This window comes from Enterobacter sp. SENG-6, from assembly GCF_001605945.1.
GTDB lineage: Bacteria > Pseudomonadota > Gammaproteobacteria > Enterobacterales > Enterobacteriaceae > Enterobacter > Enterobacter cloacae.
Genome location: NZ_LOMM01000003.1, coordinates 115001 through 166294, shown reverse-complemented (window position 1 = coordinate 166294; position 51294 = coordinate 115001). Strand labels below are relative to the sequence as shown.

Sequence of the window (51294 nt, the reverse complement as noted above, 5' to 3'; positions counted from 1 at the left end):
AAAAAAAAACCCCCGCCACTGGCGGTTTTTTTTATCACTTCTTCGCGACTGCTTTTCGCCGCTTATCCAAATCCTTAATCAGCCTGTTCACCCCGTCATCGGCAAACATCGTCTCAAGCGTGGTGGATAACTTACGGCGCCAGTTCTTGTACTGATAGCTGGTGCCCGGGATGTTCACCGGCTCCGCCATATCAATCCAGTCTTCCGGCTGCAGGCCCAGCAGGGCGCTGTTGCTGTCGGCAATGTAGCGCTGCAATCCGCGGTTGAGCGTCGGCGTCATCGACATCAGCGACGCTTTATGCCCGGCGCGTTTCGGCAGACAGCCGTGCTTATGCAGTGCATCCAGCAGACCCTGCTTCGCCAGCTCGCGATCCTGATACAGGCCGCGAAGGACATCTTCATCCGGATAGAGCCCCAGGGTTTTACCGAGCGTCAGATCGCCGCTTTCCCAATAGCCACGAAGCGTAGGAAGGTCATGCGTCGTCGCGACTGCCATTGACTGTTCAGGGTACGCTTGCGGCGCGCGGAAGGTTTTCTCATGGTCGTTTTCAAAATAGAGCACTTTATAGGAGTAAACGCCGCTGTCGCGAAGCTTACTGACGATTTCTACCGGCACGGTACCGAGATCTTCGCCGATCACCATGCACTGATGGCGCTTGCTTTCCAGCGCCAGGATCGACAGCAGATCGTCAACCGGATACTGAACATACGCCCCGTGATCGGCCGTCTCACCGTAGGGGATCCACCACAGGCGCAGCACGGACATCACGTGGTCGATACGCAGCGCGCCGCAGTTCTGCATGTTGGCGCGCAGCAGGTCGATAAACGGCTCGTAGGCACGCGCCGCCATTACGTGCGGATCCATCGGCGGCAGACCCCAGTTCTGGCCGAGCGGGCCCAGAATATCCGGTGGTGCGCCTACGGAGGCCTTCAGGCAGTACAGCTCACGGTCACACCAGGTTTCCGCCCCGCCTTCTGCCACGCCAACGGCCAGGTCGCGATACAGACCGATCGGCATCTTATAGCCCTGGCTCACCTGCCAGCAGTCGGCAAACTGGCTGTACGCCAGCCACTGCAGCCACAGGTAGAAGTCCACTTCATCGGCGTATTTTTTACAGAACGCTTTGACTTCAGGCGTGTCGACGGATTGATACGCCTCCGGCCAGACCGGCCAGCCCCAGCGCATTTCGTCCTCTTTCACCTGATACGCATGCAGCGCATCGAACGCCGCCTGCCAGTAGAGGCTCTCGCCCTCCTGCGCCACAAACTGACGGAAGGCGGCCATCTCCTCGTCATCACGCTGAGAAAAGCCTTTCCACGCCAGACGCAGGGCAGCCATCTTCAGCGCCGTCACGGTGGAATAGTCCACCCAGTCTGCTTCGCGCGCCTGCTTCAGCGCCTGCTGAGTGGTGCTAAGTGCCCACCACGCCTGCGCTTCCGGGCTGTTTTTGAAATCGTCTAACGCATTCACGTCGATGTAAATCACGTTCAGCCAGCGACGGGACGACGGGCTGTACGGGCTGGCACTCTCCGGGTTAGCCGGATAGAGGGCGTGGATCGGGTTGAGGCCGATAAACGCGCCGCCGCGCTCCCCCACCGATGCCAGCATCTTTTTCAGGTCACCAAAATCGCCGATGCCCCAGTTGCTGTCAGAGCGCAGGGTGTAGAGTTGCACGCAGGCCCCCCACAGCTTTTTGCCTTCGAGCAACGCCTGCGGCTCATAACAACGTTTTGGCGCCACGATCAACCGGCAGTGAAAGCGCAGCTCGTCCTGGGTGAGCGTTAGGGTGTGGTAACCCTCCGGCAGCTTCGCCGGAAGGGTGAGTGCTTTGCCGCCGGTGGCGTGGCCCTTGTGCTGATGTCCCTCTTCGGTGGTCAGCAGCCAGGTAAACTCGCCGCGTCCTTCCACCGCCAGCGACATCTTTTTGCCCGCGGTGAAGACTTTAACGTTCGGTACCGGCGTGGCCGACGCTTTCGCGTCGGTTTTGTGCATGGCATCCAGCAAACGTCTTTTGGTGTCGGCGCCAATAGACTGTGGTTTGCCGTGAGCATTAATGTAACTGAGGCTGATCCCCGCCGCCTGCGCGGCACTGTCCAGACGTTTACTCTCCATCGCGCTTCCTTAGCGTTTTGCCTGCCAGATACGAGTCTGATAATCACGGATTGAACGGTCAGAGCTGAACATTCCGCAGCGGGCGGTGTTCAGAATGCACGCCCGGGTCCACGCTTCCTGGTCACGGTACAGCACGTCGACCTGTTTTTGCGCTTCCACGTAGGCCGTGAAGTCCGCCATCACCAGATACGGGTCGCCGCCGTGTTTGTCCATGCTGTGCAGCATCTGGTCAAACGCATGCTTATCGCCATCGCTGTATTTACCGCTTTCCAGCTCTTTCAGCACCGCCTCCAGCACTTTGTCCTTCTTACGCCATTTCACCGGATCGTAGCCTTTGGCCTTGAGGGCTTTCACTTCTTCAACCGTATGACCAAAGATAAAGATGTTCTCTTCTCCAACCTTCTCGGCAATCTCTACGTTCGCACCGTCGAGCGTACCAACAGTTAGCGCGCCGTTCAGCGCCAGCTTCATGTTGCCGGTACCGGACGCTTCTTTACCCGCGGTCGAGATCTGCTCAGAGATATCCGCCGCCGGGATCAGCATCTCTGCAGCAGAGACGCAGTAGTCCGGCAGGAACACCACTTTCAGCTTGTCGCCCACTTTCGGATCGTTGTTGATAGCCTCCGCCACTTTATTGATGGCGAGGATAATGTTTTTCGCCAGGTAGTAGCCTGGTGCCGCCTTCGCGCCGAACAGGAACACGCGCGGCACGCGGTCAGCCTGCGGATTCTCGCGGATCTCTTTGTACAGCGCGAGGATATGCAGCAGGTTCAGGTGCTGACGTTTATATTCGTGCAGACGCTTAATCTGGATGTCGAAAATGGCGTTCGGGTTAATCTCGATACCGGTACGCGCTTTCACAAACGCCGCCAGACGCACTTTGTTATCCCGCTTGATGGCGCGGTACTGTTCGCGGAATTTCGCGTCGTCCGCGTATTTTTCCAGGTTGATCAGCTGGTCCAGATCGTTGGCCCACTCTTTCTTCAGCGTTTTGTCCAGCAGACCGGCCAGCAGCGGGTTGCACTGTTTGATCCAGCGACGCGGCGTGATGCCGTTGGTCACGTTATGGAATTTGGTCGGCCACAGCTGGTGATATTCCGGGAACAGGTCTTTCACCACCAGATCCGAGTGCAGCGCCGCCACACCGTTCACCGCAAAGCCGCTCACCACGCACATATTTGCCATGCGCACCTGTTTGTCATGCACCACGGCCAGCTTCGCCCAGACCGCTTTGTTGCCCGGCCAGGTTTTATCCACCAGCGTTTTAAACTGGTCGTTAATCTTGTTGATGATCTGCATATGGCGCGGCAGCAGCGTTTTCACCAGCTTCTCGTCCCAGCACTCCAGCGCTTCTGGCATCAGGGTGTGGTTGGTGTAAGCAAAGGTGCGGCTGGTGATCGCCCAGGCATCATCCCAGCTCAGCTGGTGCTCGTCGATCAGCACACGCAGCAGTTCAGGAATAGCGATGGTCGGGTGCGTGTCGTTAAGTTGAATCACTTCAAAGTCAGGCAGCTGTGCCAGCTTGCGGCCCGCCAGGTGGTGACGACGCAGAATATCCGCCACGGAGCAGGCGCACTGGAAGTACTGCTGCATCAGACGCAGTTTCTTGCCCGCCAGATGGTTGTCGTTCGGGTAGAGCACTTTGGTCAGCTTCTCGGCGTCGATGCCCTGCTGTTCGGCACGCAGGAAATCGCCGTCGTTAAATTTGGTCAGGTTAAACGGATGCGCATGCTTCGCCTGCCACAGACGCAGCGGTTGCGCCACGCCGTTACGGTAACCGAGCACCGGCAGGTCCCAGGCTTCGCCGATAAACGTAAATGCCGGTTCCCAGAGACCCTGTTTTGATACTTTACCGCCAATGTTCACCTGCACATCCAGCTGCGCGTTGTGGCGGAACCACGGGTAGGTGTTACGGTGCCAGTCGTCCGGCGCTTCCATCTGATGCCCGTCTGCAAATGACTGACGGAACAGACCGTATTGATAGTTCAGGCCGTAACCAATGGCCGACTGCCCAACCGTTGCCATCGAATCGAGGAAACAGGCCGCCAGACGTCCCAGACCACCGTTGCCCAGCGCCGGGTCAATCTCTTCTTCCAGCAGGTCGGTCAGGTTAATGTCGTGTTCTTTCAGCACATCCCCAACCTCCTGATACCAGCCGAGGTTCAGCAGGTTGTTGCCGGTCAGACGACCGATCAGGAATTCCATCGAGATGTAGTTGACGTGGCGCTGACCTTTTACCGGTTTTGCCAGAGGTTGAGCATCCAGCTGCTCTGCGAGCGCACCGCTCACCGCCTGCCACCACTGGTGAGGCGTCATCTCGTTTGCAGCATGAAGGCCAAAACGCTGCCACTGACGCGTCAGGGCAGCCTGGAATTGAGCTTTGTTGAAGGTAGGCTGTGACATAGGGGATCGGCATCCTTTAGAAAGAAAACACAAGTTGGCGCTAGTGTGCCTGGCTCATTTCTCCTCTTCCTCCTCCCGCAGGGGATTAGGCAGGGAGGAGTAGCGGGGATGAGCATAAAAGTGTGATCGAGGCCACTCTGAGAGCATAGTCGGAGTGTGTCAGGAAGATAAAAAGATAACCGGGAAGCGTGTCAGGAAAATGAAATGCAGTTTCGGGTGAAATTAAAACGCGCTGAAATGATTACTTACGTAGAATAATATTTCTGCAACCGGGTCAGAACGAAGAAGATTATTAATTTCACTAAACTTTACCCCGCGTTTATTAAATTTGACGTCACTATACCTTTCTGAAACCAGTTTCAGTGCAGCCGCAGCACAGCCATACAAGCCAGCATTGACGCGGCATCACAGCCCTTTCCAGAAAGTTCCATCATCTCTCTGAATGTTTTGTGACAGAGTGCAAATTCAGAGCCACCAAAACCAGACATAACTTGCAATAGTTCTCTTTCTGGCCGACCTTATATCTATTAATTACGAAGCGCAAAAAAAATAAATTCTCTCGTTCCCCACAGTGAAGTGAAACCTATGTTGATTCCGTCTAAATTAAGTCGCCCGGTTCGTCTTGACCATACAGTGGTCCGCGAGCGTCTGTTGGCTAAACTTTCCGGCGCGCATAATTTCCGACTGGCGCTGGTTACGAGCCCTGCAGGTTATGGAAAAACAACGCTCATTTCGCAATGGGCCGCAGGTAAAAGCGATCTTGGCTGGTACTCCCTTGATGAGGGCGATAACCAGCAAGAACGTTTTGCCAGCTATCTGATTGCCGCCATTCAGCAGGCCACCAATGGGCACTGCGTGGCCAGCGAAGTGATGGTGCAAAAGCGCCAGTACGCCAGCCTGTCCTCCCTTTTCTCTCAGCTGTTTATTGAACTGGCTGAGTGGCACCGCCCGCTTTACGTGGTCATTGATGATTATCATCTGATCACTAACCCGGTGATCCATGAGTCCATGCGCTTCTTCCTGCGCCATCAGCCGGAAAACCTGACCCTGGTGGTGCTGTCGCGTAACCTGCCGCAGTTGGGCATTGCCAACCTGCGCGTGCGCGATCAACTGCTGGAAGTGGGTAGCCAACAGCTGGCCTTTACCCATCAGGAAGCCAAACAGTTCTTCGACTGCCGCCTGAACTCACCGATTGAGGCCGCTGAAAGCAGCCGCCTGTGCGACGATGTCGCCGGTTGGGCGACAGCGCTGCAGCTGATTGCCCTCTCCGCCCGGCAAAACAACAGTCCGACGCATCAGTCCGCACGTCGCCTGGCGGGGATCAACGCCAGCCATCTTTCTGATTACCTGGTGGATGAGGTGCTGAACAGCGTCGATCCTTCGACCCGCCATTTCCTGCTGAAGAGCTCCCTGCTGCGTTCCATGAACGACGCGCTGATTGTGCGCGTGACCGGCTGCGAAAACGGTCAGCTGCAGCTTGAAGAGATTGAACGCCAGGGGTTGTTCCTGACGCGGATGGACGATCCCGGCGAATGGTTCAGCTATCACCCGCTGTTTGGCAGTTTCCTGCGCCAGCGTTGCCAGTGGGAGCTGGCGACTGAATTGCCGGACATCCACCGGGCTGCCGCTGAGAGCTGGATGGCGCAAGGCTTCCCGAGCGAGGCTATCCATCATGCGCTCGCCGCCGGTGATGCCAGCATGCTGCGCGATATCCTCCTCAACCACGCGTGGGGCTTGTTTAACCACAGCGAACTGACGCTGCTGGAAGAGTCGCTGAAAGCGCTGCCGTGGGAGAGCCTACTGGAGAACCCGCGTCTGGTGCTGCTGCAGGCCTGGCTGATGCAGAGCCAGCACCGCTACAGCGAAGTGAATACCCTGCTGGCGCGTGCCGAGCAGGAGATGGAAAGCGATATGGATACCACCCTGCACGGCGAATTTAACGCCTTGCGGGCCCAGGTAGCAATCAACGATGGCGATCCGGAAGAAGCAGAGCGGCTGGCAATGGTCGCGCTGGATGAGCTGCCGCTGGCCAATTTCTACAGCCGCATTGTGGCGACGTCGGTACACGGCGAGGTGCTGCACTGTAAGGGTGAGCTGACGCGCTCCCTGTCGCTGATGCAACAGACCGAACAGATGGCCCGCCGTCATGATGTCTGGCATTACGCGCTATGGAGCCTGATCCAGCAAAGCGAAATTTTATTTGCTCAGGGATTCCTGCAGGCGGCCTGGGAGAATCAGGAAAAAGCGTTCCAGCTGATTCGCGAACAGCATCTTGAACAGCTGCCAATGCACGAGTTCCTGTTGCGTATTCGCGCCCAGCTTCTGTGGGCGTGGTCGCGCCTGGATGAAGCAGAGAGCTGTGCCCGCCAGGGCGTAGAGGTGCTTTCCGGCTTCCAGCCGCAGCAGCAACTGCAGTGCCTGGCCCTGCTGGTGCAATGCTCGCTGGCGCGCGGGGATCTGGATAATGCCCGCAACCACCTGAACCGTCTGGAGAACCTACTCGGCAATGGTCAGTATCACAGCGACTGGGTTTCGAACGCCGATAAGGTGCGGGTGATTTACTGGCAGATGACGGGTGATAAGAAATCCGCCGCCAACTGGCTGCGCCAGACGCCAAAACCTGAATTTGCAAATAACCACTTCCTGCAAAGTCAGTGGCGAAACATTGCCCGCGCGCAGATCCTGCTCGGTGAGTTTGAGCCGGCTGAGATTGTGCTGGAAGAGCTGAACGAGAACGCCCGCAGCCTGCGTCTGATGAGCGATCTCAACCGTAACCTGCTGCTGCTTAACCAGCTCTACTGGCAGGCCGGGCGTAAAAATGATGCCCAGCGCGTGCTGCTGGAGGCGTTGCAGCTGGCGAACCGTACCGGGTTTATCAGTCACTTTGTGATTGAGGGCGAAGTGATGGCTCAACAGCTGCGTCAACTTATTCAGCTCAACACGCTGCCGGAGCTGGATCAGCACCGTGCCCAGCGCATCCTGCGCGAGATTAACCAGCACCATCGCCACAAGTTCGCCCACTTCGACGAGAACTTCGTTGAACGCCTGCTGAACCATCCGGAAGTGCCTGAACTTATTCGCACCAGCCCGCTGACGCAGCGCGAATGGCAGGTGCTTGGGCTTATCTATTCAGGCTACAGCAATGAGCAGATTGCCGGTGAGCTGGCGGTGGCGGCAACCACCATCAAAACGCATATCCGCAATCTGTATCAGAAGCTGGGCGTGGCGCACCGTCAGGATGCGGTGCAGCATGCGCAGCAGTTGTTGAAGATGATGGGGTATGGGGTGTAGGTTTGTGCGGGCTAATGCCCTCACCCCGGCCCTCTCCCACAGGGTGAGGGAGAAAGGCGTCTCAACATAACTCTAACTGCACATTATTATCTTTAATCACCTGCATCACGCCCGCCGGTGGCATCACATCGGTATAAACCGCATTTACCATGCTGATGCTGCCCATGTTGACCATCGCGTTACGGCCAAATTTGGAGTGGTCCACCACCAGCATCACGTGACGTGAGTTTTCAATGATCGCGCGCTTGGTGCGCACCTCGTGATAATCAAACTCCAGCAGTGAGCCGTCGCTGTCGATGCCGCTGATCCCCAGAATGCCGAAGTCGAGACGGAACTGAGAGATAAAATCGAGCGTCGCTTCACCAATGATGCCGCCGTCGCGGCTGCGCAGTTCGCCCCCGGCGAGGATGATGCGGAAATCATCTTTCTGCATCAGGGTATTGGCCACGTTCAGGTTGTTGGTCACGATGCGCAGGTTTTCGTGATCCAGCAGCGCATGGGCGACCGCTTCAGGCGTGGTGCCGATATCAATAAACAGCGTCGCCCCGTTGGGGATTTGGCTCGCCACTTTACGGGCAATGCGCTCTTTCTCTGCCGTCTGCGTGGCTTTGCGGTCATGCCACGAGGTGTTAACCGAACTGGACGGCAGCGCCGCCCCGCCGTGATGGCGCAAAATACGGTTTTGATCGGCAAGATCGTTCAGGTCGCGGCGGATGGTTTGTGGGCTGACGGCAAACTGTTCCACCAGCTCTTCGGTGCTGACGTATCCCTGTTTTTTTACCAGTTCGATAATGGCGTCATGACGTTGTGTTTGTTTCATGAAATATCCCTGGGAATTATGTTCGTTTTCGCGCATGGAGCGTGTCGGCAAACGCCATTGCCAGCCCGACGGCCAGCCCGGTGACGTGTGCACCATTGGCGATAGACATACCAAACAGATCAAACCATCCGGCAATTAGCCATATTAACGCAAAGGTTATCAATCCGCGCTGCAGATAGATGCCACTTTCGGGGTCGCGCTCGCCTCTGAGCCAGACATAGCCCATCAGGGCATACACCACGCCGGATAAACCACCGAACCACGGGCCGCTGAATTTATGCTGCACATAGCCGCTCAGCAGAGCGCTGATAAGGGTGATAACAATCAGCTTTCCGCTGCCCAGACGCTTCTCCACCGCGCCACCGAGATACCACCACCACAGCAGGTTAAAGAGAATATGCATCACCGAGAAGTGCATCAGCGCGTGGGTGAAATAGCGCCAGACGTCAAAATCGAGAGACGGGTCGTACGGCCACGCAAGCGCGATCATCACGCTCTGGTCGCCCACCACGTTCATAATGATGAAGACGATAATGCAGGCCGCCATCAGTAGCAGCGTAAACGGACCTGCGCGCTCGCGAATGGTGGCAAGGAAGGGGAAGCGCCGATAGTGCAGTCCGCTCCCCGTCTGCCCCGACTGCCAGCTCGCGGCCAGATAGCGAGGGTCGCCGGGATTCTCAAGAAAGCGGGCCAGCTCCGCATTCACGCGATCGGCCTGGCTTTCATCCGCCAGCCAGACATCGGTTTTCGTGTGCTGCTGAACGGTCAGGATGATGCCCTGGGTTGCCATATAGTCGACAAACGCCTGGGCGACGCGCGGATTGGTAAAAGAGGTGATCATCAACATGGGCGGCGGTCGCTTATTTCCACACGAAAGGGGACAGTATAGCGGGATCAGCGCTCAAAAGCGTATTCCACTTCTGCCGGGAAATGACGATGCCAGGCATCGAAACCGCCGTCGACGCTGTAGACCGCATCATAGCCCTGCTGAATAAGGTACTGCGCCGCACCTTTGCTGCTGTTGCCGTGATAGCACATCACCATCACCGGCGTATCGAAGTCGTTATCGCGCATAAACGCGCCCAGCGTATCGTTGGTGAGGTGGAACGCGCCCGGGGTGTGGCCCATCGCAAAACTCTGCGGATCGCGGATATCCACCAGCACCGCCGTTCCCTGGTGCATCTTCTGGTGGGCTTCTTCTACGTTAATACATTCAAACTGATCCATGGTGTTCTCTTTCTGTTGTTCAGGTTGGGTGCGCTCTGATGCCCTCACCCCAGCCCTCTCCCACGGGGAGAGGGAGAAAAGTTAGTCGCACTATTTTACCCAGTAGTGTACGTCCTGGCGGCGGGTAAACGCCATTATGTTATCCATATCACTCTAAATTGTTTTTTTGATGTTACCAAAAGCGCGTTCCTTTGCTATTATGAGCGATATCGAACATTTCTGAGCTTTAACGAAAGTGCGTGAGGGTGTTATGGAAACCAAAGATCTGATTGTGATAGGCGGTGGCATCAACGGTGCCGGTATTGCGGCAGACGCCGCAGGACGCGGATTATCCGTACTGATGCTGGAAGCTAACGACCTCGCCTGCGCGACGTCGTCCGCCAGCTCCAAACTGATTCACGGTGGCCTGCGCTACCTGGAACACTATGAATTCCGTCTGGTCAGTGAAGCGCTGGCCGAGCGTGAAGTGCTGCTGAAGATGGCACCGCACCTGGCCATCCCGATGCGCTTCCGCCTGCCCCATCGCCCGCATCTGCGTCCGGCGTGGATGATTCGAATCGGTCTGTTTATGTACGATCATCTGGGTAAACGCACCAGCCTGCCGGGTTCAAACGGTTTGCGTTTTGGCTCAGAATCGGTCCTTAAGCCTGAAATCGTGCGCGGTTTCGAATATTCCGACTGCTGGGTGGACGATGCGCGTCTGGTGCTGGCTAACGCACAGATGGTTGAGAAGAAAGGCGGCGAAGTGAAAACCCGCACCCGCGCCACCGCTGCGCGCCGTGAAAACGGCCTGTGGATCGTCGAAGCGGAAGACGTGGATACCGGCGAGAAGTTCAGCTGGAAAGCGCGCGGTCTGGTGAACGCCACCGGCCCATGGGTGAAACAGTTCTTCGACGAGGGGATGCATCTGCCATCTCCGTACGGTATCCGCCTGATCAAAGGCAGCCACATTGTGGTACCACGCGTGCACACCCAGAAGCAGGCCTACATTCTGCAGAACGAAGACAAGCGCATTGTGTTTGTGATCCCGTGGATGGACGAATTCTCCATCATCGGCACCACCGACGTGGAGTACAAAGGCGATCCGAAAAACGTCGAGATCGACGAGAGCGAAGTGAACTACCTGCTGAAGGTGTATAACGCGCACTTCAAGAAACAGCTGTCCCGTGATGACGTGGTCTGGACTTACTCCGGCGTGCGTCCGCTGTGCGATGACGAATCTGACTCACCGCAGGCGATTACCCGTGACTATACGCTCGATATTCACGACGTGGACGGTCAGGCACCGCTGCTCTCCGTGTTTGGTGGCAAGCTCACCACCTACCGTAAGCTGGCCGAGCACGCGCTGGAAAAACTGGCGCCGTACTACAAAGGCATTGGCCCGGCATGGACCAAAGGCGCGGTACTGCCTGGCGGTGATATCGGCGACAACCGCGATGATTACGCCGCGAAGCTGCGTCGTCGCTATCCATTCATCACGGAAGGCATGGCGCGCCACTATGCCCGTACCTACGGCAGCAACACGGAATTGATCCTGAGTGACGCGAAAGAGATTGCCGACCTGGGCGAACATTTTGGTCACGAGCTGTACGAAGCCGAACTGCGCTATCTGGTGGAACATGAGTGGGTTCGCCGTCTGGATGATGCCATCTGGCGTCGTACCAAAGAGGGTATGTGGCTGAATGCCGAACAGCAGTCGCGTGTGGCGCAGTGGTTGCTGCAGCATGCGGGGAAGCGTGAGCTGTCGTTGGCGTCGTGATGTAAAAAAGCCGGGTGGCGGCTCCGCTTTACCCGGCCTACTCGATCCCGTAGGCCCGGTAAGCGCAGCGCCACCGGGCTTTGTTTTTACAACCGCACCGGATCAATATGCCAGATATTCTCGGCATACTCCTTAATGGTCCTGTCGGACGAGAAATACCCCATATTGGCGATGTTATGCATCGCGACGCAGGTCCACTTCTCCTGCTGACGATAAAGCTCGTCCACCCTGTCCTGACAATCCACGTAGCTGCGGTAATCCGCCAGCACCTGATAGTGGTCGCCAAAGTTAATCAGCGAATCCACCAGGTCCCGATAGCGCCCTGGCTCGTCTGGGCTAAACACCCCGGTGGCGATTTGCGTCAGCACCTGACGTAGCTCCTCATCCTCTTCGTAATACTCACGCGGCGAGTAGCCTTTCTTGCGCAGCGCCTCCACCTCTTCCGTGGTATTCCCGAAGATAAAGATATTCTCCGCCCCCACGTGCTCCAGCATTTCGACATTGGCCCCGTCCAGCGTGCCGATGGTCAGCGCGCCGTTAAGGGCAAACTTCATGTTACTGGTGCCGGACGCTTCCGTCCCGGCAGTGGAGATCTGCTCAGAGAGATCGGCCGCCGGAATGATCAGCTGCGCCAGGCTGACGCTGTAGTTAGGAACAAAGACCACCTTCAGCTTGTCGCCGATATCCGGATCGTTGTTGACCACCTTCGCCACATCGTTGATGAGGTGAATGATGTGCTTCGCCATGTAGTAAGCGGACGCCGCCTTACCGGCAAAGATCTTCACACGCGGCACCCACTCCGCCGTCGGATCGGCCTTGATGCGGTTATAGTGGGTGATCACATGCAGCACGTTCATCAGCTGGCGCTTGTACTCATGAATACGCTTGATCTGTACGTCGAACAGCGCTTTCGGATTCGCCACCACGTTCAGATGCAACGCCAGCCAGACTGACAGACGTTTCTTGTTCAGCAGCTTGGCTTCTCGTACGGCTTTGTTCACCGCCGGAAAATCAATGTGCTGTTCAAGCTCGCTCAGCTGGCTGAGATCGGTTCGCCAGGTGCGGCCAATGTGCTCATCCAGCACCTCAGAAAGCGGCTGGTTTGCCAGCGCCAGCCAGCGACGCGGCGTGACGCCATTGGTCACGTTGCAGAAACGCGTCGGGAAGATCTTCGCAAAGTCCGCAAACAGCGACTGCACCATCAGGTTCGAGTGCAGCTCTGAAACCCCGTTCACCTTGTGGCTGATCACCACCGCCAGCCAGGCCATGCGTACGCGACGACCGTTCGATTCATCAATGATAGAAGCGCGGCTCAGCAGGCCGGTATCGTTCGGATACTGCTCCTGCAGCGTCTTGAGGAAGTAGTCATTAATTTCAAAGATGATCTGCAGATGGCGCGGCAAAATTTTGCCGAGCATATCCACCGGCCAGGTTTCCAGCGCTTCGCTCATCAACGTGTGGTTAGTGTAAGAGAAGACCTGACAGGTCACCTCAAACGCATCGTCCCAGCTGAACTTATGCTCGTCGATAAGCAAACGCATCAGCTCCGGGATCGACAGCACCGGATGGGTATCGTTGAGGTGAATGGCGGTTTTTTCCGCCAGATTGGCGTAGGTCTTGTGCAGCTGATAGTGACGGCTGAGGATATCCTGAATCGTCGCGGAGACGAGGAAATACTCCTGACGCAGGCGCAGCTCGCGCCCGGAATAGGTCGAGTCGTCCGGGTAGAGCACGCGGGAGACGTTCTCGGAGTGGTTTTTATCTTCCACCGCCGCGAAGTAGTCGCCCTGGTTAAATTTACCCAGGTTAATCTCGCTACTGGCCTGCGCGTTCCACAGACGCAGCGTATTGGTCGCATCGGTGTCGTAGCCCGGGACAATCTGGTCATAGGCGACGGCAAGGATCTCTTCGGTTTCCACCCAGCGGGACTTTTTCCCTTCCTGCTGAATACGTCCGCCAAACCGCACCTTATAGCGCGTATTGTGTCGTTTAAACTCCCACGGGTTACCGTATTCCAGCCAGTAGTCCGGGGACTCTTTCTGACGTCCGTCCACGATGTTCTGCTTGAACATCCCGTAGTCGTAGCGAATGCCGTAGCCACGCCCCGGCAGGGCCAGCGTCGCCAGCGAGTCGAGGAAGCAGGCGGCAAGTCGCCCCAGGCCACCGTTACCGAGCCCCGGGTCGTTCTCTTCGTCAATCAGCTCTTCTAAGTCCAGCCCCATCTCTTCCAGCGCGGTTTTAACGTCATCGTAAATACCGAGCGATAACAGCGCGTTAGAGAGGGTGCGGCCAATCAAAAATTCCATCGACAGGTAGTAGACCTGACGCGTTTCCTGCGACAGCTGGGCGCGGTTGGAGCGCAGCCAGCGCTCAACCATGCGGTCACGCACCGCAAACAGGGTGGCGTTGAGCCACTCGTGCTTGTTGGCGATGACCGGATCTTTCCCGATGGTAAACATCAGCTTATAGGCGATAGAGTGCTTCAACGCCTCAACGCTGAGCGTGGGGGAAGAGTAGCTAAAAGGAGCGTTCATATCAGTAACTTCGCCTCGTTACATCAAGCGTTGATAGAGATCGCGGTATGACTGCGCCGCAACGTGCCAGCTAAAGTCCATGGACATCGCCTGACGTTGAACGTAACGCCACAGCGACGGACGGGACCACAAGACGAAAGCACGCCGAATCGCCCGAAGCAGCGACCAGGCATTACTGTCCTCAAAGACAAACCCGCTGGCGATACCGTCCGCCAGGTTTTCCAGTGAGCTGTCAGATACCGTATCCGCCAGCCCGCCCGTGCGTCGCACCAGCGGCAGGGTGCCGTACTTCAGGCCGTAGAGCTGCGTCAGGCCGCAAGGTTCGAAACGGCTCGGCACCAGAATGACGTCCGCGCCGCCCATGATCCGGTGCGAGAACGCTTCGTGATAGCCAATCTGCACGCCCACCTGCCCCGGGTGTTCCGCCGCTGCCGCCAGGAAGCCTTCCTGCAATACCGGGTCGCCCGCGCCGAGCAGCGCCAGCTGTCCGCCCTGCTCCAGCAGTCCCGGCAGGGCCTCCAGCACCAGGTCCAGCCCTTTCTGGCTGGTCAGACGGCTCACCACCGCAAACAGTGGCACTTTGTCGTTGACCTTCAGCCCCATCGCAATTTGTAACTGGCGTTTGTTTTCCGCTTTGTCTTCCACGGAATCACGGCCATAGCGGGCCGCGAGCAGCAGGTCGGTCTCCGGGTTCCAGATCTGTTCATCGACACCGTTAAGGATCCCCGACAAACGCCCTTCACGATGGCGCTGACGGAGCAACCCTTCCAGGCCGTAGCCGAACTCCGGCTGCGTAATTTCACGGGCGTAGGTCGGGCTCACGGCCGTGATGTGGTCGGCATAGTAAAGCCCGGCCTTCAGGAACGAGATCTGCCCGTTAAACTCCAGCCCGTGCATGTTATAGAACGACCATGGCAGATCGATGTCATTCATGTGATGGGCGTAGTACATGCCCTGATACGCCAGGTTATGCACCGTAAAGACCGATTTCGCCGGATGGCCGCGCGCCGCCAGATATGCCGGAGCGAGCCCCGCGTGCCAGTCGTGTGCGTGCACAATGTCCGGGCGCCAGAACGGATCCAGCCCTACCGCCATTTCAGCCCCAACCCAGCCGAGCAGCGCAAAACGCAGCACGTTGTCGGTATAGGCAAACAGGTTCGTATCGTGATACGGGCTACCTGGTCGGTCATATAAGTGCGGCGCGTCAATCAGGTAGATGCCCACGCCATTGTAATGTCCATACAGCAGGGTAATGCGTCCGGCGAAGGTGTCACGGCGCGTCACCACCTTTGCATCGGGAATGCCGCGCCGGATATCCGGGAAGGCAGGCAGCAGGACTCGGGTATCGACTCCGCCGGCGATCTGCGCCGCGGGTAATGCACCAAGAACATCCGCCAGGCCGCCCGTTTTTAACAACGGGAACATCTCAGAACATACGTGTAAAACCTGCATCATCGCTCCTGTTTGATCTGCAGCTTCCGCAACATTTCCCGTGTGACTAACACGATCCCCTCTTCAGAACGGTAGAAGCGACGTGCATCTTCTTCCGCGTTTTCACCAATCACCATTCCTTCAGGAATGACGCAGGCACGGTCGATCACGCAGCGACGCAGACGACACGAACGCCCGACCCAGACATCCGGCAGCAGCACCGCCGAATCGATATTACAGAATGAGTTTATACGCACGCGCGGGAACAGCACCGACTGCACCACCACCGAGCCGGAGATAATGCACCCGCCAGAGACCAGCGAGTTCAGCGTCATGCCGTGGCTGCCGGAGCGGTCCTGAACGAATTTCGCTGGCGGCAGGGATTCCATATGGGTACGGATCGGCCAGTTCTGGTCGTACATATCCAGCTCAGGCGTGACGGAGGCCAGATCGAGGTTGGCTTTCCAGTACGCTTCCAGGGTTCCCACATCGCGCCAGTAAGGTTCCGCATTCGGATCTGACTGCACGCAGGACAGCGGGAAAGGATGTGCATAGGCCATGCCAGCTTTGGTAATTTTCGGAATGATGTCTTTACCGAAGTCGTGGCTGGAGTGTTCGTCTTTGTCGTCTTCTTCCAGCAGCTCATAAAGGTAATCTGCATCAAAGACATAGATCCCCATGCTGGCGAGCGATTTGGTGTCATCTCCCGGCATGGTTGGTGGGTTGGCCGGTTTTTCAACGAAGTCGATAATTTTATCGTCCGCGTCCACGTGCATCACGCCAAACGCCGTCGCCTCGGCAACGGGCACCGGCAGACACGCCACGGTGCAGCGCGCCCCTTTCTCGACGTGGTCGATGAGCATGTGGGAGTAGTCTTGCTTGTAGATGTGATCCCCGGCGAGGATCACGATGTACTCCGCGTTGTAGCGGCGAATGATATCGAGGTTCTGGGTCACCGCATCAGCGGTGCCGCGGTACCAGTTTTCACCGTGAACACGCTGCTGGGCAGGCAGGAGATCGACAAACTCATTCATCTCTTCGCTGAAGAATGACCAGCCGCGCTGAATATGCTGCACCAGGGTGTGCGACTGATACTGCGTAATGACGCCAATGCGGCGAATACCTGAGTTCAGGCAGTTGGACAGTGCAAAATCGATAATTCGGAACTTACCACCAAAGTGAACAGCCGGCTTGGCGCGCTTGATGGTCAAATCTTTAAGACGGGTTCCGCGCCCGCCAGCGAGGATCAGGGCAACCGTTTTTAAGGGTAGCTGGCGTGCCAACATTAAGGGATCGTTCTTCTCTAATCTAACCATGACTAACTCCTTTTTTATCATCTTGGAATACGCACACTCCGTGCGCAGGCCCGTGCCAGACAGCCATTACTACCGGATTATCCGCTCCGGCAAAGGGGGGAACGGCGCGCCATTCCCCGTCAGGTAAAACAATCTCAGCGACGTCATCCGTCGCGTTCAGCGTAACCAGCCAGCGATCCGAAAGCAGGATCTGCAGGCGCGGTACGCCGTGTTGCCACTCTTGCGCGCTTAACGGTTGCGCGTCTTTATTTAGCCAGCGAACGTTGCCGTCGCCCTCCTCCCACCAGCGGTTGGCGGTGAGCGCGGGGATCTGCTGACGAAGGTGGATCAGCGCCGCGGTAAAGTGGATCAGGCCGCTGTTCGCTTCTCCCCAGTCGAGCCAGGTTAAGGTGTTGTCCTGGCAATAGGCGTTGTTGTTACCGTGCTGGCTGTGGCCATGTTCATCCCCTGCCAGCAGCATCGGCGTGCCCTGCGACAACAAAAGCGTCGTCAGCAGCGCATGCACGCTGGCGCGTCGCCGCTCAATAACATCCAGACTTCCGCCTAACCCTTCTATACCATGATTAAAGCTATGGTTATTGTTAGTGCCATCGCGATTCTCCTCGCCATTTGCCTCATTGTGTTTCTGATTGAAACAAACGCAGTCCCGGAGCGTAAAACCGTCATGCGCGGTCACCAGGTTGACGGTAGCAGACGGTCGTTTGCCATCACGTTTAAACAGATCGCTGGAAGCGGCAAAGCGTCCGGCGAACTCCCCCAACGACAGGCTTCTCTCCAGCCAGAAGCGGCGTACGGCATCGCGATAGTGGTCGTTCCATTCGGCAAACAGCGGCGGGAAGTTCCCCACCTGGTAGCCGCCTTCACCAATGTCCCACGGCTCGGCAATCAGCTTCACCCGCGAGAGCACCGGGCAGTTTTTGATCGCCTCAAACAGCGGCGCCTGCTGGCTGAACCCCGGCGTGCGGCCCATCACCGGCGCCAGGTCAAAACGAAAACCGTCGACGTGGAACGTTTCCACCCAATATTTCAGGCATTCATACGCAAAATGCGTCACCGCCGGATGGCTGAGGTTGAGCGTGTTACCGCAACCGGTCCAGTTGTGGTAATCACCATCCTCTCTGATCCAATAATAGCTACGGTTATCAATTCCGCGCATGGAGAGCGTCGGACCGTCGAGATCGCTTTCCGCGCTGTGGTTCAGCACCACGTCCAGAATCACTTCGATACCGGCCGCATGAAGCGCTTTCACCGCATCACGAAACTCGTCCCGCGCCTTTTCCGGGTGGACGGCGTAGCGGGGGTCGAGCGCAAACATCGCCAGCGGGTTGTAGCCCCAGTAGTTGCTCAGCCCCAGTCGCTGCAGGCGAGGCTCGCTGGCGAAATGGGCGATGGGCAACAACTCCAGCGCGGTGATCCCGAGATGTTTCAGATAGGCGATCATGGTCGGATGGCCGAGCGCCTTATAGGTGCCGCGCATCTCTTTGGGGATAGACGGATGGAGATAGGTCAGCCCTTTTACATGGGTCTCGTAAATCACGGTGTTGCCCCACGGCGTGCCCGGCGGGGCATCGTCTTCCCAGTCGTAGCGATCGCCCACCACCACGCTTTTTGGGGCGACGTGGGCGCTGTCGCGGTGGTCTGGTTCCCCGTAGCCGACGTGGAAAATCGGGTCGTCTTTAAACTCGCCTTCCACGCGGTGGGCGCAGGGGTCAATCAGCAGCTTTGCCGGGTTAAACCAGTGCCCCTGAGCAGGCGCCCAGGGACCGTGAACGCGAAAACCGTAATGCATCCCTGGCCGCCCACCGGCCAGGTAACCGTGCCAGGTATCCCCGGTGCGCGCCGGTAAATCGTAACGATGTTCGTTACCTTCCCCGTCAAACACACAGAGTTCGACCCGCTCCGCGTGAGCAGAAAAGAGGGTGAAATTCACACCCTTTCCGTCAAAGCTCGCCCCGAGCGGTTCGGGTTTACCTGCCGTAAGCTGCGTCATTCGCCCTCCCGCACCAGCCAGATGGTACCGAGCGGTGGCAGCGTCAGGCTCAGGGAGTTGGGGCGCCCGTGGCTTTCGATGGCATCGCTCTGGACCAGTCCGCCGTTACCGGCGTTACTGCCGTGGTAATGCATGGAATCGGTGTTGAGGATTTCGCGCCATTTACCGGCCTGATTAATGCCAAAGCGGTAATGATGACGTGGAACCGGCGTAAAGTTGCTGGCAACGATAATCTCGTTGCCCGCTTTATCCCGGCGCACAAAGACAAATACCGAGCGCTCATGGTCGTCCACCACCAGCCACTCAAAACCGTACGGATCGAAGTCCAGCTCGTGCAGTGCTTTATGGTGGCGGTAGGTCAGGTTCAGATCGCGGACCAGCCGCTGCACGCCGTGGTGCCAGTTGTCAGCGCCCTCCAGCAGATGCCAGTCGAGGCTGGTATCGTGGTTCCACTCGCGCCCCTGGGCGAACTCGTTGCCCATAAACAGCAGTTTTTTGCCCGGGAAGGCGAACATCCAGCCGTAGTAGGCGCGCAGGTTGGCAAACTTCTGCCACGCGTCGCCCGGCATGCGGTCGAGAATGGATTTTTTACCGTGCACCACTTCATCGTGCGACAGCGGCAGCATGAAGTTTTCGGTGTAGTTGTAGAGCAGCCCGAAGGTAAGCTTATCGTGATGATACTGACGATAAACCGGGTCGAGCTTCATGTAGTCGAGCGTGTCGTGCATCCAGCCCAGGTTCCACTTGTACCAGAAGCCCAGGCCACCCATTGACGGCGGACGGGAAACGCCCGGGAAGTCGGTGGACTCTTCCGCCATCGTCACCGCGCCCTCGACCTGCTCGCCAATAATGCGGTTGGTGTTGCGCAGAAACTCAATCGCTTCCAGGTTCTCGCGACCGCCATACTCGTTCGGGATCCACTCGCCCTCTTTGCGGCTATAGTCGCGATAGATCATCGACGCCACCGCATCCACGCGCAGGGCATCAATGCCGAAACGCTCGATCCAGTAAAGCGCGTTCCCGACCAGGTAGTTCGCGACTTCACGGCGACCGTAGTTGTAGATCAGCGTATTCCAGTCCTGGTGATAGCCTTCGCGCGGGTCGCTGTGCTCGTACAGTTTTGTGCCGTCGAACTCGGCCAGCGCAAAATCATCCGACGGGAAGTGGCCCGGCACCCAGTCAAGAATGACGTTCAGCCCGGCGGCGTGTGCGGCATCAACGAAATAGCGGAAGTCGTCGCGCGTGCCAAAGCGGCGAGTCGGTGCGTATAACCCGGTGGGCTGATAGCCCCAGCTTCCGTCGAACGGGTGCTCGTTAACCGGCAGCAGCTCCAGATGGGTAAAGCCCATCCATTTGGCGTACGGTACCAGCTGGTCAGCCAGCTCACGATAGCTCAGCCAGAAATTGTCATCGGTGTGGCGACGCCAGGAGCCGAGATGCACCTCATAAACGGAGATTGGCGCGTCGAAGCGGTTAGCCTGCTTGCGCTCTTCCGTCTGGACCACCTTCTCCGGCAGGCCGCAAATAAGCGAGGCAGTATTCGGGCGCAGCTCCGCTTCAAAGGCGTACGGGTCAGCCTTAATGCGCAGCTTGCCGTTGGCATCGATCATCTCAAATTTATAGAGCTGACCGTTATGCGCGCCGGGGATGAACAGCTCCCAGATGCCGGTTTCCCGACGCAGGCGCATGGGGTGACGACGACCGTCCCAGTAGTTGAACTGCCCGACGACGGAGACGCGCTGGGCGTTTGGCGCCCACACGGCAAACCGCGTGCCGGTAATACCATCCATGGTATCCGCATGGGCACCCAGCGTTTCATAAGGCCGCAGATGGGTACCTTCGGACAGCAGCCAGGCATCCATCTCTTTTAAGAGCGGGCCAAAGCTATAGGGATCGTCAATCAGGTTTTGCTGACCGTGCCAGATGACGGCAAGCTGATAACGAAAGGGGTTTTTACGACGGGGCATGACGCCCGAGAAGAAGCCACGTGAGTCGAGGCATTCCAGATTACCCACCTTGCGGCCGGTTTTGGGTTCGATGACCCACACTTCTGTGGCATCCGGTAACAGCGCGCGAACTTCCAGCCCGGCCTCTGTACGGTGCATCCCTAGCACAGAAAAGGGGTCGGCAAAATGACCCGCAATAAGCGCATTAATCACGTCTCTCGAAATACGATCGGACATGGTATTCATCCTGTTTTTTTATGTCGCCCTTTTTATTCGCTCCGGGACGACTTTTAATGTGACCTAAACGGTGCAGCTCATCCTCTCTGCTCCGCCCTACCCTCAGGTGAGAAATAAATCTTCCTTAAAGCATAGCCAACGACGAGGTTCCTCCTGATAAAAAATAAGACATCTGCGTTTTACTCCATGTAGTACGCAAAAAAAGGGGGTGAAAATCACCCCCGGTAGTTAACAAATTATTACGCCAGCTGGCGCAGCATGCGGCGCAGCGGCTCTGCGGCACCCCACAGGAGCTGGTCACCCACGGTGAACGCGGAGAGGTACTCTGGCCCCATGTTCAGCTTACGCAGACGGCCAACCGGCGTGGTCAGCGTGCCGGTAACGGCCGCAGGCGTCAGTTCGCGCATGGTGATATCGCGATCGTTTGGCACCACTTTCGCCCACGGGTTGTGTGCGGCGAGCAGCTCTTCCACGGTCGGAATAGACACATCTTTTTTCAGTTTAATGGTGAAGGCCTGGCTGTGGCAGCGCAGCGCGCCGATACGCACGCACAGACCGTCAACCGGAATGGTGTTCGCGGTAGCGAGGATTTTGTTGGTCTCCGCCTGACCCTTCCACTCTTCACGGGTCTGGCCGTTATCCAGCTGTTTGTCGATCCACGGGATCAGGCCACCGGCCAGCGGTACGCCAAAGTTATCGACCGGCAGTTCGCCGCTGCGGGTCAGCTCGGTGACTTTACGCTCGATATCGAGGATCGCGGACGCCGGATTTGCCAGCTCGGTCGCAACGCTCTGGTGCAGCTGGCCCATCTGGGTCAGCAGTTCACGCATGTGACGCGCACCGCCGCCGGATGCGGCCTGGTAGGTCGCCACGGAGACCCACTCCACCAGGTCCTGCGCGAACAGGCCACCGAGGGACATCAGCATCAGGCTGACGGTGCAGTTACCGCCGACAAAGGTTTTCACGCCGTTGTTCAGGCCGTCGGTGATCACGCCCTGGTTCACCGGGTCGAGGATGATGATGGCATCGTCTTTCATACGCAGCGAAGAGGCCGCGTCAATCCAGTAGCCCTGCCAGCCGCTTTCACGCAGCTTTGGATAGATTTCGTTGGTATAATCGCCGCCCTGGCAGGTCACAATAATGTCGAGTGCCTTCAGCGCTTCCAGATCGTAAGCATCCTGCAACGTCCCTGTGGTACCACCAAAGGACGGTGCAGCCTGGCCGAGCTGGGAAGTGGAGAAGAAGACCGGGCGGATAGCGTCGAAATCGCGCTCTTCAACCATGCGTTGCATGAGTACAGAGCCGACCATACCGCGCCAGCCGATAAAACCAACGTTTTTCATAGCATTTGTTTCCTGCAGAGGGTGTGTGCTGTTTGTGCAAGCCAGTATTGAACTGGGATATGCTTCACATTACAAAATGCTGCCAAAGTCGCAAGCGAAATTAATCGATGATTGCCCGGCAATCAGAAAAAGAGCTAATCATCCTAATAACCATAGAGAAATTCAGGGCTAATTTACATGAGTGAAATCATTTCTGCGGCGGTTTTATTGATCCTGATAATGGATCCACTGGGAAACCTGCCGATTTTCATGTCGGTGCTGAAGCACACCGAACCCAAGCGCCGCCGGGCGATCATGATCCGCGAGCTGCTCATCGCCCTGCTGGTGATGTTTATCTTCCTGTTTGCTGGCGAAAAAATTCTCGCTTTCCTGAATCTGCGTGCCGAAACGGTCTCCATTTCCGGCGGAATTATTCTGTTCCTGATTGCCATTAAGATGATTTTCCCGAGCGCGGAAGGCAGCAGCAGCGGCCTGCCTGCGGGTGAAGAGCCGTTTATCGTACCGCTGGCGATCCCGCTGGTCGCCGGGCCGACCATTCTGGCCACATTGATGCTACTGTCGCATCAGTATCCCAACCAGATGAGCCATCTGGTGATTGCTTTGCTGATTGCCTGGGGCGGAACGTTCATCATTCTGCTGCAGTCGTCGCTATTCCTGCGCCTGCTGGGCGAAAAAGGGGTCAATGCGCTGGAACGTTTGATGGGGCTGATTCTGGTGATGATGGCGACGCAGATGTTCCTGGACGGGATACGTGCGTGGATGAAGGGATAGCAAGGTAAATGCAAAACGGCAATCTTAGATTGCCGTTTTTAGTGGTTGCTCCCTCTCCCCGTGGGAGAGGGCCGGGGTGAGGGCAACAGGCCGCACTCCTCAAAAATAATATTTCGTTTTGCGAGCCGCCTTCCAGAGCCTCTCTTGCCACCCGATCTTCAAAGCAGTATCTTCTTGCCGCGCCTGCAAAATCAGGTGTCAGGGTTGGTCCTCTGTTATCCTCATCCGTGATAAAATTTCTTTATCGCGTAGTCAGTTACACCTTAATGGTGGGCTGGACGGTGGCGCCGCAAGGCGCGCCGGTAGCTGATGAGGCCGGTAGGACCAACTCCGTTCAGTCCGCCACCAGTGAGGTTGGTCCCTCCTGTGGCGGTCCATTTTACGCATCAGAGGCGGTCTTATGACTACTACCCTTAGCTTTTCTCACTCCTTATTCACCACACCGTTCGATCACACCACCGACTTCACCGAGCAGGCAGACAACTGCGCGCGGTTTGTCGACGTGCTGGTTGAATGTGACGATCCAACCCAGAAGATGGCGCTGTGTGGACGGCTTTCCGCCTGCCTCGCCCTGCTCCAGCCGACGCTGCTTGAACCTGTGCCAGAATATTTAAAAGCCAGCCTGACGGTGGATGACCTGCCGTTGGACGTGCCGGTATTCGAACCGGAAGTTGATCAGTTAGGGCGATATTGCCAGCTGTTAACGCAAATGCTGTTAGCGCATTCGCTGTCAGAAAGCGATGAGAGAGTGGCGGGAGATCTGCTGCAGGAGTTGGTGCGATTTTACAGCGATACGCTAAAAGCGCCGCGCTGGCTGCGCACAACGGAAGGCACAGTGCTGCTGTAAAAAAGCCGGGTGGCGCTTGCGCTTACCCGGCCTACGGGAACTGAGTTTTTTGTAGGTCGGGTAAGGCGAAGCCGCCACCCGACAAAATAAGATCTCTGCGGCCTGATGCCCTCACCCCAACCCTCTCCCACAGGGAGAGGGAGAAAACCAGTTAGCTCAGCAGCGTAAACGCAATCATCCCGACAATCGCACCCGTAGTGCCGAGGATAGTTTCCATCAGCGTCCAGGTTTTCAGGGTTTGCGCTTCGGTTGCACCGGTAAATTTACCGAACAGCCAAAAGCCCGCATCGTTCACATGCGACACCACAATCGAACCACCTGCGATACAGATAGACAGCGCCGCCATCTGCGCACCGGAGTAGTTCAGCTGTTCAATCACCGGCATCACCAGGCCAACAGCCGTTAAACAGGCAACGGTCGCGGAGCCCTGAATAATACGCACCGCCGCCGCCAGCACAAAGCAGGTGACCGCGATGGGCAGTCCCATTCCGGTCAGCGCTTCACCCAGCGCCGGACCGACGCCTGAATCCACCAGCACCTGCTTGAACACGCCACCCGCACCGATCACCAGCAGGATAATGCCCGCTGGCTGCAGCGCAGCACCGCAGATTTCCATCACGCGGTCTTTCGGCATCCCCTGACGCATCGCCAGGCCATAAATCGCCACCAGACACGCCACCAGAATTGCCGTGAACGGGTGACCGATAAATTCGAACCATTCGTACGCGGTAGATCCCACCGGTACAAAGCGCGCGGCAATGGTTTTCAGACCCACCAGCACCAGCGGCAGCAGGATCAGAGACAGGCTGAAGCCGAAGGACGGCATTTTACCTTCGCCCAGGTGCGGCTCGGTAATATCATCAGGAATATGCAGCTCAACGTAGCGGCTGATGAAATTGCCCCACAGCGGACCGGCGATAATCATTCCCGGGATTGCCGCGCACAGGCCAATCAGGATCATCCAGCCAAAGTCGGCGTGCATCTGGGAAGCCAGCAGCATCGGCGCAGGCCCCGGCAGCAGAAACGCCGCGGCTGCCGCCACACCCGCAAACAGCGGAATAACCAGCTTCACAAGGTTAGTACCGGTATGGCGCGCCATGGAGAACGCCACGCTAATCAGCAGCACCACGGCCACTTCAAAGAACAACGGCAGCGCGCAGATCAGACCGGCCAGGCCAATCGCATAGTGTGCACGACTGTGACCAAACGATTTCAGCATCTTGACGGCAATCTGGTCGACCGCGCCTGTCTCATGCAGGATCTTGCCAAACATCGCGCCCAGCGCAACCACAATAGCCAGGAAGCCCAGTGTGCCCCCCATCCCTTTTTCCATCGTCGCAGCGATCTTATCGAGCGGCATACCGGAAAAGAGACCTGCACCAATAGAAACCACCATCAAAGCAACAAAAGCATGCATACGCGCTTTCATCACTAAAAACAGCAGCAGCAATACCGAACCCACTGCTGTCAAAACTAGCGTTAATGTACTCAAAACTTACTGCCTTTTATTAATGACCTCGATGGTGCTGGCAACAACACCCTCCAGTGACTGATCGATATCAACCACTAAGACATCTTTTTCATCTTCACCTGGCTCCTGCAGCGCTTCGAACTGTGTGACCAGCATCTGGGTTTTGAAGAAGTGGCCTTTGCGCGCCTTGAGACGGCTTTCGATGACGTCGAAATCGCCTTTCAGGTAGATGAAAGAGAGGTTCGGGTTGCCGTCACGAAGCAGATCGCGGTAGGTTTTTTTCAGCGCAGAGCAGACGATCAGGGAAACTTTATTGGTGCGCTGCATGGCAAATGCGGCATCGTTCAGCGCCTGTAACCATGGTTTACGGTCGTCGTCGTTCAGCGGCTCGCCGGAGGCCATCTTCATGATGTTGCTGCGCGGATGGAGGAAGTCGCCATCAAGAAACGCCGCATTAAGTTGATGCGCCACTTCGCTTGCCACGGCAGATTTACCGCTACCGGAAACGCCCATCAGGACGTAAACGTGGTGATCATGATTAGTCGTGCTCAAAGGGTGTCCCTCAGTCAATTGTTACGGGTAACAGTTATCGGTAACATTGTCCTGCCGGGGCAAAAGAGAAGCAATATCCAAACGTGCGCGATGTGAATAAGTGTGAGCTACTTCAAATTTGTCGGATTAAATAGATCCACCCGGTGACAAGGTGAAACCTAAATCTAACATTTTTGGCGTAACCGCTTCACCGCGAATGCGCGCCAGCAGGCGTTCTGCGCCAATGCGACCCATGCGTTCACGCGGTGTCAGGACGCTCGCCAGACGCGGCTCCATCACCTGGCCGATGTCATGGCCGTGGAAACCGGCTATCGCCATATCATCGGGGATCTGCAGCCCCAGGCGCTGGCATTCGAACGCTGCACCGACCGCAAGGTCATCGTTGGTACAGAAAATACCGTCCAGTTGTGGATACTCGCGCCGTGCCTGCCGCATCAGCTCAATACCCGACGTATAGGAAGAGGACTGCTCCACCATCACGCTGTACGGGGTTAAATTTGCGTCAAGCATCGCCTGCTCGTATCCCTTCTGTTTGATGATAGTACGTTCATCAAGACGCGCACCCAGGTAGGCGATATGACGATGACCGCGCGCGATGATCGCCGCCGTCATCTGCCGCGCCGCTTCGAAGTTGTCAAAACCCACGGCAATATCAAGGCACGGCGACTGGCTGTCCATCAGTTCCACCACCGGTATCCCGGCCACTTCGATCATCTTCAGCGTACGGGGGGTGTGAGTACGTTCAGTTAAAATCAGGCCATCGATGTTCCAGGAAAGCATCGATTCAAGACGTTCTTCTTCCAGTTCCGGTTTGTAGCCGTAGTGTGCCAGCATGGTTTGGTAACCAAACGCATCCGTGACGCTTTCAATACCGCGCAACACTTCGGCAAAGACCTGGTTAGTTAAAGAAGGCAGGAGGACGCCCACCGCACGACTGGTGGCATTGGAGAGAATATCGGGTGCGCGGTTAGGGATATAACCCAGTTCATCGAGAGCAGCGGCAATCTTGCCACGCAACGCTACGGAAACCTGTTCCGGGTTACGTAAAAAACGGCTGACCGTCATTTTGGTCACACCAACACGATCGGCGACATCCTGAAGTACGGGGCGTTTCTTTTTCATCGTCCTGAGAAATCTTGAAGAGAGAGATTTGCTCAGTTTATCACGGACAAAGCCCATCCTTCCCCTGTCAAAGGGAAGGATGGGCATTTATTTATGATTTATTACACCGGTGGCAGATCAAACAGCAGAATTTCACTTTCGCTGTCGGCATGCACGGAGAGCGCTTGCTCATCCCAGATGGCCAGACCATCTGCCGTTGTCGCTTTGGTGCCGTTGATGGACACTTCACCTTTCACCACCTGGATCCAGACGCGGCGGTTCGCGGCGATCTGGTGTACAGACTGTTCGTCTTTCGCCAGCGCCCAGCGGTACAGTTCCATATCCTGATGCACTTTCAGCGAACCTTCACGCGCATCCGGGGAGAGCACCAGCTGTTTGCCCTGTTTGGCGTCGAAGCGGCGCTGCTCGTAGCGCGGCGTGATGCCGGTTTCTTCTGGAATGATCCAGATTTGATACAGGTGCAGTTTTTCCGTTTTGCTCGGGTTGTACTCCGAGTGACGAACACCGGTACCCGCACTCATGATCTGGAACTCGCCCGCCGGAACCTGCTCTTTGTTGCCCATGCTGTCCTGGTGCTCAACCGCCCCTTCCAGCACATAGGTCAGGATTTCCATGTCTTTATGCGGGTGGGTACCGAAGCCCTGGCCTGCATCAATCACGTCATCGTTGATCACGCGCAGTGCAGAGAAGCCCATGAAGTTCGGGTCGTAGTAGTCGGCAAACGAGAATGAATGCCATGAGTCCAGCCAGCCATGATTCGCGTGACCACGTTCGTTTGCTTTGCGTAAGTAGATCATTGTTTTCACCCTCAGTTCGTTTCGATGAAGTAAGTGTGGACGCAAACCGCCTGGGATCATAGAGGGTGAAAATTGACTCCTCTGTTCAAAAATTATGAACAAGTGCAGAGGAGCCATTTTTGCTTATTTCGCAAGGGTTACCGTGGCAGGAGAAGCCTGTTCGAAGGCCCGTTCGAGGATTTCGAGGTTGGTCAGAACGTCAGATTCCTTGACGTAATTCGCCACGCCGCGGGTCAGGGTTGCATGCAACGCGTCGTAGACGCGACCATAGTCGCCGGTTTCAGGCGTCAGCTCTTCTCTGACCGTCACACCTTCTGCGTTCACATACTCCAGTACGCCAACCGAATCATCCGCCGCAAAGCCCGGTTCACCCGGCATGATATTGGCCTTCAGGCTGGTCTCCTGCTGATCGATACCGTACTTGATAAACGAACCTTTCGTGCCGTGAACGATAAATTTCGGGTAGTCGATTTTCACCAGATGGCTGGTTTTAACGATGGCTTTCAGGTCGCCGTAGAACAGCTGCGCTTCAAAAGTATCGTCCGGGTTGGCTTTATTACGCAGGCTGCGAATGTCATACGCCACGTGGTCCGGGCGGCCAAACAGGGAGATGATTTGGTCCATGGTATGGACGCCAAGACCGTAGAAGGAACCGTCCTGCGGCAGGCCGGGCTTGGTCTCCGCCACCGGGCGGTAATAGTCAAAATGGCTTTCCATTTCGACGATGTCGCCAAGCTTGCCGCTCTCAATCGCCTTTTTCGCCGTCAGGAAGCAGCTGTCGAAGCGACGGTTCTGATACGGCGTGACGGTCAGCCCTTTGCTTTTCGCCAGTGCGAAGAGTGTTTTCGCTTCAGCGATGGTCGGGGTGAAGGGTTTTTCTACCAGCACGTTTTTACCCGCCTCGAGCGCGCGTTTCGCATAGTCGAAATGGCTGTCGGCATGGGTACAGACGATGACCAGTTTAACCTGCGGGTCGCCCAGGACTTCATTGAGATCGCTGGTGAAATGAATATGGGAATACTGCGGAGACTGCTCTTCCGGCTTCGCGCTGCGGCGGTAGATATGCGCCACATGCCAGCTGTCTTTACGGTTGAGAACATACGGAAGATGATAGCGGGTCGTACTTTTACCAAATCCAATAAATGCGCAATGTAAGGTCATAGCTCAGTCCTTTTGGAAGGTTACTGGGTTTTACCATAGCGCATGTTTTGCCCTCACCCCAGCCCTCTCCCACGGGGAGAGGGCGAAAAAGGACAAAAAAAAGCCAGCTAAAAGCTGGCTAAAGTAATACTGGAAGCAATGTGAGCAATGTCGTGCTTTCAGGTTCCCGTAGTGGTCTTCCTGAATGCAGAGCAATAATAATCATTCTCATTCGCACTTGTCCAATACTTTTTGCAAAAAATAGCGGTTGACTCCAATTTCAAAGTCACTGATGTTGGAAAGGATGTTTAACTGACTGAGGAATAAGGAATGAGTGAGATAGTGATACGCCATGCGGAACCGGGAGATGCCGAAGCCTTACGCCAGAACTACATGCATCCAGGGGTGTATCACGACACGCTACAGCTACCTCATCCTTCCCTTGAGTACTGGCAAGAACGTCTTATTGTAAAACCCGGGCAAAGACGGCTGGTCGCCTGCATTGATGAGCAAATCGTTGGCGATCTGATGCTTCAGGTGGAAGCCAGCCCTCGACGCAGCCATGTGGCCACGTTCGGTATCAGCGTTGCGGCGCACGCTCAAGGGCGCGGCGTCGGGAGCGCGCTCATGCGCGAGATGATCAACCTGTGCGATAACTGGCTGCGTATCGAACGTATCGAGTTAACGGTTTTTGCCGATAACCCTTCCGCACTGGCGCTGTACCGGAAGTTTGGCTTTGAAATCGAAGGCACCGGCAGAAAATTTGCCCTACGCAACGGCGAGTATGTGGATGCGTATTATATGGCGCGAATGAAGTAGTTAGTTGCCCTCTCCCACCGGGAGAGGGAATTACACAACAGATTAATACCCCGCCGTTAAATCATCCACCGACCGCGGGTCTGACGCGCCAAACAGCGCCCCGTCCGGCCCCACCATAATGCTCTGGGTGCTGCCCATCGCCTCTTTCACCGCTACCTTCTGTCCGCGCTGCTCCAGCAGTTTGAGGGTGTCCGGGCTAAAGCCCTTCTCGACGCGCAGTTCATCCGGCAGCCACTGGTGATGGAAGCGTGGGGCGTTGGTCGCCTCCGCCACGTTCATACCAAAGTCGATACTGTTCACCACCATCTGCAGCACGGTGGTGATAATCCGGCTGCCACCGGGGCTGCCGGTTACCAGCCAGGTTTTGCCGTCTTTCACCACAATGGTTGGTGACATCGACGACAGCGGACGTTTCTTCGGCCCCACCGCGTTGGCATCCCCACCGACCAGCCCGTAGACGTTCGGTACGCCCGGTTTGGCAGAGAAGTCATCCATCTCGTTGTTCAGCAGAATGCCGCTGTTGCCCGCCACAATACCGGTTCCAAAGGTGGTATTGAGCGTATAGGTAACCGCCACCGCGTTACCGTCTTTATCCACCACCGAGAAGTGGGTGGTCTGGTTACTTTCATACGGTGCCAGCTTGCCGGGGCGGATCTCGCTCGACGGCTTAGCCTTATTGATGTCGATCTGATCGGCAATGGATTTGGCATACGCTTTGTTGGTCAGCGCCTGCCACGGCACCTTCACAAAGTCCGGATCGCCAAGGTATTCCGAGCGGTCGGCATAGGCGCGTTTTTCCGCCTCGGCCATCACCTGCATGGCATCGGCACTGCCGAAGCCAAACTTGTGCATATCGAAGTTTTCCAGAATATTGAGGATCTGCACGATGTGGATCCCGCCGGAGGACGGTGGCGGCATGGAGAAGACCTCATAGCCACGGTAGGTGCCGCTAATTGGCTCGCGCTCCACCGCCTTATACTCCGCCAGATCCGCTTTGGTGATGAGCCCGCCGTTCTTTTGCATCTCTTCGGCAATCTGGTCGGCAATCGCCCCTTTGTAGAAGGCGTCCGGGCCATGCTCCGCAATCAGCTCCAGGCTTTTGGCAAGGTTCTTCTGCACCAGCTTATCGCCCTTCTTCAGCGGCTCTCCGTCTTTCCAGAAGATCGCCTTGCTGTTTACATGGTTCGGAATGACTTCGCTGCCGTAGGTTTTAAGGTCATCGGCCAGGGCGTCATTCACTACAAAGCCGTCGCGTGCCAGCTTAATGGCAGGCTGGACCACTTTGTTCAGCGGCATCGTGCCGTATTTTTCCAGCGCCAGCGAGAAGCCTGCGACGGTGCCCGGCGTACCGGACGCAAGGTGCGAGGTCAGCGATTTTTTACTGTCCGGGTTGCCCTGATCGTCAAGGAACATATCGCGGGAGGCCTGAGCTGGCGCCATTTCGCGGAAGTCGATAGCCGTCGTCTTCCCGTCTTTGGTGCGCAGCATCATAAAGCCGCCGCCGCCCAGATTCCCCGCCTGCGGGTGTGTTACCGCCAGCGCATAGCCGACCGCCACCGCGGCATCCACCGCATTACCGCCCTGTTTGAGAATATCGACGCCCACTTTCGTTGCCAGCGCATCCACCGAGGCCACCATCCCGTGCGTGGCCCGCACGGGATGAAACACATCTTCCTCCACGCCATAAGAGACCGGAGGAGCCGCAGGCGGGTTAGCCGCCACGCTAAATGTACCGCCTGCCATCAGCGCAGCGATGGCGACCCAGCGCAAAAGGGTTGGTTTCATCATTATTGTTCTCCAGGTGAAGGGAGCCATATTCCCCGCTTAAGCCTGGTTCACAACTCCTAAAAAATCATCGTCATGGTGAATTCGGGGTAAACTTAAGAGAAACCTCAAAGAAGGAGAAGATCATGAAACGCTTCCTGATCCTTACGGCGTTGCTCCCGTTTGCCGCACTTGCACAGCCACTCAATACGATGAATAACCCTAACCAGCCGGGCTATGTCATTCCGAGCCAGCAGCGTATGCAGACGGAGATGATGAGTCAGCAGCAACAGCAAAAAGGAATGCTGAACCAGCAGTTGAACACGCAGACCCGAATGCAGCAGCAGAGCCTGCAAAATCAGATGAACACTAACACCCAGCGCGTGCAGCAGGGACAAATGCGCGAGCAACCGCTGCCGAATAAAAACGGCGGGATGCTGGGAGGGATGAGTTCGTCAGGCAGCGGACAGCAGCATATGCTGCCGTCGCAGTCGAATGGCAGTATGCTTAATCCGCAGAACTAAAGTCCGGGCCGATCAGGTCAATCGCATCGGTACAGATGCTGTCCACACCCCAGCGCAGCAGCTCAGCCGCACGCTGGGGTTTGTTGACGGTATACACCAGAATATGCAGCCCTGCCGCTTTCAGCATTTTCACCCGCGCCGCATCCAGCAGCTTATGATTGAGATGGATCGACACGCACGCTAAGCGGGTGGTCAGCTCACGCCAGTCCTCGCGCCACTCGTCCAGCAGCAGCCCGCGCGGCAGCTCCGGTACCGCAGCCTGTGCCGCTTCAAGGGCATCAATTTCAAATGACGACAGCAGCGGTGGCGTCATGCCTTCCCACAGCTCGCGCGCGGCCAGCGCAATCACGTTGCCCGTGAGCGGCCCGGTACCGGTCGTCGGTTTGATTTCGATGTTGGCCATCATCCCGTGTTGACGACAACGGTCGGCCACTTCCGCCAGCAGCGGCAACGGTTCGCCTTTGTACTCGCCGCTGAACCAGCTTCCGGCATCCACCTTCAGCAGATCGCGCCACGGCAGTTCCCCCGCCACGCCCCAGCCGTTGCTGGTGCGTTCGAGATTGTCATCATGCAGCAGGAAAATTTCGCCGTCTTTCGACAGCTTGGCGTCGAACTCAATCATCGTGTGGCCGTAGCGTGCGCCAACATCAATTGCCGCCAGGGTATTTTCCGGCGCCAGTTTACCGCCGCCACGGTGGGCGACGATGTGGGGATAAGGCCAGTTGCTCATACTCGTTGTCCTGTTTCACCGTCAAATAAGTGCAGGTGATTTTCCGGCAGGTGCAGCCACAGCGTGCTGCCTGCTTTCGGGCGTTCCTGATGCGGCAGACGCACCACCATTTTTTGCTCGCCCCAGCGTCCATGCGCCAGGTTATCTGCACCCAACATCTCCAGCGTGTCCATCACCAGCGGCACGCCGCCGTCCGCCTGAGAGGTTAAACCAATATGCTCCGGGCGAATACCGAGCGTCATCTTACGCCCGGCGTAGCCACGATAGTACCAGTTGATGGGCAATGCCATCCCGCTTTCCAGCTCAAAGTGGGTGCCCGCGCTGCTGATCCGCCCTTCCAGCAGGTTCATTGCCGGGCTGCCGATAAAGCTCGCCACAAAACGGCTGGCCGGTTTTTCGTACACCTCCACCGGCGTGCCAATCTGCTCGGCAACGCCTTTGTTCATCACCATCACCCGCTGGGCAAGGGTCATGGCTTCGACCTGATCGTGCGTCACGTACAGGGAGGTGGTTTTAAGACGGCGATGCAGTTGCTGCAGCTCCAGACGCATCTGCACGCGCAGCTTGGCGTCAAGGTTAGAGAGCGGTTCATCGAACAGGAACACCGCCGGATCGCGCACGATGGCACGCCCCATCGCCACGCGCTGGCGCTGGCCGCCGGAGAGCTCGCGCGGACGGCGCTTAAGCAGGCCATCCAGCTCCAGTATGCGCGCCGCCTCTTTCACCCGCTCCTCGATATGCCCCTTGCCCATGCCGCGGATTTTCAGCCCCCAGGCCATATTCTCTTCCACGCTCATGTGCGGATAGAGGGCGTAGTTCTGGAACACCATCGCGATGCCGCGATCTTTAGGCTCCATCTCGGTCACGCGCTGGCGGTCAATCCAGATATCGCCGGAGGAGACGCGCTCAAGCCCGGCCACCATGCGCAGCAGCGTGGATTTGCCGCAACCGGACGGGCCGACCATCACGATGAACTCCCCGTCCGCCACGTCGAGGGTAAGCGGCTGAATCACCTGGGTTTTGCCATCCCAGCTTTTGGTCACTGCCTGAAGTTTTAAACCTGCCATCTTATTTCTCACTGTCCACTAAACCACGCACAAACGCACGCTGCATGGCTAAAACGATAACGACCGGGGGGATAAGGGTGAGCAGCATCGCCGCCATCACCTGGTTCCAGAGGGTGGTGCCTTCGCCGGTGGCGATCATGCCCTTGATGCCCGCCACGGCGGTGCCGAGGTTGACGTCCTGAATAATCAGCAGCGGCCACAGGTACTGGTTCCAGCCGTAGATAAAGGTGATCACAAACAGCGCCGCGAGGTTGGTTTTCGACAGCGGCAGCACGATGTCGCGGAAAAAGCGCATCGGTGAGGCGCCGTCAATGCGCGCGGCTTCAATCAGCTCGTCCGGCAGCGTCATAAAGAACTGGCGGAACAGGAAGGTGGCAGTCGCAGACGCCATCAGCGGCAGGGTTAAGCCCGCGTAGCTGTCGAGCATCTTCAGGTTGGCGATCACTTCCACCGTCGGGAAGATACGCACCTCCACCGGCAGCATCAGGGTGATAAAAATCATCCAGAAGAAGAGGTTACGCAGCGGAAAGCGGAACCAGACGATGGCGAAGGCCGAAAGCATCGACACCGTGATTTTGCCCACCGTAATGCCGAACGCCATGATGAAGCTGTTGAGCATCATCAGCCAGAACGGCGCACTGTTGGCCCCCACGCCCTGGGTCCAGATGGTTTTCATGTTCTCAAAAAGATGCGTGCCTGGGATCAGCGTCATCGGCGTGTCGAACACCGCTTTGGTGTCCAGCGTGGCGGCGACAAACGCCACGTACAGCGGAAAGAGGATGACGATAATCCCCAGAATCAGCATGGTATGGCTGAAAATCGTCAGCCCGCGACGGTTCTCAATCATTGGTAGCGCACCTTACTTTCGACATAGCGGAACTGCACCACCGTGAGGATGATGACAAGGAACATCAGCACGACGGACTGCGCGGCGGAGGCCGAGAGATCCAGCCCGGCAAACCCTTCGCGGTAGATTTTATAAATCAGCGTCGTCGTGGCCTGCACCGGGCCACCGGCGGTGGCCGCATCGATGACCGGGAAGGTGTCGAAAAAGGCATACACCAGGTTCACCACCAGCAGGAAGAAACTCACCGGGGCAATCAGCGGCAGCGACAGCCTGAAGAAGCGGCGGATCGGGCCTGCGCCGTCAATGGCGGCGGCTTCCACCAGCGAACGCGGAATGGACTGTAGCGCGGCAAAGAAGAACAGGAAGTTGTAGCTGATCTGCTTCCACACCGAGGCGAACACCACCAGGAACATCGCCTGGCCGCTGTTCTGGGCGTGGTTCCAGTCGTATCCGAATTCCGCCAGAAAATGGGTAATTAACCCGCGCCCGGGGTTAAACAGGAAGATCCACAGCACGGCGGCGACCGCTGGTGCCACGGCGTAGGGCAGCAGCATCAGGGTCTGATACAGACGGCTGCCACGCACCACGTAATCCACCAGCGCGGCGAAGAACAGCGAGGCAACAAGGCCGCTCACGGTGACCAGCGCGCTGAATTTGATCGTCGTCCAGAAAGAATCCAGGTAGTAGCTGTCGTGGAACAGCGCGGTGAAATTGTCCAGGCCAACAAACTGGCTGGAGAGTCCAAAAGGATCAACGCTTTGCACCGAGTACCAGAGCGCTTCGCCCGCAGGCCAGATAAAGAAGATAACGGTGATGACCAGCTGAGGCGCGACCAGCAGATACGGCAGCCAGCGGGAACGAAACACCGGACGGGATGATGACATTGAGATTTGGTTCCTGAACAGTGCCGGGTGGCGGCTACGCCTTACCCGGCCTACATATGGCACGTCGTAGGCCCGGTAAGCGCAGCGCCACCGGGCATTTTTTTACGATTTGGTGGACTGCTCAAAGCGGCGCAGCAGCTGATTCCCGCGCTCTACCGCTGAATCCAGCGCCTGCTGTGGCGTTTTCTTGCCGGTCCAGACGCTTTCCAGCTCTTCGTCGACAATGGTGCGGATCTGCGGCATGTTGCCCAGACGCAGCCCTTTGGTGAACGGCAACGGCGGCTTGTTCAGCATCTGACGCGTCGCGATATCCGCACCCGGATTCTTGCTGTAGAAGCCCTGCTCGCGGGTCAGGTCATAGGCAGCTTTGGTGATCGGCAGGTAGCCGGTTTTCTGGTGCCATTCGGCCGCGTTTTCAGGTTTCGCCAGGAAGTCGAGGAACTCGGCCACTCCTTTGTAGGTGCCGGCGTCTTTACCCTGCATCACCCACAGGCTTGCTCCGCCGATGATGGCGTTCTGCGGCGCGCCTTTCACGTCTGCGTCGTACGGCATCATGCCCACGCCATAGTTGAATTTGGCATAGTGACGGATATCCGCCAGCGAGCCGGACGAGGCGGTGGTAATGGCGCAGTCACCGTTGTAGAACTTCTCGGTGGATTCGTCTTTACGTCCGAAGTAGCTGAAATCACCCTTCTTGTTCAACTCTTCCAGCAGCGCGATGTGCTTCACCTGCTCTGGCTTGTTGAACTCCAGTACCGCGTCGGTGCCATCGAAACCGTTGTTTTTGGTGGCCACCGGCAGGCCGTGCCAGGCACTGAAGTTTTCAATCTGGATCCAGCCCTGCCAGCCGCTGGCGTAGCCGCACTTCATCCCCGCCGCTTTCAGCTTCGCGGTGTACTCCGCCAGATCCTGCCAGGTTTTTGGCGGCTGCTCCGGGTCTAAACCGGCTTTCTTAAAGGCGTCTTTGTTGTAGTACAGCACCGGCGTCGAGCTGTTAAACGGCTGAGACAGCAGATGGCCGGTTTTAGAATCGGTGTAGTAACCCGCTACGGTCGGCACAAACTGGGATTCGTCGAAGTTGATCCCCGCCTCTTTGAACACTTCGTAGACCGGTTTGATGGCTTTGGAGGCCATCATGGTCGCGGTGCCTACTTCGTACACCTGCAAAATGGCAGGCGCATTACCGGTACGGAAGGCGGCAATGCCCGCGCTCAGGCTCTGCTCGTAGTTACCTTTGTACACCGGCACAATTTTGTAATCCGGATGGGAGTCGTTGAAACGCTGCGCCAGGGAGTCAACCTCTTTACCCAACTCCCCTTCCATGGAATGCCAGAACGGAATGGTCGTCACAGCCATTGCGTTCGTCGCAAAAGCCAGACCCAGTGCCAGACCCAAAGCTGTGTGTCGTAACGATGTCATTATCATCTCTCTTATTGTGCCGGATGCGCGATATCACGCGTTTTATGCTCGCGAGGTAACATGACATGCTCGAATGACAGAAAAATAACTGTTTGTTTACAGATAAGTGACAACAAAAGGTCAGCGGGATGATGGTTGTGTGAAGGGGTTTATGTGAAAAAGCCGGGTGGCGGCTTCGCCTTACCCGGCCTACTCGATCCCGTAGGCCCGGTAAGCGTAAGCGCCACCGGGCAATACAGACGGCTCAGCCACCTAAATACGCACTCCGCACCGCTTCATTGGCCAGCAGCGCATCGCCGGTATCTTCAAGCACCACGTGGCCGTTCTCCAGGACGTAACCGCGATCGGCGAGCTTCAGCGCCTGATTGGCGTTCTGCTCGACGAGGAAGATGGTCATCCCCTCTTTACGCAGCTGTTCAATGGTGTCGAAGATCTGCTGAATGATAATTGGCGCAAGACCCAGCGACGGTTCATCCAGCAGCAGCAGGCGCGGCTGGCTCATCAGGGCGCGGCCGATCGCCAGCATCTGCTGCTCACCGCCGGACATGGTCCCCGCACGCTGAATACGACGCTCCCACAGGCGCGGGAAGAGTTCATACACCCACTTGATACGGGACTGATACTGGTCGCGATCAGCGAAGAAGCCGCCCATCGCCAGGTTCTCTTCCACCGTCATGCGCGAGAAGACGCGACGCCCTTCAGGGACTATCGCCACCGCTTCACGCATGATTCTGGCGGTCTGCCAGTCGGTGATGTCTTTGCCATCAAACACAATCCGCCCGCTGGTGGCGCGCGGGTCGCCGCACAGGGTACCAAGCAGCGTGGTTTTGCCCGCGCCGTTAGCCCCAATCAGGGTGACGATTTCGCCCTGATTGATATGCAGGCTGACGTCGTGCAGCGCCTGGATCTTGCCGTAGTGGGCACTTACCTTGTCAAACGTTAACATCGCTTTTTCCATCTTATGCCTCACCCAGGTATGCGCGGATCACGTCCGGGTTGTTGCGGATTTCATCCGGCGTGCCGTTTGCCAGCGGCGTTCCCTGGTTCACCACGTAGATACGGTCAGAGATCCCCATTACCAGCTTCATATCGTGCTCAATCAGCAGGATAGTGGTGTCGTGATGATCGCGAAGCTCAGCAATCAGCTCGTCCAGCTCTTTGGTCTCTTTCGGGTTGAGGCCCGCAGCGGGTTCATCGAGCATCAGGATTTCCGGCTGCGTTACCATGCAGCGCACAATCTCAAGGCGACGCTGGTCACCGTACGCAAGGTTACTTGCCTGGCGGTTGGCATGCGGCAGCAGACCGATACGGTCAAGCCATGTTGCCGCACGATCCAGCGCTTCGCTCTGCGCACGGCGGAAGGCTGGCGTCTTCAGCAGGCCGGAGAACAGACCGGTTTTCAGCTGCAGATGCTGTGCCACCAGCAGGTTCTCAATCACCGTCATCTCGCGGAACAGACGCACGTGCTGGAAAGTACGCACCACGCCCATGCGGGCAATCTGCTGGCCCGGCAGTCCTTCCAGGTGCTGGTCGCGCAGCATGATGGTGCCGCCCGTCGGCTTGTAGAAACCAGTCAGGCAGTTAAAGACCGTGGTTTTTCCCGCACCGTTCGGGCCAATCAGAGAGACGATCTCTTTCTTGTGCAGATCCAGATTCACATTGTTGACCGCCAGCAGGCCGCCAAAACGCATCATAAGACCGTTAACGGATAATAATGGCTGACTCATGCCTGCTCTCCTTTTGCTTGCCCGTTCTTCAGCTTCAGCTGTGGACGGGTCATCGGCAGCAAACCCTGCGGACGCCAGATCATCATCAGCACCATCAAACCACCCAGCATCAGCATGCTGTATTCGTTAAAGTCACGCATCAGCTCGCGTGAGACCACCAGCAGAATGGCGGCGAGGATAACGGCAAACTGCGAACCCATCCCGCCGAGCACCACAATCGCCAGCACAAAGGCGGATTCGGCAAAGGTGAACGATTCCGGGCTGACAAAGCCCTGACGCGCGGCAAACAGCGTGCCGGCAAAACCGGCAAACGCGGCGCTGATGGTGAACGCAGTCAGCTTTATGCGGGTCGGGTTGAGGCCCAGGGAGCGGCAGGCGATTTCATCTTCACGCAGCGCTTCCCACGCGCGGCCCAGCGGCATACGCAGCAGGCGGTTAATCACGAACAGCGTGATGACCACCAGCAGCAGCGCCACCAGATAGAGCCAAATCACGCGATCGGACGGATCGTATTTCACGCCGAAGAAGTTGCTGAAGGTATCCCAGCCGCCTTCACGGGCGGTACGGCTGAACTCCAGACCAAAGAAGGTTGGTTTCGGGATCTGGCTAATCCCGTTCGGGCCGCCGGTCACCTCGGTATTGTTGAGCAGCAGGATACGGACGATTTCGCCGAAGCCTAAGGTCACAATCGCCAGGTAGTCACCGCGCAGGCGCAGCACCGGGAAGCCAAGCAGGAAACCTGCCGCGGCAGAGACCAGCCCCGCCAGCGGCAGGCACGTCCAGAAGCCGAGACCGTAATAGTGGTTCAGTAGCGCAAAGGTATACGCGCCAATGGCGTAGAAACCGCCGTAGCCCAGTACCAGCAGGCCAGAGAGCCCCACCACCACGTTCAGGCCCAGACCCAGAATAACGTAGATCATGGTCAGGGTGGCGATATCTACCGTGCCGCGCGAGACCACGAACGGCCACGCCACCGCAGCCACCAGCAGCGCCACGAGGAACAGCTTCTGCTTAACGGTGGAGCCGTCGATAGCTGGCAGGACAAACTTCGGTCCCGAGACGCCTTTCAGCGTTTTCTGGAACAGCGGACGCAGCAGCTGGAACAGGAACACCACGGCGGTGCCGATAAAGACCCACTGCCAGCGAATGTCAGCGGCGGTGTCTACCACAAGCTTTGTGCCGTTCAGCTCTAACTGAACGCCCATAAAGACGCCCGCCAGCACGAAGAACATGGCGGCAGAGAGCAGCGCCATTGCAAAATGCATCGGTTTCATACTTTCTCTACCTCCGGACGACCCAGAATACCGGTAGGCATCACCAGCAGAACCAGAATCAGCAGGGCAAACGACACCACATCTTTATACTCGGTACTCAGATACGCTGAGGAGAGCGCTTCTGCCACGCCCAGAATCAGGCCGCCAATCATCGCGCCAGGAATACTGCCGATACCGCCCAGTACCGCCGCGGTAAAGGCTTTCATCCCGGCCATAAAGCCGATGTACGGATTAATTACGCCGTAGAACTGGCCGAGCAGGACACCCGCCACCGCCGCCATCGCCGCGCCGATCACAAAAGTGAGCGCAATCACGCGGTCGGTGTTAATACCGAGCAGGCTCGCCATCTTCAGGTCTTCCGCGCAGGCACGGCAGGCGCGTCCCATGCGGGAGTAGCGGATGAAGAGCGTCAGGGCGAGCATCGCAATAAAGGTCACCACCCAGATCACCAGTTGCATGGTGGTGATAGAGGCAGAGAAGTTTTCGCTGGCGCCGACAATCCACTGGCCGTTGAACAGACTTGGCAGCGCCACATCGCGCGAGCCTTCGGTCAGGCTGACGTAGTTTTGCAGGAAGATAGACATCCCAATCGCAGAGATCAGGGCAATCAGGCGCTTGGAGCTGCGTACCGGCCGGTAGGCCACCCGCTCGATGCTCCAGCCGTAGGCGCTGGCAATCACAATCGCGCCGACAAACCCGGCGGCGACCAGCAGCCAGCTGCTGTCGATACCCATCATCATCAGGGCGGCGATAATCATAAAGGAGACGTAGCTACCGATCATGTACACCTCGCCGTGGGCGAAGTTGATCATGCCGATAATGCCGTACACCATCGTATAGCCGATGGCAATCAGCGCGTAGGTGCTTCCCAGCGTGACGCCGTTAAACATCTGCTGCAGGAAATAGAGAAACTGCTCGGACATATGCAAACCTTTTTATACCCGCCCGGCGGTCCGGGCGGCGGGATAATTATTTGGCGGCCGAAGACGAACCGTCGGCGTGCCACTTAAAGACACCAAATTCAAATCCCTTCAGATCGCCTTTCTCATCCCAGTTCAGCGGCCCAATCACGGTGTTCGCCCCGTGTGCTTTTAAATCTTTCACCAGATCCAGCGGTTCTTTGCTGCCAGTACGGTCCAGCGCGGTGGCCAGTGACTGCACGGCGGCGTAGGTGATCCAGACGTATGGACCACTTGGATCTTTCTTCTGCGCCTTGAGCGCATCCACGATAGCCTTGTTCGCCGGATCCTGGTCATAGCGTTTTGGCATCGTCACCAGCATGCCTTCAGCGGCATCCCCGGCGATGTTAGACAGGGAGGCGTTACCCACGCCTTCTGGCCCCATGAACTGGGTTTTCAGACCGACCGAGCGCGCCTGGCGCAGCATCTGGCCCATTTCCGGGTAATAACCACCGTAGTAAACGAAGTCGATATTCTCTTTTTGCAGACGGGCGATCAGCGCAGAGAAATCTTTCTCACCCGCAGTAATCCCGTCGAAGAAGACGATGTTTGCGCCGCCTTTTTTCAGCCCGTCCTGAACGGAACGCGCCAGGCCTTCGCCGTACTGCTGTTTGTCATGAATAATGGCAATGCGCTGCGGTTTAACCGTCTCGAGAATGTATTTCGCCGCGGTTGGCCCCTGGGAGGAGTCCAGACCGGCGGTACGCATAATGTGCTGGTAGCCGCGCTGGGTCAGCTCCGGGTTGGTGGCACCAGGGGTAATCATCAGAATACCTTCGTCTTCGTAGATATCAGACGCAGGCTGAGTGGACGATGAGCACAGATGGCCGATCACATACTGGATGCCATCGTTCACGATTTTGTTCGCCACCGCGACGGCCTGTTTTGGATCGCAGGCGTCGTCGTATTCCACGCCCACCAGCTTGTCGCCTTTGATGCCACCTTTGGCGTTGATGTCTTTAATTGCCTGACGTGCGCCGTTGAACTCCATGTCACCCCACTGGGCAACAGGCCCGGACATGGCACCGACCACCGCAACTTTAATCTCTTCCGCCATGGCTGCATGCGAGAGAGACAATGCAACCATGCCCGCGATTAACGTCTTCGCGTTCCTTTTCATCTCTGAATCCCCATTCGTGATGTCGTGTATATATTTTGTTTTATTATGGTTAAAAAGCATTCTGTACTTTTAATGCACAACGCTATTTTTACCAGTGCCTTTAATGGTTTAGCGCAGGTTTTTATCAAAAACCAGACTAAAATCTCTATTTTTCAGGCGATTAAGCAAAGATAATATTCTGAAATCAGGCAGAGATAAACAAATAAAAGTGCAGTTTGCAGCATAAAATAACGGTACAAAGCGCCGAATAAATCACTGCCATTCAGGTTAAAATTCTGCTTATTTTTCGATCCATGTGTTTTCAAACTGCACTTCGTCCTGGCAAAAAACTAATCACCTGGTAACGGGGAATAAAAAGAGGAAGCCGCTGAGCGAATAAATTGAGTACACTGCCTCTACTCAATTTGATTTGGACAAGCAGCTAATGAAACTGACTATCGTTCGTCTGGTGACCTTTAGCGACCAGGATCATATCGACCTGGGCAAGATCTGGCCGGAATATTCCCCTTCGTCGCTGAGCGTTGACGAAACCCACCGTATTTATGCCGCGCGCTTCAACGAGCGTCTGCTGGCTGCTGTGCGCGTGACGCTGAGCGGCACGGAAGGGGCGCTGGACTCTCTGCGCGTGCGCGACGTCACCCGTCGTCGCGGCGTAGGACAGTACCTGATTGAAGAAGTGATCCGTGAAAACCCGAGCATTACCTCCTGGTGGATGGCCGACGTAGGCGTGGAGGACCGTAGCGTGATGGCGGCGTTTATGCAGGCGTTAGGGTTTACGGCGCAGAAAAATGGGTGGGAGAAGCGCTAGATTTGTGCGGCCTGATGCCCTCACCCCAGCCCTCTCCCACGGGGAGAGGGGGCAAACATTAAAAAAGGCAACTTACGTTGCCTTTTTGCTTTTATTTGGCGTCAGTAGCAGTACCGTTGGCATGCCAGTCAAACACGCCGAACTCAAAGCCCTTCAGATCGCCCTTCTCATCCCAGGAGAGCGGCCCCATCACGGTATCAACAGAGTTCGCTTTCAGCCAGGTGGCAATCTCAGCCGGATCGGCTGACTGGTTCAGACCCGCCTGCAGAGACTGCAGTGCTGCGTAGGTGGTCCAGACGAACGCGCCGCTTGGATCCTGTTTCTTCGCCTTAATGGCATCTACAATCGGTTTGTTCGCAGGGACCTGGTCGTAGTTCTTCGGCTTGGTCACCAGCAGGCCTTCCGCAGACTCACCGGCAATGTTAGACAGGGAAACGTTCGCCACCCCTTCCGGCCCCATGAACTGGGTTTTCAGACCCGCTGCACGAGCCTGACGCAGGATCTGCCCCATTTCCGGGTGGTAGCCACCGTAGTAAACGAAGTCGATATTCTCTTTCTTCAGACGCGCCACCAGGGTAGAGAAGTCTTTCTCACCGGCGGTGATACCATCAAAGAACACGACGTCAGCATTCGCTTTCTTCAGGTTGTCCTGCACGGAGCGCGCCAGACCTTCACCGTACTGCTGTTTGTCATGAACGATCGCGATACGCTTCGGCTTCACTTTTTCGACAATGTATTTGGCGGCCGTTGGGCCCTGATCGGAGTCCAGACCGGTGGTGCGCAGGATCAGCTTATAGCCGCGCGACGTCAGCTCCGGTGCCGTTGCCGCCGGGGTGATCATCAGGATGCCTTCGTCTTCGTAGATATCAGACGCAGGCTGGGTGGAAGAGGAGCACAGGTGACCGATAACGTATTTGATGCCGTCGTTCACCACTTTGTTCGCCACGGCAACCGCTTGTTTCGGGTCACAGGCATCATCATATTTTACGATCTGCAGTTTTTCGCCTTTGATACCGCCCTTCGCATTAATGTCGGCAACCGCCTGCTCTGCGCCCGTAAATTCCTGGTCGCCATACTGTGCTACCGGACCGGACATCGCGCCCACCACGGCCACTTTAATATCGGCCTGCGCCATGGTGCTGAATGCCAACGCGATACATCCTGCCAGTAACGCTTTACCCTTCATGTTCATCCTGAGATTCCCCATTATTATGGTTATTACGATTGTTGTGATGTTGTTGTGTAGCGCTTTATTTCAGTTATAGGTATGCCAGTCGCGCTTTTTCAGCATACTCTGCTAAAACATACCCCATTTTTATGATTTTGGAATAGCAAATTTGAAATGAATATATGATAAGCCCGGCAGGAATTTCACCGGGCTTCTGGCTTTAACGAGTCAGCGACGCAGAAATAATGTCCAGCGCTTTACGGAACTGCACTTCAGGGATTGTGAGCGGATAGAGGAAACGGATGACGTTACCGTACACGCCGCAACTCAGAAGCAGAAGGCCTTCCTGCAGGGCTCGCTCCTGAACCTGACGGGTGAATTCCGGTGACGGCAGCCCGGATTGCGGATCGTTAAACTCCACCGCCACCATTGAGCCTTGCGCGCGGATATCCGCGATATACGGACAATGTTCCTTCGCTTTGTTCAGTACTTCCACCAGATGATGACCCAGGTGCGCTGAGCGCGTGCAAAGATCGTCTTCATCAATCACGTCCAGCACGGCATGTGCGGCGGCGATCGCCAGTGGGTTACCGGCATAGGTACCGCCCAGTCCGCCAGGCGCAGGCGCGTCCATCACCTCGGCGCGGCCCGACACCGCCGAGAGCGGCATGCCACCCGCCAGGCTTTTCGCCATGGTGATCAGATCCGGCTTCACGCAGTGGTGTTCCATCGAGAACAGTTTTCCGGTACGCGCAAAACCGCTTTGCACCTCATCGGCGATCAGCAAAATACCGTAGGTATCGCACAGGGCGCGCAAGGCCTGCATAAAATCCGCCGGTGCGATATTGAAACCGCCCTCACCCTGAACCGGTTCAAGAATAATGGCCGCGACCTGGTCCGGGGCAATGTCCGCTTTGAAGATACGCTCCAGGCTTTTTAATGCCTCCGCCGTACTGACACCGTGCAGTTCATTGGGGTATTGGGCGTGATATACCGAGCCAGGAAACGGCCCGAAACCCAGCTTGTAAGGGGCAACTTTCCCCGTCAGCGCCATGGTCATCGAGGTGCGTCCATGAAAAGCACCGCCAAAGGCGATCAGGCCAGGGCGTCTGGTGTATGCGCGGGCAATTTTTACCGCGTTTTCGACGGCTTCTGCCCCCGTTGAGAAGAAGGCGGTTTTGGCCGGGCCGTCAATCGGCACACGCGCGTTGATTCGCTCGGCAAGCGACACATAGCCTTCGTACGGCACAATCTGGTACGCCGTGTGGGTGAAGGCATGAAGTTGTTTTTCAATGGCGGAAATGATTTTTGGATGGCGATGCCCGGTGTTCAGCACCGCTATTCCGGCGGCAAAGTCGATATACTCGTTGCCCTCGACGTCCCACACCGTGGCGTTTTCAGCTTTATCGGCATAGAAGTTACACATCACGCCGATGCCGCGCGGCGTCGCCTGTAAACGCCGGTCGTTCAGTTCGTTATTTTTCACCCTGTCCCCCTGAGAAAGTCGCCTGCTTAGCGCATCAGTAAGTGTTTGCCAGGGGGGAGAAATTCGCCAGAGTGGGCGCTAAAAAAACAAAACCCCCGGATTCGCATCCAGGGGCTCTCGTCATACTTCGCGGGAATTACGCTTCAATCGCGGCGCGAAGTTTTTTCATGGCGTTCTTTTCAAGCTGACGCACACGTTCAGCGGACACGCCGTAGCGGTCGGCCAGCTCCTGCAGCGTGGACTTGTTGTCTTCGTCCAGCCAGCGGGCACGGATAATATCCTGGCTACGCTCGTCAAGGCCTTCCATCGCATAGCTCAGCTTGTTCGCGGCCTGATCTTCCCAGTTGTCCTCTTCAATGCCGTCAGCAAAGTTAGAGGTCTTATCCTGCAGATACAGTACCGGCGCCATTGGCTGGCTGTCGGACGCATCGTCATCGGAAGACATGTCAAAAGTCATGTCCTGCGCGGCCATACGGGATTCCATCTCACGCACATCTTTGCTGGAAACACCCAGCTCGCGCGCCACCATTTCTACTTCATCCTGATTGAACCAGCCCAGACGCTGCTTGGTTTTACGCAGGTTGAAGAAGAGTTTGCGTTGCGCTTTTGTCGTGGCGACTTTCACGATACGCCAGTTGCGCAGCACGTATTCGTGAATCTCTGCTTTGATCCAGTGCACAGCGAAGGAGACCAGTCGTACACCCACTTCCGGGTTAAAGCGACGTACAGCCTTCATCAGGCCGATGTTACCTTCCTGAATCAAGTCCGCCTGCGGCAGGCCATAGCCCGCATAATTACGAGCAATGTGAACAACAAAGCGCAGGTGAGACAGGATCAGCTTTTTCGCTGCTTCCAGATCGCCCTGGTAATGCAGCTTTTCAGCAAGCTCCTTTTCTTCCTCGGCCGTTAACATCGGCCAGGTGTTCGCAGCCCGGATATACGATTCCAGGTTACCAACAGGGGCTAAAGCTAAAGTTTGCATTTCTTTGGTCATTCATTCCTCTCAATGTTTCTTCTGGTCCAGGTTGTCCCCATCAGGCAACAACCATGCCAAAGCGTTTGAGCAACGAGATTAGCATTCACTCTTTTATCAGACAGTGATTTTATCCACAAGTTCCAGGTGCAACGGTGAATAAATTACGCACAAAATGTGACATGGAGATGATAACAGGGGAAGAGACAACAGGGACGCTTTCCCTGCAGAGCGAACATCTCGGTGCAGGGAAAGATTATATCACGCTTTTCTTAGTCGGGAGTAAAGTGGCGTAAATGTTGAACCGTCGCCAGCCACGCTGCCACCCAGCCAATCATGGAGCAGACCAGCAGCAGAAGAAGGCACTCATCGAACCCTAAGCCACTGATATCGAACTTAGTTCCGAAGACCTGCGCCACCTCGGTCACGGCGGAGGAGAGCCGCATCACCAAAATTTCTGACAATATCAGTGAAAGAAATGCGCCGGAAAAACCGAGCAATGCGCCGCCGTAAAGGAACGGACGCAGGATGAAGCCATCCGTCGCACCAATCAGCTTTTGCACGTTGATGGTATCGCGGCGGGCGAAAATGCTCAGGCGCACGCTGTTACCGATGACGAGGAAGACCGCCGCCACCATCAGCACGCCAATCATCGCCGACACGCGCCCCACCAGCCCGGTCAGTGCGGCAAGACGCGCAAACCAGCTGTCGTCCATACGCACTTCATCAATGCCTTTAATGGTAGAGATGCGGTCGCGCAGCGTATTAAGTGAATCCGTTCCCTGGAAGTCGAGCTTCGGGATCACCACCGCCACGGCCGGCAGCGGGTTCTCTTCGAGCATATCCAGCGCGCCGCCAAAGCCTGACCAGTTACGGAACTCACCCAGCGCTTCTTCGCGGGAAAGGTAGTTCACCTTCTCCACGCCCTTCTCGGCCTGGATTTGCCCCACCACCTGCGCCGCGGCGTTATCGTCGAGCGCTTTATCCAGATAGACCGTGATCTGCGGAGACGGATAATACTGCGACGCCGCCTGATTCACGTTCTTATAGACCATATAGCAGACGCTTGGCAGCGTCAGCGAAATGGCGATAACCATCACCGTCAGGAACGTCGCCAGCGGTTTACTTTTCAGATCCTGCAACGCGCCGTGGAAGGCGTAACGTACCTGTTCATTGAACACGTTGGTTTTGCGGGAGTTTGGCTTCGGCGCGGCTTTCGCCCGCTTCGGCGCATTACGGTTACCGTCACCGCCACCCTGCGGCTTACGGAAACGGTCAAACCGGTTCCCGAACTGCCGAATCTGGTTCATTGCATCACGCTTGTTCACCGTGGCCTCCATGCAAATGCCCGTCGCTCAGGGTCAGCATGCGGTACGAACGGCGGGAAATGAGCCCGATGTCGTGCGTCGCCATCAATACCGTCACCCCAACGCGGTTGAATTCCTCAAACAGACGCAAAATCCCTTCAGAAAGGGCGTCGTCCAGGTTACCGGTCGGTTCATCCGCCAGCAATACCGCAGGCTTGTTCACCACCGCACGGGCAATGCCCACACGCTGCTGTTCACCGCCAGAGAGCTGGATCGGGAAGTTCTTCGCTTTGTCCAGCAGCCCGACCTTATCCAGCGCCGCAGAGACGCGACGGCGGATATCATCATAGCTGGCACCGGCAATAATCAGCGGGATCGCCACGTTATCGAAAACGGTGCGATCCATCAGCAGGTGGTGATCCTGGAAAATCATCCCGATCTGGCGACGCAGGAACGGCACTTCGCGGTTCTTAAGACGGCTAATTTCATGGCCGCTGAACCAGATTTTCCCGGCGCTTGGCCGTTCAATCCCACAGATAAGCTTGAGCAGGGTACTTTTCCCCGCGCCGGAATGGCCGGTCAGGAATGCCATCTCGCCTGGCTGCAGGTGGAAGGTCACCCCCTGCAGCGCTTGTCTCCCACCGAGATAGGCCTTGCTGACGTGTTCAAAGCGAATCATTGTTAGTCCTCTCGGGCAAATAATGCCTCAATAAAGTCGTCCGCCTTAAACGGACGCAAATCCTCAATACGCTCGCCCACACCGATGTAACGAATAGGAATGCCGAACTGATCGGCCACGGAGAAGATCACCCCGCCTTTCGCGGTGCCGTCCAGTTTGGTCAGCGTGATCCCGGTCAGTCCTACCGCTTCATGGAACAGCTTCGCCTGGCTGACGGCGTTCTGTCCGGTGCTGGCATCGATGGTCAGCATAATTTCATGCGGTGCGTCTTCGTCCAGCTTCTTCATGACGCGGACGATTTTCTTCAACTCTTCCATCAGGTGCGATTTGTTCTGCAAACGCCCTGCGGTATCGGCAATCAGGACATCCACATTTCGCGACTTCGCCGCCTGGATGGCGTCAAAGATCACGGACGCGGAATCCGCACCGGTGTGCTGCGCAATCACCGGAATGTTGTTGCGCTGGCCCCACACCTGCAGCTGTTCAACCGCCGCCGCGCGGAAGGTATCACCCGCCGCCAGCATCACCGTTTTACCCTGCTGCTCGAACTGACGCGCCAGTTTGCCGATGGTGGTGGTTTTCCCGACACCGTTAACGCCAACCATCAGAATAACAAATGGCGTTTTGCCTTCAATATTAAGCGGTTCGTCAACTTTTGCGAGAATTTCACCCATCTCGTCTTTCAGCAGGCCGTACAGCGCTTCGGCGTCGCGCAGCTGTTTGCGGCTCGCCCCTTCGGTCAGGTTGGCGATGATCTTACGGGTGGTTTCCACCCCAACGTCCGCAATCAGCAACTGCTCTTCCAGCTCTTCAAACAGATCGTCGTCGATCTTTTTGCCGCGGAACAGACTGATAAATCCGGAACCTAAATTTTCTTTGGTTTTTAACAGGCTGCGTTTCAGGCGGGCAAAGAAACCTTCTTTGGTCGGTTTTTCCTGCTCCTGGACGATCTCCTCTTCGGCCTGCTCTTCCACCGGCACGACGATAACCGCTTCTTCAGCCGCCTGAGCGGCCAGCGCCTGGGCTTCCAGCTCTTCGTCGGTCAGCACCGGCTCATGTGCCGCTTCTTCTTCCACCGCGTCGACAATTTCCACGGTTTCCGCTTCGGCCTGCCACTCTTCAGGGGAAACGTCCTCCGCTTTTACCTCTTCCGGCAGCGGCAACTCTTCATGTTCGGTAACGGCATGCGGCGCTTCATTAACCGCTTCAACAACAGGTTCTGGCTTTTCGCTCTCCTGAACCTGTTCGGTGACCTCAACCACCTCTTCAGCAAAGGCTTCAGTCTCTTCTTTGCTGTGCGCATGCTCTTCCGCTTCGACAACCGCGGCGGTTTCTACAGGCGTTTCAGGCTGAGACTGCTCTTCAACGGCTTGTTGTTCTTCGGTTTTCTGTTCTGTTTCTTGCTCTTTTTCACCGAAACCCAGCCAGGAAAAGAAGCCACGTTTTTTTTGTTTTGCCATCTGCGACTACACTCCTCGCGGCGCTATATACATGGAAGCTAAAAAAATGATGAAATAGTCTAACACTTTACTTAATTGACATCACCGCCCGCAATCGCAGGCCAATTGTTAACAGAGCTTTCCTGAGATGAAGAAACCCAACCGCGCCCCAGCCGGTCAAATTCGTATTATCGGTGGCCAGTGGCGAGGCCGGAAACTCCCGGTGCCGGACAGCCCCGGTTTACGCCCAACCACCGACCGCGTGCGTGAAACGCTGTTTAACTGGCTGGCCCCGTCAATGGTAGACGCCCACTGCCTCGACTGCTTTGCGGGCAGCGGCGCATTAGGGCTGGAAGCCCTCTCGCGCTACGCCGCCAGCGCCACGCTGCTGGAGATGGAGCGCGGCGTCGCGCAGACGCTGCAGCAAAATCTGGCGACGCTGAAAGCCACCAACGCCAAAGTGGTGAACACCAATACGCTCAGTTTCCTCGCGCAGCCAGGCACGCCGCACAACGTGGTGTTTGTCGATCCGCCGTTCCGTAAAGGGCTGCTGGAAGAGACGTTATCCCTGCTGGAAAGCAACGGTTGGCTGGCGGATGACGCGCTGATTTACGTTGAAAGCGAAGTAGAAAACGGGCTACCGCCAGTGCCGGTTCACTGGGATTTACACCGCGAAAAAGTGGCGGGTCAGGTCGCTTATCGTCTGTATCATCGTCAGGCACAAGGAGAATCCAATGCCAGTACTGATTAATCTGGGACGTTTGCTGATGCTGTGCGTCTGGGCGTTTTTACTGCTCAATCTGGTGCATCCGTTCCCGCGCCCGATGAATATCTTTGTGAACGTGGCGTTTATCTTTACCACCTTCATGCATGCCCTGCAGATGGTGATGCTGAAAAACGGCCTGCCAAAAGACGGCCCGCAGATGACCGGCTGGCAGCAGCTGCGCGTGTTTATTTTCGGCGTGTTTGAACTGCTGGTGTGGATGAAGAAGTTTAAGGCGCAGGTGAAGAAGTAAGGTGCGGTCTGATGCCCTCACCCTAACCCTCTCCCACAGGGAGAGGGAACCGTATTATTCAGCCCTGAACCCTTCAAACCGCGACCCTTTGTAACTCAGCATCCCTTTCTCACCTACCGTCAGCTGATGGTACTGCTGCGCCTCCAGGCGGAAGGTCATCTCCAGGCCGCCCGT

43 protein-coding genes (1 of these 43 running past the window's edge) are annotated in these 51294 nt (G+C 56.7%); 9 read left to right on the top strand and 34 right to left on the bottom strand.

Translation table 11 applies throughout. The annotated features are described in order from the left end of the window. Positions 1 to 34 precede the first annotated feature (34 nt). Positions 35 to 2113, bottom strand: coding sequence for a 4-alpha-glucanotransferase (gene malQ, locus AX755_RS02365; RefSeq protein WP_023619865.1), 2079 nt, complete (start codon positions 2111 to 2113; stop codon positions 35 to 37). 9 nt (positions 2114 to 2122) lie between these two features. After that, positions 2123 to 4516, bottom strand: a complete 2394-nt coding sequence (malP, locus tag AX755_RS02360) for a maltodextrin phosphorylase (protein ID WP_062856215.1) — start codon at positions 4514 to 4516, stop codon at positions 2123 to 2125. Positions 4517 to 5101: 585 nt separating this feature from the next. On the opposite strand from malP, the gene malT reads away from it, so the two are divergent. Further along, positions 5102 to 7807 carry an HTH-type transcriptional regulator MalT gene (gene malT / locus AX755_RS02355; protein ID WP_029883766.1) on the top strand — a complete coding sequence of 902 codons (2706 nt, stop codon included), beginning with the start codon at positions 5102 to 5104 and terminating at the stop codon, positions 7805 to 7807. A 61-nt stretch (positions 7808 to 7868) separates the two neighbouring features. Here malT and AX755_RS02350 read toward each other — a convergent pair whose 3' ends face one another. The 3 genes from AX755_RS02350 to glpE are packed head-to-tail and all read right to left on the bottom strand — an operon-like array spanning position 7869 to position 9854. Further along, on the bottom strand, positions 7869 to 8627 hold the full coding sequence (locus AX755_RS02350; RefSeq protein WP_013099103.1) for a DeoR/GlpR family transcriptional regulator: 759 nt from the start codon (positions 8625 to 8627) through the stop codon (positions 7869 to 7871). 16 nt (positions 8628 to 8643) lie between these two features. Next, positions 8644 to 9474, bottom strand: coding sequence for a rhomboid family intramembrane serine protease GlpG (gene glpG / locus AX755_RS02345; protein WP_013099104.1), 831 nt, complete (start codon positions 9472 to 9474; stop codon positions 8644 to 8646). 47 nt (positions 9475 to 9521) lie between these two features. Beyond that, on the bottom strand, positions 9522 to 9854 hold the full coding sequence (gene glpE, locus AX755_RS02340) for a thiosulfate sulfurtransferase GlpE (RefSeq protein WP_014833569.1): 333 nt from the start codon (positions 9852 to 9854) through the stop codon (positions 9522 to 9524). Positions 9855 to 10104: 250 nt separating this feature from the next. Here glpE and glpD point away from each other — a divergent pair, with 250 nt between their 5' ends. After that, on the top strand, positions 10105 to 11613 hold the full coding sequence (glpD, locus tag AX755_RS02330; protein WP_040020737.1) for a glycerol-3-phosphate dehydrogenase: 1509 nt from the start codon (positions 10105 to 10107) through the stop codon (positions 11611 to 11613). 86 nt (positions 11614 to 11699) lie between these two features. On the opposite strand, the gene glgP is transcribed toward glpD, so the two are convergent. The 6 genes from glgP to asd all read right to left on the bottom strand — a co-directional run bounded on the left by glgP (position 11700) and on the right by asd (position 22410). Beyond that, entirely contained in the window at positions 11700 to 14147 is a 2448-nt protein-coding gene (gene glgP / locus AX755_RS02325) for a glycogen phosphorylase (RefSeq protein WP_013099108.1), read from the bottom strand. An 18-nt stretch (positions 14148 to 14165) separates the two neighbouring features. Beyond that, positions 14166 to 15599 carry a glycogen synthase GlgA gene (glgA, locus tag AX755_RS02320; RefSeq protein ID WP_013099109.1) on the bottom strand — a complete coding sequence of 478 codons (1434 nt, stop codon included), beginning with the start codon at positions 15597 to 15599 and terminating at the stop codon, positions 14166 to 14168. Beyond that, a complete protein-coding gene (gene glgC, locus AX755_RS02315) occupies positions 15599 to 16894 on the bottom strand; it encodes a glucose-1-phosphate adenylyltransferase (protein ID WP_013099110.1) in 1296 nt (431 codons plus the stop codon). The genes glgA and glgC overlap by 1 nt, the downstream gene beginning before the upstream one ends. Next, positions 16887 to 18884, bottom strand: a complete 1998-nt coding sequence (gene glgX, locus AX755_RS02310) for a glycogen debranching protein GlgX (RefSeq protein WP_062856214.1) — start codon at positions 18882 to 18884, stop codon at positions 16887 to 16889. Before glgX ends, glgC begins: the two co-directional genes overlap by 8 nt. After that, a complete protein-coding gene (gene glgB / locus AX755_RS02305; protein WP_023621440.1) occupies positions 18881 to 21067 on the bottom strand; it encodes a 1,4-alpha-glucan branching enzyme in 2187 nt (728 codons plus the stop codon). Before glgB ends, glgX begins: the two co-directional genes overlap by 4 nt. 239 nt (positions 21068 to 21306) lie before the next feature. Then, the gene (asd, locus tag AX755_RS02300; protein WP_029883894.1) at positions 21307 to 22410 is read right to left on the bottom strand and encodes an aspartate-semialdehyde dehydrogenase; all 1104 of its coding nucleotides are present in this window, start codon (positions 22408 to 22410) and stop codon (positions 21307 to 21309) included. A 177-nt stretch (positions 22411 to 22587) separates the two neighbouring features. Here asd and yhgN point away from each other — a divergent pair, with 177 nt between their 5' ends. Both yhgN and AX755_RS02285 read left to right on the top strand, forming a co-directional pair. Beyond that, positions 22588 to 23181 carry an NAAT family transporter YhgN gene (gene yhgN / locus AX755_RS02290; RefSeq protein WP_003861574.1) on the top strand — a complete coding sequence of 198 codons (594 nt, stop codon included), beginning with the start codon at positions 22588 to 22590 and terminating at the stop codon, positions 23179 to 23181. 400 nt (positions 23182 to 23581) lie between these two features. Further along, the gene (locus tag AX755_RS02285) at positions 23582 to 24028 is read left to right on the top strand and encodes a hypothetical protein (protein ID WP_062856213.1); all 447 of its coding nucleotides are present in this window, start codon (positions 23582 to 23584) and stop codon (positions 24026 to 24028) included. A 151-nt stretch (positions 24029 to 24179) separates the two neighbouring features. On the opposite strand, the gene gntU is transcribed toward AX755_RS02285, so the two are convergent. The 5 genes from gntU to AX755_RS02260 all read right to left on the bottom strand — a co-directional run bounded on the left by gntU (position 24180) and on the right by AX755_RS02260 (position 29131). After that, positions 24180 to 25520 (bottom strand): gluconate transporter, encoded by a 1341-nt coding sequence (gntU, locus tag AX755_RS02280; protein ID WP_014833577.1) that lies wholly within the window; start codon positions 25518 to 25520, stop codon positions 24180 to 24182. A gap of 3 nt (positions 25521 to 25523) precedes the next feature. Next, a complete protein-coding gene (gntK, locus tag AX755_RS02275; protein ID WP_038420757.1) occupies positions 25524 to 26051 on the bottom strand; it encodes a gluconokinase in 528 nt (175 codons plus the stop codon). Between the two features lie 126 nt (positions 26052 to 26177). Beyond that, entirely contained in the window at positions 26178 to 27173 is a 996-nt protein-coding gene (gntR, locus tag AX755_RS02270; protein WP_062856218.1) for a gluconate operon transcriptional repressor GntR, read from the bottom strand. A 101-nt stretch (positions 27174 to 27274) separates the two neighbouring features. Further along, positions 27275 to 27970 carry a pirin family protein gene (locus AX755_RS02265; protein ID WP_000639796.1) on the bottom strand — a complete coding sequence of 232 codons (696 nt, stop codon included), beginning with the start codon at positions 27968 to 27970 and terminating at the stop codon, positions 27275 to 27277. 123 nt (positions 27971 to 28093) lie between these two features. Next, positions 28094 to 29131, bottom strand: a complete 1038-nt coding sequence (locus AX755_RS02260; protein WP_023621444.1) for an oxidoreductase — start codon at positions 29129 to 29131, stop codon at positions 28094 to 28096. A 309-nt stretch (positions 29132 to 29440) separates the two neighbouring features. Between AX755_RS02260 and yhhY the strand changes: the two genes are divergently transcribed. Beyond that, positions 29441 to 29929, top strand: a complete 489-nt coding sequence (gene yhhY / locus AX755_RS02255) for an N-acetyltransferase (protein WP_038985047.1) — start codon at positions 29441 to 29443, stop codon at positions 29927 to 29929. 42 nt (positions 29930 to 29971) lie between these two features. Here yhhY and ggt read toward each other — a convergent pair whose 3' ends face one another. Further along, entirely contained in the window at positions 29972 to 31717 is a 1746-nt protein-coding gene (gene ggt / locus AX755_RS02250; RefSeq protein ID WP_073971391.1) for a gamma-glutamyltransferase, read from the bottom strand. Between the two features lie 122 nt (positions 31718 to 31839). Between ggt and AX755_RS02245 the strand changes: the two genes are divergently transcribed. After that, positions 31840 to 32217, top strand: a complete 378-nt coding sequence (locus tag AX755_RS02245; RefSeq protein WP_013099122.1) for a DUF2756 family protein — start codon at positions 31840 to 31842, stop codon at positions 32215 to 32217. Here the strand turns inward: AX755_RS02245 and ugpQ are convergent. The 10 genes from ugpQ to livK all read right to left on the bottom strand — a co-directional run bounded on the left by ugpQ (position 32201) and on the right by livK (position 42244). Next, complete coding sequence (gene ugpQ, locus AX755_RS02240; protein WP_062856212.1) at positions 32201 to 32947, bottom strand: glycerophosphodiester phosphodiesterase; 747 nt, start codon at positions 32945 to 32947, stop codon at positions 32201 to 32203. The two genes, AX755_RS02245 and ugpQ, sit on opposite strands and share 17 nt — an antisense overlap. Continuing rightward, positions 32944 to 34014 (bottom strand): sn-glycerol-3-phosphate import ATP-binding protein UgpC, encoded by a 1071-nt coding sequence (locus tag AX755_RS02235; protein WP_020687753.1) that lies wholly within the window; start codon positions 34012 to 34014, stop codon positions 32944 to 32946. The genes ugpQ and AX755_RS02235 overlap by 4 nt, the downstream gene beginning before the upstream one ends. A gap of 1 nt (position 34015) precedes the next feature. Next, the gene (gene ugpE / locus AX755_RS02230; RefSeq protein ID WP_013099125.1) at positions 34016 to 34861 is read right to left on the bottom strand and encodes a sn-glycerol-3-phosphate ABC transporter permease UgpE; all 846 of its coding nucleotides are present in this window, start codon (positions 34859 to 34861) and stop codon (positions 34016 to 34018) included. Beyond that, on the bottom strand, positions 34858 to 35745 hold the full coding sequence (gene ugpA, locus AX755_RS02225; RefSeq protein ID WP_013099126.1) for a sn-glycerol-3-phosphate ABC transporter permease UgpA: 888 nt from the start codon (positions 35743 to 35745) through the stop codon (positions 34858 to 34860). The genes ugpE and ugpA overlap by 4 nt, the downstream gene beginning before the upstream one ends. Before the next feature lie 102 nt (positions 35746 to 35847). Next, the gene (gene ugpB / locus AX755_RS02220) at positions 35848 to 37164 is read right to left on the bottom strand and encodes a sn-glycerol-3-phosphate ABC transporter substrate-binding protein UgpB (RefSeq protein WP_029883603.1); all 1317 of its coding nucleotides are present in this window, start codon (positions 37162 to 37164) and stop codon (positions 35848 to 35850) included. Between the two features lie 244 nt (positions 37165 to 37408). Continuing rightward, entirely contained in the window at positions 37409 to 38122 is a 714-nt protein-coding gene (livF, locus tag AX755_RS02215) for a high-affinity branched-chain amino acid ABC transporter ATP-binding protein LivF (protein ID WP_013099128.1), read from the bottom strand. A gap of 1 nt (position 38123) precedes the next feature. Beyond that, positions 38124 to 38891 (bottom strand): high-affinity branched-chain amino acid ABC transporter ATP-binding protein LivG, encoded by a 768-nt coding sequence (livG, locus tag AX755_RS02210; RefSeq protein WP_062856211.1) that lies wholly within the window; start codon positions 38889 to 38891, stop codon positions 38124 to 38126. After that, positions 38888 to 40165, bottom strand: coding sequence for a branched chain amino acid ABC transporter permease LivM (gene livM / locus AX755_RS02205; protein WP_013099130.1), 1278 nt, complete (start codon positions 40163 to 40165; stop codon positions 38888 to 38890). Before livM ends, livG begins: the two co-directional genes overlap by 4 nt. Further along, positions 40162 to 41088 carry a high-affinity branched-chain amino acid ABC transporter permease LivH gene (livH, locus tag AX755_RS02200; protein ID WP_013099131.1) on the bottom strand — a complete coding sequence of 309 codons (927 nt, stop codon included), beginning with the start codon at positions 41086 to 41088 and terminating at the stop codon, positions 40162 to 40164. The genes livM and livH overlap by 4 nt, the downstream gene beginning before the upstream one ends. A 46-nt stretch (positions 41089 to 41134) precedes the next feature. Then, a complete protein-coding gene (gene livK / locus AX755_RS02195; protein WP_028028112.1) occupies positions 41135 to 42244 on the bottom strand; it encodes a high-affinity branched-chain amino acid ABC transporter substrate-binding protein LivK in 1110 nt (369 codons plus the stop codon). A 424-nt stretch (positions 42245 to 42668) separates the two neighbouring features. On the opposite strand from livK, the gene panM reads away from it, so the two are divergent. Beyond that, positions 42669 to 43052: an aspartate 1-decarboxylase autocleavage activator PanM gene (gene panM / locus AX755_RS02180; protein ID WP_023621800.1), complete on the top strand. Its 384-nt coding sequence runs from the start codon at positions 42669 to 42671 to the stop codon at positions 43050 to 43052. Positions 43053 to 43143: 91 nt separating this feature from the next. Here panM and livJ read toward each other — a convergent pair whose 3' ends face one another. The 6 genes from livJ to ftsY all read right to left on the bottom strand — a co-directional run bounded on the left by livJ (position 43144) and on the right by ftsY (position 50125). Further along, a complete protein-coding gene (gene livJ / locus AX755_RS02175; RefSeq protein ID WP_014833593.1) occupies positions 43144 to 44244 on the bottom strand; it encodes a branched chain amino acid ABC transporter substrate-binding protein LivJ in 1101 nt (366 codons plus the stop codon). A gap of 196 nt (positions 44245 to 44440) precedes the next feature. Continuing rightward, a complete protein-coding gene (locus AX755_RS02170) occupies positions 44441 to 45706 on the bottom strand; it encodes a 4-aminobutyrate--2-oxoglutarate transaminase (RefSeq protein ID WP_062856210.1) in 1266 nt (421 codons plus the stop codon). Positions 45707 to 45842: 136 nt separating this feature from the next. Continuing rightward, positions 45843 to 46700, bottom strand: coding sequence for an RNA polymerase sigma factor RpoH (gene rpoH, locus AX755_RS02165; protein WP_008500093.1), 858 nt, complete (start codon positions 46698 to 46700; stop codon positions 45843 to 45845). A gap of 251 nt (positions 46701 to 46951) precedes the next feature. Further along, a complete protein-coding gene (ftsX, locus tag AX755_RS02155; protein WP_013099139.1) occupies positions 46952 to 48007 on the bottom strand; it encodes a permease-like cell division protein FtsX in 1056 nt (351 codons plus the stop codon). After that, positions 47994 to 48665, bottom strand: a complete 672-nt coding sequence (ftsE, locus tag AX755_RS02150; RefSeq protein ID WP_013099140.1) for a cell division ATP-binding protein FtsE — start codon at positions 48663 to 48665, stop codon at positions 47994 to 47996. Before ftsE ends, ftsX begins: the two co-directional genes overlap by 14 nt. Before the next feature lie 2 nt (positions 48666 to 48667). Further along, positions 48668 to 50125: a signal recognition particle-docking protein FtsY gene (gene ftsY, locus AX755_RS02145; protein WP_062856209.1), complete on the bottom strand. Its 1458-nt coding sequence runs from the start codon at positions 50123 to 50125 to the stop codon at positions 48668 to 48670. 127 nt (positions 50126 to 50252) lie between these two features. Here ftsY and rsmD point away from each other — a divergent pair, with 127 nt between their 5' ends. Then, positions 50253 to 50855 carry a 16S rRNA (guanine(966)-N(2))-methyltransferase gene (rsmD, locus tag AX755_RS02140; RefSeq protein WP_029883606.1) on the top strand — a complete coding sequence of 201 codons (603 nt, stop codon included), beginning with the start codon at positions 50253 to 50255 and terminating at the stop codon, positions 50853 to 50855. Then, positions 50839 to 51120, top strand: a complete 282-nt coding sequence (locus tag AX755_RS02135) for a DUF1145 family protein (protein ID WP_013099143.1) — start codon at positions 50839 to 50841, stop codon at positions 51118 to 51120. Before rsmD ends, AX755_RS02135 begins: the two co-directional genes overlap by 17 nt. A gap of 54 nt (positions 51121 to 51174) precedes the next feature. Here AX755_RS02135 and AX755_RS02130 read toward each other — a convergent pair whose 3' ends face one another. After that, positions 51175 to 51294, bottom strand: the final stretch of a protein-coding gene (locus AX755_RS02130) for a DUF2500 domain-containing protein (RefSeq protein ID WP_029883607.1). Its footprint extends 237 nt past the window's final position; only the last 120 of its 357 coding nucleotides appear in the window; its start codon lies off the right edge, out of view; the stop codon is at positions 51175 to 51177.

Coding starts and splice junctions, on each gene's coding strand:
- malQ (WP_023619865.1), bottom strand. CDS start 2,113: ATGGAGAGTAAACGTCTGGACAGTGCCGCGCAGGCGGCGGGGATCAGC.
- malP (WP_062856215.1), bottom strand. CDS start 4,516: ATGTCACAGCCTACCTTCAACAAAGCTCAATTCCAGGCTGCCCTGACG.
- malT (WP_029883766.1), top strand. CDS start 5,102: ATGTTGATTCCGTCTAAATTAAGTCGCCCGGTTCGTCTTGACCATACA.
- AX755_RS02350 (WP_013099103.1), bottom strand. CDS start 8,627: ATGAAACAAACACAACGTCATGACGCCATTATCGAACTGGTAAAAAAA.
- glpG (WP_013099104.1), bottom strand. CDS start 9,474: ATGTTGATGATCACCTCTTTTACCAATCCGCGCGTCGCCCAGGCGTTT.
- glpE (WP_014833569.1), bottom strand. CDS start 9,854: ATGGATCAGTTTGAATGTATTAACGTAGAAGAAGCCCACCAGAAGATG.
- glpD (WP_040020737.1), top strand. CDS start 10,105: ATGGAAACCAAAGATCTGATTGTGATAGGCGGTGGCATCAACGGTGCC.
- glgP (WP_013099108.1), bottom strand. CDS start 14,147: ATGAACGCTCCTTTTAGCTACTCTTCCCCCACGCTCAGCGTTGAGGCG.
- glgA (WP_013099109.1), bottom strand. CDS start 15,599: ATGCAGGTTTTACACGTATGTTCTGAGATGTTCCCGTTGTTAAAAACG.
- glgC (WP_013099110.1), bottom strand. CDS start 16,894: ATGGTTAGATTAGAGAAGAACGATCCCTTAATGTTGGCACGCCAGCTA.
- glgX (WP_062856214.1), bottom strand. CDS start 18,884: ATGACGCAGCTTACGGCAGGTAAACCCGAACCGCTCGGGGCGAGCTTT.
- glgB (WP_023621440.1), bottom strand. CDS start 21,067: ATGTCCGATCGTATTTCGAGAGACGTGATTAATGCGCTTATTGCGGGT.
- asd (WP_029883894.1), bottom strand. CDS start 22,410: ATGAAAAACGTTGGTTTTATCGGCTGGCGCGGTATGGTCGGCTCTGTA.
- yhgN (WP_003861574.1), top strand. CDS start 22,588: ATGAGTGAAATCATTTCTGCGGCGGTTTTATTGATCCTGATAATGGAT.
- AX755_RS02285 (WP_062856213.1), top strand. CDS start 23,582: ATGACTACTACCCTTAGCTTTTCTCACTCCTTATTCACCACACCGTTC.
- gntR (WP_062856218.1), bottom strand. CDS start 27,173: ATGAAAAAGAAACGCCCCGTACTTCAGGATGTCGCCGATCGTGTTGGT.
- AX755_RS02265 (WP_000639796.1), bottom strand. CDS start 27,970: ATGATCTACTTACGCAAAGCAAACGAACGTGGTCACGCGAATCATGGC.
- AX755_RS02260 (WP_023621444.1), bottom strand. CDS start 29,131: ATGACCTTACATTGCGCATTTATTGGATTTGGTAAAAGTACGACCCGC.
- yhhY (WP_038985047.1), top strand. CDS start 29,441: ATGAGTGAGATAGTGATACGCCATGCGGAACCGGGAGATGCCGAAGCC.
- ggt (WP_073971391.1), bottom strand. CDS start 31,717: ATGATGAAACCAACCCTTTTGCGCTGGGTCGCCATCGCTGCGCTGATG.
- AX755_RS02245 (WP_013099122.1), top strand. CDS start 31,840: ATGAAACGCTTCCTGATCCTTACGGCGTTGCTCCCGTTTGCCGCACTT.
- ugpQ (WP_062856212.1), bottom strand. CDS start 32,947: ATGAGCAACTGGCCTTATCCCCACATCGTCGCCCACCGTGGCGGCGGT.
- AX755_RS02235 (WP_020687753.1), bottom strand. CDS start 34,014: ATGGCAGGTTTAAAACTTCAGGCAGTGACCAAAAGCTGGGATGGCAAA.
- ugpE (WP_013099125.1), bottom strand. CDS start 34,861: ATGATTGAGAACCGTCGCGGGCTGACGATTTTCAGCCATACCATGCTG.
- ugpA (WP_013099126.1), bottom strand. CDS start 35,745: ATGTCATCATCCCGTCCGGTGTTTCGTTCCCGCTGGCTGCCGTATCTG.
- ugpB (WP_029883603.1), bottom strand. CDS start 37,164: ATGACATCGTTACGACACACAGCTTTGGGTCTGGCACTGGGTCTGGCT.
- livF (WP_013099128.1), bottom strand. CDS start 38,122: ATGGAAAAAGCGATGTTAACGTTTGACAAGGTAAGTGCCCACTACGGC.
- livG (WP_062856211.1), bottom strand. CDS start 38,891: ATGAGTCAGCCATTATTATCCGTTAACGGTCTTATGATGCGTTTTGGC.
- livM (WP_013099130.1), bottom strand. CDS start 40,165: ATGAAACCGATGCATTTTGCAATGGCGCTGCTCTCTGCCGCCATGTTC.
- livH (WP_013099131.1), bottom strand. CDS start 41,088: ATGTCCGAGCAGTTTCTCTATTTCCTGCAGCAGATGTTTAACGGCGTC.
- livK (WP_028028112.1), bottom strand. CDS start 42,244: ATGAAAAGGAACGCGAAGACGTTAATCGCGGGCATGGTTGCATTGTCT.
- panM (WP_023621800.1), top strand. CDS start 42,669: ATGAAACTGACTATCGTTCGTCTGGTGACCTTTAGCGACCAGGATCAT.
- livJ (WP_014833593.1), bottom strand. CDS start 44,244: ATGAACATGAAGGGTAAAGCGTTACTGGCAGGATGTATCGCGTTGGCA.
- rpoH (WP_008500093.1), bottom strand. CDS start 46,700: ATGACCAAAGAAATGCAAACTTTAGCTTTAGCCCCTGTTGGTAACCTG.
- ftsE (WP_013099140.1), bottom strand. CDS start 48,665: ATGATTCGCTTTGAACACGTCAGCAAGGCCTATCTCGGTGGGAGACAA.
- ftsY (WP_062856209.1), bottom strand. CDS start 50,125: ATGGCAAAACAAAAAAAACGTGGCTTCTTTTCCTGGCTGGGTTTCGGT.
- rsmD (WP_029883606.1), top strand. CDS start 50,253: ATGAAGAAACCCAACCGCGCCCCAGCCGGTCAAATTCGTATTATCGGT.
- AX755_RS02135 (WP_013099143.1), top strand. CDS start 50,839: ATGCCAGTACTGATTAATCTGGGACGTTTGCTGATGCTGTGCGTCTGG.